The organism is Nocardia vaccinii NBRC 15922 (assembly GCF_001613305.1).
In the GTDB taxonomy this organism is placed as follows: Bacteria; Actinomycetota; Actinomycetes; order Mycobacteriales; family Mycobacteriaceae; genus Nocardia; species Nocardia vaccinii.
Window position 1 is genome coordinate 1 of record NZ_BDCC01000028.1, and the last position, 57671, is coordinate 57671.

At 67.5% G+C, this 57671-nt stretch carries 48 protein-coding genes and 2 pseudogenes; 25 read left to right on the forward strand and 25 right to left on the reverse strand.

Features of this window, described 5'->3' with window-relative positions:
* Positions 1 to 337 precede the first annotated feature (337 nt).
* Positions 338 to 2471 (forward strand): annotated as a pseudogene (locus tag NV1_RS18595) (thioredoxin domain-containing protein).
* A gap of 404 nt (positions 2472 to 2875) precedes the next feature.
* Positions 2876 to 3475 (forward strand): LGFP repeat-containing protein, encoded by a 600-nt coding sequence (locus NV1_RS18600; RefSeq protein WP_067893227.1) that lies wholly within the window; start codon positions 2876 to 2878, stop codon positions 3473 to 3475.
* A 268-nt stretch (positions 3476 to 3743) separates the two neighbouring features.
* Here NV1_RS18600 and NV1_RS18605 read toward each other — a convergent pair whose 3' ends face one another.
* Positions 3744 to 5333, reverse strand: coding sequence for an adenylate/guanylate cyclase domain-containing protein (locus NV1_RS18605; RefSeq protein WP_084525531.1), 1590 nt, complete (start codon positions 5331 to 5333; stop codon positions 3744 to 3746).
* Positions 5334 to 5482: 149 nt separating this feature from the next.
* On the reverse strand, positions 5483 to 6163 hold the full coding sequence (gene trhA / locus NV1_RS18610; protein ID WP_067892965.1) for a PAQR family membrane homeostasis protein TrhA: 681 nt from the start codon (positions 6161 to 6163) through the stop codon (positions 5483 to 5485).
* 110 nt (positions 6164 to 6273) lie between these two features.
* On the opposite strand from trhA, the gene NV1_RS18615 reads away from it, so the two are divergent.
* Positions 6274 to 7098: an isoprenyl transferase gene (locus NV1_RS18615; protein WP_084525509.1), complete on the forward strand. Its 825-nt coding sequence runs from the start codon at positions 6274 to 6276 to the stop codon at positions 7096 to 7098.
* A gap of 115 nt (positions 7099 to 7213) precedes the next feature.
* The gene (locus tag NV1_RS18620) at positions 7214 to 7813 is read left to right on the forward strand and encodes a hypothetical protein (protein ID WP_067892966.1); all 600 of its coding nucleotides are present in this window, start codon (positions 7214 to 7216) and stop codon (positions 7811 to 7813) included.
* 286 nt (positions 7814 to 8099) lie between these two features.
* On the opposite strand, the gene coaA is transcribed toward NV1_RS18620, so the two are convergent.
* Positions 8100 to 9032: a type I pantothenate kinase gene (gene coaA / locus NV1_RS18625; protein ID WP_067892967.1), complete on the reverse strand. Its 933-nt coding sequence runs from the start codon at positions 9030 to 9032 to the stop codon at positions 8100 to 8102.
* Positions 9033 to 9300: 268 nt separating this feature from the next.
* Between coaA and NV1_RS18630 the strand changes: the two genes are divergently transcribed.
* Positions 9301 to 10497, forward strand: coding sequence for a DUF885 domain-containing protein (locus NV1_RS18630; protein WP_067892968.1), 1197 nt, complete (start codon positions 9301 to 9303; stop codon positions 10495 to 10497).
* 302 nt (positions 10498 to 10799) lie between these two features.
* Positions 10800 to 12095, forward strand: a complete 1296-nt coding sequence (glyA, locus tag NV1_RS18635; RefSeq protein ID WP_067893231.1) for a serine hydroxymethyltransferase — start codon at positions 10800 to 10802, stop codon at positions 12093 to 12095.
* 97 nt (positions 12096 to 12192) lie between these two features.
* Here glyA and NV1_RS18640 read toward each other — a convergent pair whose 3' ends face one another.
* On the reverse strand, positions 12193 to 12501 hold the full coding sequence (locus tag NV1_RS18640; protein WP_067892969.1) for a glutaredoxin family protein: 309 nt from the start codon (positions 12499 to 12501) through the stop codon (positions 12193 to 12195).
* 215 nt (positions 12502 to 12716) lie between these two features.
* Between NV1_RS18640 and NV1_RS18645 the strand changes: the two genes are divergently transcribed.
* Positions 12717 to 13652 (forward strand): fatty acid desaturase, encoded by a 936-nt coding sequence (locus tag NV1_RS18645; RefSeq protein ID WP_067893233.1) that lies wholly within the window; start codon positions 12717 to 12719, stop codon positions 13650 to 13652.
* A gap of 59 nt (positions 13653 to 13711) precedes the next feature.
* On the opposite strand, the gene NV1_RS18650 is transcribed toward NV1_RS18645, so the two are convergent.
* Together NV1_RS18650 and NV1_RS18655 are read right to left on the reverse strand one after the other, a co-directional pair.
* Complete coding sequence (locus NV1_RS18650; RefSeq protein ID WP_067892973.1) at positions 13712 to 14710, reverse strand: LLM class F420-dependent oxidoreductase; 999 nt, start codon at positions 14708 to 14710, stop codon at positions 13712 to 13714.
* A gap of 103 nt (positions 14711 to 14813) precedes the next feature.
* On the reverse strand, positions 14814 to 15086 hold the full coding sequence (locus NV1_RS18655) for a hypothetical protein (RefSeq protein ID WP_067892974.1): 273 nt from the start codon (positions 15084 to 15086) through the stop codon (positions 14814 to 14816).
* A gap of 98 nt (positions 15087 to 15184) precedes the next feature.
* Between NV1_RS18655 and NV1_RS18660 the strand changes: the two genes are divergently transcribed.
* The 4 genes from NV1_RS18660 (at position 15185) to NV1_RS18680 (ending at position 19070) form a co-directional block, all read left to right on the forward strand.
* On the forward strand, positions 15185 to 15526 hold the full coding sequence (locus NV1_RS18660; RefSeq protein ID WP_245713794.1) for a DUF488 domain-containing protein: 342 nt from the start codon (positions 15185 to 15187) through the stop codon (positions 15524 to 15526).
* A gap of 533 nt (positions 15527 to 16059) precedes the next feature.
* Positions 16060 to 17340: an RNA 5'-3' helicase PhoH2 gene (gene phoH2, locus NV1_RS18670; RefSeq protein ID WP_373864630.1), complete on the forward strand. Its 1281-nt coding sequence runs from the start codon at positions 16060 to 16062 to the stop codon at positions 17338 to 17340.
* A 184-nt stretch (positions 17341 to 17524) separates the two neighbouring features.
* Positions 17525 to 18121 (forward strand): LGFP repeat-containing protein, encoded by a 597-nt coding sequence (locus NV1_RS18675; RefSeq protein ID WP_067893237.1) that lies wholly within the window; start codon positions 17525 to 17527, stop codon positions 18119 to 18121.
* Positions 18122 to 18215: 94 nt separating this feature from the next.
* Entirely contained in the window at positions 18216 to 19070 is an 855-nt protein-coding gene (locus NV1_RS18680) for an acyl-ACP desaturase (protein WP_067892979.1), read from the forward strand.
* On the opposite strand, the gene NV1_RS18685 is transcribed toward NV1_RS18680, so the two are convergent.
* Positions 19067 to 19525, reverse strand: coding sequence for a limonene-1,2-epoxide hydrolase family protein (locus NV1_RS18685; protein WP_067892981.1), 459 nt, complete (start codon positions 19523 to 19525; stop codon positions 19067 to 19069). The two genes, NV1_RS18680 and NV1_RS18685, sit on opposite strands and share 4 nt — an antisense overlap.
* 169 nt (positions 19526 to 19694) lie before the next feature.
* On the reverse strand, positions 19695 to 20450 hold the full coding sequence (locus NV1_RS18690) for a TetR/AcrR family transcriptional regulator (RefSeq protein ID WP_067892983.1): 756 nt from the start codon (positions 20448 to 20450) through the stop codon (positions 19695 to 19697).
* A 99-nt stretch (positions 20451 to 20549) separates the two neighbouring features.
* Between NV1_RS18690 and NV1_RS18695 the strand changes: the two genes are divergently transcribed.
* On the forward strand, positions 20550 to 21740 hold the full coding sequence (locus tag NV1_RS18695) for an FAD-dependent monooxygenase (RefSeq protein WP_067892985.1): 1191 nt from the start codon (positions 20550 to 20552) through the stop codon (positions 21738 to 21740).
* A gap of 50 nt (positions 21741 to 21790) precedes the next feature.
* Here NV1_RS18695 and NV1_RS18700 read toward each other — a convergent pair whose 3' ends face one another.
* Together NV1_RS18700 and glpX are read right to left on the reverse strand one after the other, a co-directional pair.
* Positions 21791 to 23194 (reverse strand): class II fumarate hydratase, encoded by a 1404-nt coding sequence (locus NV1_RS18700; protein WP_067892987.1) that lies wholly within the window; start codon positions 23192 to 23194, stop codon positions 21791 to 21793.
* 646 nt (positions 23195 to 23840) lie between these two features.
* Positions 23841 to 24884 carry a class II fructose-bisphosphatase gene (gene glpX / locus NV1_RS18705; RefSeq protein ID WP_067892989.1) on the reverse strand — a complete coding sequence of 348 codons (1044 nt, stop codon included), beginning with the start codon at positions 24882 to 24884 and terminating at the stop codon, positions 23841 to 23843.
* Between the two features lie 225 nt (positions 24885 to 25109).
* On the opposite strand from glpX, the gene NV1_RS18710 reads away from it, so the two are divergent.
* Complete coding sequence (locus NV1_RS18710) at positions 25110 to 25676, forward strand: DUF4245 domain-containing protein (RefSeq protein ID WP_067892990.1); 567 nt, start codon at positions 25110 to 25112, stop codon at positions 25674 to 25676.
* 96 nt (positions 25677 to 25772) lie between these two features.
* The gene (locus NV1_RS18715) at positions 25773 to 26651 is read left to right on the forward strand and encodes an aminoglycoside phosphotransferase family protein (RefSeq protein WP_067892991.1); all 879 of its coding nucleotides are present in this window, start codon (positions 25773 to 25775) and stop codon (positions 26649 to 26651) included.
* A 13-nt stretch (positions 26652 to 26664) separates the two neighbouring features.
* Here the strand turns inward: NV1_RS18715 and NV1_RS18720 are convergent, their stop codons facing one another.
* The 5 genes from NV1_RS18720 to NV1_RS18735 all read right to left on the reverse strand — a co-directional run bounded on the left by NV1_RS18720 (position 26665) and on the right by NV1_RS18735 (position 29888).
* A complete protein-coding gene (locus NV1_RS18720) occupies positions 26665 to 27438 on the reverse strand; it encodes a PaaI family thioesterase (RefSeq protein WP_067893239.1) in 774 nt (257 codons plus the stop codon).
* A 159-nt stretch (positions 27439 to 27597) separates the two neighbouring features.
* Positions 27598 to 27825: an exodeoxyribonuclease VII small subunit gene (locus NV1_RS18725; protein WP_067892992.1), complete on the reverse strand. Its 228-nt coding sequence runs from the start codon at positions 27823 to 27825 to the stop codon at positions 27598 to 27600.
* On the reverse strand, positions 27812 to 29032 hold the full coding sequence (gene xseA, locus NV1_RS18730; protein ID WP_067893241.1) for an exodeoxyribonuclease VII large subunit: 1221 nt from the start codon (positions 29030 to 29032) through the stop codon (positions 27812 to 27814). Before xseA ends, NV1_RS18725 begins: the two co-directional genes overlap by 14 nt.
* A gap of 104 nt (positions 29033 to 29136) precedes the next feature.
* Complete coding sequence (locus tag NV1_RS46395) at positions 29137 to 29268, reverse strand: hypothetical protein (RefSeq protein WP_281181856.1); 132 nt, start codon at positions 29266 to 29268, stop codon at positions 29137 to 29139.
* Entirely contained in the window at positions 29265 to 29888 is a 624-nt protein-coding gene (locus tag NV1_RS18735; protein ID WP_067892994.1) for a lipid droplet-associated protein, read from the reverse strand. The genes NV1_RS46395 and NV1_RS18735 overlap by 4 nt, the downstream gene beginning before the upstream one ends.
* A gap of 202 nt (positions 29889 to 30090) precedes the next feature.
* On the opposite strand from NV1_RS18735, the gene NV1_RS18740 reads away from it, so the two are divergent.
* Positions 30091 to 31095, forward strand: a complete 1005-nt coding sequence (locus tag NV1_RS18740) for a 4-hydroxy-3-methylbut-2-enyl diphosphate reductase (protein WP_067892997.1) — start codon at positions 30091 to 30093, stop codon at positions 31093 to 31095.
* Between the two features lie 104 nt (positions 31096 to 31199).
* On the opposite strand, the gene NV1_RS18745 is transcribed toward NV1_RS18740, so the two are convergent.
* Positions 31200 to 32216, reverse strand: a complete 1017-nt coding sequence (locus NV1_RS18745; RefSeq protein WP_067893001.1) for a DUF6542 domain-containing protein — start codon at positions 32214 to 32216, stop codon at positions 31200 to 31202.
* Positions 32217 to 32274: 58 nt separating this feature from the next.
* Positions 32275 to 33399 carry a DNA recombination protein RmuC gene (locus NV1_RS18750; RefSeq protein WP_067893004.1) on the reverse strand — a complete coding sequence of 375 codons (1125 nt, stop codon included), beginning with the start codon at positions 33397 to 33399 and terminating at the stop codon, positions 32275 to 32277.
* A gap of 182 nt (positions 33400 to 33581) precedes the next feature.
* On the opposite strand from NV1_RS18750, the gene NV1_RS18755 reads away from it, so the two are divergent.
* A complete protein-coding gene (locus NV1_RS18755) occupies positions 33582 to 34760 on the forward strand; it encodes an exonuclease SbcCD subunit D (RefSeq protein ID WP_067893006.1) in 1179 nt (392 codons plus the stop codon).
* Between the two features lie 28 nt (positions 34761 to 34788).
* Positions 34789 to 38913: an AAA family ATPase gene (locus tag NV1_RS18760; RefSeq protein WP_067893015.1), complete on the forward strand. Its 4125-nt coding sequence runs from the start codon at positions 34789 to 34791 to the stop codon at positions 38911 to 38913.
* Between the two features lie 40 nt (positions 38914 to 38953).
* Here NV1_RS18760 and NV1_RS18765 read toward each other — a convergent pair whose 3' ends face one another.
* The 5 genes from NV1_RS18765 to NV1_RS18785 form a co-directional block, all read right to left on the reverse strand.
* Positions 38954 to 39862 (reverse strand): Fic family protein, encoded by a 909-nt coding sequence (locus NV1_RS18765; RefSeq protein ID WP_174557457.1) that lies wholly within the window; start codon positions 39860 to 39862, stop codon positions 38954 to 38956.
* Positions 39863 to 40229: 367 nt separating this feature from the next.
* Entirely contained in the window at positions 40230 to 40751 is a 522-nt protein-coding gene (locus NV1_RS18770; RefSeq protein ID WP_067893018.1) for a methylated-DNA--[protein]-cysteine S-methyltransferase, read from the reverse strand.
* A 10-nt stretch (positions 40752 to 40761) separates the two neighbouring features.
* Entirely contained in the window at positions 40762 to 42240 is a 1479-nt protein-coding gene (locus NV1_RS18775; protein ID WP_067893244.1) for an Ada metal-binding domain-containing protein, read from the reverse strand.
* A gap of 57 nt (positions 42241 to 42297) precedes the next feature.
* On the reverse strand, positions 42298 to 42558 hold the full coding sequence (locus tag NV1_RS18780; RefSeq protein ID WP_373864626.1) for a YbdD/YjiX family protein: 261 nt from the start codon (positions 42556 to 42558) through the stop codon (positions 42298 to 42300).
* A complete protein-coding gene (locus NV1_RS18785; RefSeq protein WP_067893020.1) occupies positions 42555 to 44894 on the reverse strand; it encodes a carbon starvation CstA family protein in 2340 nt (779 codons plus the stop codon). The genes NV1_RS18780 and NV1_RS18785 overlap by 4 nt, the downstream gene beginning before the upstream one ends.
* 297 nt (positions 44895 to 45191) lie before the next feature.
* Between NV1_RS18785 and NV1_RS18790 the strand changes: the two genes are divergently transcribed.
* Both NV1_RS18790 and NV1_RS18795 read left to right on the forward strand, forming a co-directional pair.
* The gene (locus tag NV1_RS18790) at positions 45192 to 46454 is read left to right on the forward strand and encodes an ABC transporter substrate-binding protein (protein ID WP_067893248.1); all 1263 of its coding nucleotides are present in this window, start codon (positions 45192 to 45194) and stop codon (positions 46452 to 46454) included.
* A gap of 47 nt (positions 46455 to 46501) precedes the next feature.
* The gene (locus NV1_RS18795; protein ID WP_067893250.1) at positions 46502 to 47368 is read left to right on the forward strand and encodes a carbohydrate ABC transporter permease; all 867 of its coding nucleotides are present in this window, start codon (positions 46502 to 46504) and stop codon (positions 47366 to 47368) included.
* 55 nt (positions 47369 to 47423) lie between these two features.
* On the opposite strand, the gene NV1_RS18800 is transcribed toward NV1_RS18795, so the two are convergent.
* Positions 47424 to 49796 (reverse strand): tetratricopeptide repeat protein, encoded by a 2373-nt coding sequence (locus tag NV1_RS18800; protein WP_169813349.1) that lies wholly within the window; start codon positions 49794 to 49796, stop codon positions 47424 to 47426.
* Between the two features lie 327 nt (positions 49797 to 50123).
* Between NV1_RS18800 and NV1_RS18805 the strand changes: the two genes are divergently transcribed.
* Entirely contained in the window at positions 50124 to 50966 is an 843-nt protein-coding gene (locus NV1_RS18805; protein WP_067893024.1) for a hypothetical protein, read from the forward strand.
* A 16-nt stretch (positions 50967 to 50982) separates the two neighbouring features.
* Here the strand turns inward: NV1_RS18805 and NV1_RS18810 are convergent, their stop codons facing one another.
* Complete coding sequence (locus NV1_RS18810; protein ID WP_067893026.1) at positions 50983 to 51714, reverse strand: IclR family transcriptional regulator; 732 nt, start codon at positions 51712 to 51714, stop codon at positions 50983 to 50985.
* Positions 51715 to 51812: 98 nt separating this feature from the next.
* Here NV1_RS18810 and NV1_RS18815 point away from each other — a divergent pair, with 98 nt between their 5' ends.
* The 5 genes and pseudogenes from NV1_RS18815 (at position 51813) to NV1_RS18835 (ending at position 56725) form a co-directional block, all read left to right on the forward strand.
* Positions 51813 to 52247 (forward strand): nuclear transport factor 2 family protein, encoded by a 435-nt coding sequence (locus NV1_RS18815; RefSeq protein WP_067893028.1) that lies wholly within the window; start codon positions 51813 to 51815, stop codon positions 52245 to 52247.
* Positions 52248 to 52294: 47 nt separating this feature from the next.
* Positions 52295 to 53122, forward strand: coding sequence for an SDR family NAD(P)-dependent oxidoreductase (locus NV1_RS18820; RefSeq protein ID WP_067893252.1), 828 nt, complete (start codon positions 52295 to 52297; stop codon positions 53120 to 53122).
* A pseudogene (locus NV1_RS18825) lies at positions 53115 to 53908 on the forward strand (SDR family NAD(P)-dependent oxidoreductase). The gene NV1_RS18820 and the pseudogene NV1_RS18825 overlap by 8 nt, the downstream one beginning before the upstream one ends.
* On the forward strand, positions 53905 to 55359 hold the full coding sequence (locus NV1_RS18830; RefSeq protein ID WP_067893030.1) for an FAD-dependent oxidoreductase: 1455 nt from the start codon (positions 53905 to 53907) through the stop codon (positions 55357 to 55359). Before NV1_RS18825 ends, NV1_RS18830 begins: the two are co-directional and overlap by 4 nt.
* Before the next feature lie 40 nt (positions 55360 to 55399).
* Positions 55400 to 56725 carry an MFS transporter gene (locus NV1_RS18835; RefSeq protein WP_067893031.1) on the forward strand — a complete coding sequence of 442 codons (1326 nt, stop codon included), beginning with the start codon at positions 55400 to 55402 and terminating at the stop codon, positions 56723 to 56725.
* Positions 56726 to 56772: 47 nt separating this feature from the next.
* Here NV1_RS18835 and NV1_RS18840 read toward each other — a convergent pair whose 3' ends face one another.
* Positions 56773 to 57450: an IclR family transcriptional regulator gene (locus NV1_RS18840; RefSeq protein WP_218027093.1), complete on the reverse strand. Its 678-nt coding sequence runs from the start codon at positions 57448 to 57450 to the stop codon at positions 56773 to 56775.
* Between the last annotated feature and the right edge of the window lie 221 nt (positions 57451 to 57671).

The following is a 57671-nucleotide window of genomic DNA, read 5'->3' on the forward strand; positions in this document are numbered from 1 at the left end:
ACTGTGCACGTGAACGCGAATGATTTGGCTCCTCTCACGCGAGTAGCAAATGAAACAGGGCAGGAAGTGTCCACTGTGCACGTGAACGCGAATGATTTGGCTCCTCTCACGCGAGTAACAAACGAAACAGGGAAAGAAACGTCCGCCCCACGTACACCATGGAGTGCTCGGTGAACGGGACCGCCTGAGGGATGGGTAACCGTCCGTAATTTGTCACGATCGGTAACTCTGCTGCCGAATTCCGTCAGGCCCAGGTTCAGCAAGGTAGTGGTCGCTGGGGTTCGGTGTCACACATACTCCGATTCCTGTTTCGGCAGTTGAACTGTAGGGTGAGTGTATGAACCGATTGGGTAGTGCTACGTCGCCGTATCTTCGGCAGCACGCCACCAATCCTGTGGATTGGATGGAGTGGGGGAAGGAGGCGAGTGCTGAAGCTACCAGGCGAGACGTGCCCATACTGTTGTCAGTTGGGTATGCGTCTTGCCATTGGTAGCTACGGCACTCGACAACTCATTTGGTGTCACGTGATGGCGCACGAGTCGTTCGAGGATGTGGCGACTGCGGAGTTGATGAATGCCAACTTCGTGTGTGTGAAGGTGGATCGGGAGGAGCGGCCCGATATCGACGCGATCTACATGTCGGCCACGGTGGCGATGACCGGGCAGGGCGGGTGGCCGATGACGTGTTTTCTGACGCCGGCGGGGGAGCCGTTCTATTGCGGGACGTACTACCCGAGGACGCCGCGCGGCGGTATGCCGTCGTTCACGCAGGTGCTGACCGCGGTCGCGGATACCTGGCGGACGCGGCGAGCGGAGGTGGACGAGGCCGCGGGACAGGTGGCCGACGCGTTGCGGGCGCAGGCCGACGGGCTGCCGGACAGTGATCTCGCGGTCGGCCCGGAGTTGCTGGATCATGCGGTCGCGGCGGTGCTGCGTGATGTCGATCCACGGTACGCGGGATTCGGTGGGGCGCCGAAGTTTCCGCCGTCGGCCCTGTTGGAGGGGCTGCTGCGGCATGTCGAACGCACCGGCGATCGAGCGGCGCGGCAGGCGGTGCTCGATACGGCCGTCGCGATGGCTCGCGGCGGTATCTACGATCAGCTGCGGGGCGGATTCGCCCGGTACGCGGTCGATGCCGCCTGGGTGGTCCCGCATTTCGAGAAGATGCTCTACGATAACGCCCAATTACTGCGCGTCTATGCACATCTGGCTAGATCCGGTGCGCAAGAGCTTGCCGCGGAACAGCTTTCGCGCGGTGATCTGCCGCCGCGGGTGATGGCGGAGACGGCCGCATTCATACTCGACGATCTGGGGACCGAGCAGGGTGGATTCGCCTCCGGCCTCGATGCGGACACCCACGTCGATCCGCACGGTCCGGGAGTCGAGGGCGCGACCTACGTCTGGACTCCCGCGCAACTGTGCGAAGTCCTGGGCGACGACGACGGGGCCTGGGCAGCAGCGGTTTTCGATGTGACCGCGGAGGGAAATTTCGAACACGGCGCCTCGGTGCTCACTCTGCCGGTACCCGAAGGGCGCGCCGACGTCTCGGGTCCGGTCGATCCCGAGCGTTTCGATCGGATCCGGAAGCGGTTGCGGCAGGCCCGCGACGAACGTCCGCAACCCGGGCGCGACGACAAGGTGGTCACCGCCTGGAACGGGATGGCGATCACCGCGCTGGCCGAGGCCGGGGCCGCCCACGCCCGGACCGATTGGATCGAGGCCGCAGCCCGGTGTGCGCGAATGTTGTTGTCGGAACATATGACCGGTGGCCGTCTGCGGCGCGCCTCGCTCGGCGGCGTAACCGGTGCGGCCCCCGGAACCCTGGAGGATTACGCCTGGCTGGCCAGCGGCCTGCTGGCCCTGTATCAGGCCACCGGCGATTCCGGTTGGCTCGACCGCGCCCAGGAACTGCTGGATATCGCCATTACTCATTTCGCCGATCCGTCCGCCGCGGGCGCGTGGTTCGACACCGCCGACGACGCCGAATCGCTCATCTCCCGCCCGCGTGACCCGTTCGACGGCGCAACTCCTTCGGGCGCTTCGGCATTCGCCGAGGCCCTGCTGACGGCCTCGGCCCTGAGCGAGCCGGATCGCGCCGGCCGCTACCGCGATCTGGCCGAAGCCACCCTGTCCCGCAACGCGATCGTGCTCGCCCGTGCACCCCGTTCGGGTGGTCACTGGCTCACGGTCGCCGAGGCGGCGGCCCACGGCCCGTTGCAGATCGCGGTCGCACTACCCGAGGACACCGACCCCGCTGTCGGCGAATTGCTCACCGCCGCACGCTGGTCGGCCCCCGGTGGATCGGTAATCCTTGCCGGACAACAGAATTCGGCCCCGCTACTCGAGAGCCGCCCTCCGGTCGACGCCCACCCGGCCGCCTACGTCTGCCGAGGGTCGGTCTGCGACCTCCCGGTCACCGATCCACAAGCCCTGCGCTCGTCGCTCGCGTCGGCCGTTTCGGTCGACGAGTGATTTTCTCGTGCGTACGGCGGGCGCGGCGTGATCGCGCGATCTACCGCCGATCGATCCGATGACGTCGGCTCGGCCGCCGGACGCGGTTCTCGCTGGATGTCCAGCGGTGCTCTCAGAGCCGTCGGGCGGCCGTCGAGGAGGGCATGACGCTTCTCGGGCCGGCCACCGGATGGCCAGGATGCGCGGAGCGGAGTGATTCAGCGGTGGCTCTCGGCGGCCGACTGACGGCCGGGACGGGCTTTCCTCGAGAAAAGCCTGGCAGTCGACTGTATAGCGTGTGGCTATGATGTCTCACCAGGTTGACCGGGAAGGCTTGCCGACTGCGGCGAGTCCTTGCAGGATGGCATCCAGGAAGCGGTCGTCGGGGTCTGGATCGACCGCTTGGACAGGGAGTTCATGTGACCATGCAGCCTCGTAGGAACCGTTCGCGCCGACCGTCCGGACGCGGTGCGCTGGCGTTGACCGCGGGCCTCGCCGCGGTGGTATTTGCCACTGTAACGGGCGCGGGCCCGGCGGCGGCCCGGCATGTCGGGGCCTTCGACGTCGGCGGCGCCATCGAGAAGGCCTACGATCGCGCGGGCGGCGCGAACTTCTTCGGCAATCCGACCACCGCCGAATCGGCCGCGCAGGGTGGCCGGTTCCAGGTCTTCGAGCGCGGTTGCTCGATCTATTGGTCGGTGGGCACCGACGCGCACGACGTCTGTGGTCTCATCCGCGATAAATACGCCGCGCTGGGCTGGGAGCGCAGCCCGCTGGGCTTCCCGGTCTCGGACGAGTCCGCGGCCGGGGACGACGGCGCCGGACGCTACAACCTGTTCCCCGGCGGAGTGATCTACTGGTCCGAGGAGACCGGCGCGCATCCCGTCTGGGGTTCCATCGCCGGGGTGTGGCAGGGCAACGGCGCGGAGAAGGGCCGCTACGGCTACCCGACCAGCGACGAATACGACTACCGAGGCGGCAAGGCCCAGGACTTCCAGGGCGGGCGGATCACCTGGCATCCGTGATCGTGATCCGGAAAGGCGTTGCGGCGCCGCAGGGTCGGCGCGAACTCGGCAGGCTTCCCGGTTCGGTGTGATCGCGAGCCGTACGGCGATGGGGATTCGGTCGGCGCTGCCTGTGAGCCCCCGCCGGGTGCCTCGATGTACGCGCGCACCTGGGCGACGTCGGCGGGGCGGCGGTTGCTGTGGCAGGGGTGATCCGTCACGCATCGAGCAGTCGCCAGCACCCGTGGTCGGGGGCTCGCCCGGGGGTATCGCGGCTCCGGTCCCGTGCCTATTCGGGACGGACCGCATTCATCGCGGCGTCCGATGTGGTCGGCGTCGAGGTGGGCGTGGCTCCGTTACCGCCCGGGTCGGCGGTCTGTTCCCGGCCGGCGCCCTTCGCCGCCGGGGCGATATCGGTCCAGCAGTCGGTCGGCTGTTTGCGGCCGCGCAGGTGGATGGTGTCGTGCAGTTCCCAGGACGCGCTCTCGTTACCCGAAGCCGCCTCGATGACGTTCTGGCTCACCAGAATTCGCCGCGGTACGTGTTTGGCCTCGGTGGTCAGCCGGGACGCCTCGTTCACCGCGTCGCCGATGACGGTGAATTCCAGGCGGGTGTCCGTGCCGACGTCGCCGGCGAACACCGATCCGCGCGCGACGCCGATGCCGATATCGAGCTCACCGCCGGCGGCCACCTCGTCGCGGATCCGGCGGGCCGCGCGCAGTGCGGGAGTCGCGTTGTCGCGCAAGGCGATCGGCGCGCCGAAGATGCACAGCGCGGCGTCACCCTCGAATTTGTTCACCAGTCCGCCGTTGTCCTCGGTGGCCGAGACGACGATCGACAGCAGCCGGTTCAGTTTGGCGACGAATTCGCGCGGTGCGAGTTCGGTGGACAATTCGACCGACCCCACGACGTCCACGAACAGCGCGGTCACCACGCGAACATCGCCGGTGAGGTTCATGCCTCCGGCCAGGGCGCGTTCGGCGACCTCGGTGCCCACGTGACGGCCGAACACATCGCGCAGCCGTTCACGTTCGGACAGGTTCTCGGCGAGCTCGTTCACCGAATGCTCGAGTCGGCCGATCTCGCTGGCGCTGCCGACCGGCACCCGCACCTCGAGATCGCCGTGCGCGATGCGGTCCAGGGCGCGGCGCAGCATCCGCACCGGCGCGGCGACCGCGCGGGCGAGCGTGGCGGTGGCGATCGCGCCGACCAGCAGTCCCACCAGGGACATGTACAGCGCGGTGTGGATGCGGTCGCCCGGTGCGGCGACCGGGTCGGCGAGCACGGTGATCAGCATCAGCAGCGGCATCGCCCCGGAAACGGTCCAGGACAACACGACCCGGTTGAGCACGGTGGAACTCCAGTGCATCGTCCCGCCGAGCACGGTCGCGACGAGCGGGATCGCGGGCCGGATCAGCCGGTCGACGATCAGCAGCGTGAAGCCGGCCGATTCGAACGCGCCGAGTGCGAACATCGCGCCGACCACCGCGATCGCCCGCGACGGCACGACCTGCGCGAACAGCAAGGTCACGATGACCACGCCGGGCAGCCAGATGGCCAGGGCTCGAAGTGTGGTCGCCATCGGCAGGTTCAGTAGCCGCCGTGCCTCGGCCTCGGTGGGTTTGCGGCCGGTGTCCAGCCAGCCGAAGTAGTGGCTGCGATCGCGCACGGCCAGTGCGATGCCCACCAGTGCGCCGAGGGTCGGGTAGATCGCGGTCTGCGCCAGCGCGCTCATCCAGTCCGGTCCGAGCCGTCCGAGGAAGCCGCTCAGCCACAGTTCGATGATGATGACCGCGAGGCCGCTGACGTGGCACAGCAGCACCACGCTCGACAGCCCCCAGCGCATCCGCAGCGCCCACAGGATCAACCGATTGATCATGGCGTGCGGGAACTGTGCGGCAGGCGCGATATCGATTCGTAGAGCACGAACGAGCAGCATAGAACCCGAGCGCGCGGCGTCGTCGGTTTCGACCGGATCGTGTCCGGTACGTCACAGGTGCGCCGCGTGATTCCGGCGCCTGCGGGTGGTTATCCCAGCACCACCAGCCACACCGCGACGTAGTGGCACAGGGCCGCGAGAACCGTTGCGGCGTGGAAGAATTCGTGATGTCCGAAGACGGCCGGCCACGGGTTGGGCCATTTGGCGGCGTAGAGGATCGCGCCGATGCTGTAGGCCAGGCCGCCCGCCAGCAGCAGGATCATCGGAGCCACGCCGACGTTGTGCGTCATGGGCGCCGCGACCGGCACGATCGCCCAGCCCAGCAGCAGGTACAGCGGCACGCCGACCCAGCGCGGCGCGGTCGGCCACAGCAGTTTGAGCGCGACCCCGGCCAGCGCGCCCGCCCAGACCACGATCAGCAGTGTGGTTCCGGTGCGACCGGGCAGGCCCAGCAGCGCGAACGGCGTGTAACTGCCCGCGATGAACAGGAAGATCATCGAATGGTCCGCCCGCTTCATATGGGTGCGGGCCCGCACACTCGTCCAGGTCACCCGGTGGTAGGTGGCGCTGACCCCGAAGACGCCGCAGACCGTGAGCCCGTAGATCAGCGTCGACAGGCCCGCGTTCGCCGAGACGGTCGTGGACACCGCGACCAGCGCGAGGGCAGCGACGGCGGCGATACCGACTGCCCAGGTGTGTATCCAGCCCCGCATGCGCGGTTTGACCGGGATGTTCGCCGTGAGCTCGAAGGTTTCCAGGGCAGCGGGCATGGGCGTCACCGAATCGGACAAGACTTACCTCCTGAGTAACCTACGGTACCGTAAGTTGGCGATCTCGCCACCGCGATGCCGATGACATGTCAGCGGCCCGGTTCCCCCCGATGTACGCGGCGTGCCGATATCTCCGGGGCGTAGGGTTGCTCTCCGTGAGGCTTGCAAGTCAGGTGCGTGAGCTGCCGTATCGCATCTATCAGGCGCGGCTGTCCAAACAGCTCGCAGGCAAACAACATCCCCGCCATGTGGCCGTGGTGTGTGACGGAAATCGCCGCTGGGCGCGGGAGAACGGCTTCACCGACGTCAGCCACGGGCATCGCGTCGGTGCGCTGAAGATCGCCGAACTCGTCGGCTGGTGCGAGGCCGAGGGCATCGAGATGGTGACGGTCTATCTGCTGTCCACCGAGAATCTCAACCGCGATCCGGACGAGTTGGAGACCCTGTTCGAGGTGATCACCGACGTCGTGGAGGAACTGTCCGCGCCGGAGCTGAACTGGGGCGTGAAGATCGTCGGCTCGCTCGACGGACTGCCGGAGGACGTCGCGCGCCGGATGCGCAAGGCCGCCGACGAGAGCCACGGCCGCACCGGCGTTCACGTCAACGTCGCGATCGGATACGGCGGCCGCCAGGAGATCGCGGACGCGGTGCGTTCACTGGTCCGACAGGAGATGGCGGCGGGCGAGACGGGGGAGGATCTGGTCCAGTCGATCACCGTCAACGCCATCGGCCAACATCTGTACACCTCCGGACAGCCCGATCCGGACTTGGTCATCCGCACGTCGGGTGAGCAGCGGATGTCCGGATTCCTGCTGTGGCAGAGCGCCTATTCGGAGATCTGGTTCACCGAGGCGTACTGGCCCGAATTCCGCCGGGTCGACTTCCTGCGCGCACTACGTGATTACGCCGCCCGGCATCGACGCTACGGCGCCTGAGCGCGAGTTCGAGCGATGCGGGGTTTGGGCCGGTGGACAACGGCTCGGCCCAGGATATGTTGCATCACATGATCATCGGGATGGGCGCGGTCGCGCTCGCGTACCGTCGGAGTACATGAGCGAGTCCGGGCAGCGCGGCGCGGTGGAGATCGTGGCGGCCGAGACGCCGTACATCAGCTACGAGGAGTTCGGCCGGAGATTCCTGGAGTACGCCGCGTCCCCGGCGCGGATCGCGGGCGCGTTCTCCCGATTGACCGGCGCCGCTTTCGATTTCGGCCCGCTCGGGGTCGGTCCGGGGCGTCTGGCCAAGGTGAGCGCGCAGGTGCGACTCGGTGAGCCGGTGCTGGCGCGAAACCTGGGCGAGGAGATCACCTTCGAACTCATCATCCCGCTGAAGGTCGATCTGCTGCTGGACCTGACCGTTGACCGTCATCGCTTCGATGTCGACGGCGCGGTTCGCGTCCACCTGACCGTCCGCACCGCCGAACCGCTGCGGGTGATCATCGATATCACCGAGCCGCGCCCGGGCGACGTGCGCGTCAACGTCGCCACCGCCACCCGCCGCGGCCGGCTGCTACGCCTGCTGGCCAGTGTCGATCACGAGATCCGCCGCTTCGTCGCCCGCTACGTCGCCCGCGAGATCCGCAAACCGCATATCGCCGCCGTCCGCGAGATCGACGTAGCCACCAGACTGGACGCCGCCTGGAAGGTGTGAAGGAGAACCCACAATGCGCGCTGGGGCGAGGGGTCGAGTCGACGCTCGAGCGGCGCAACGGCTCGAACGTACCCACCTCGCAACGCGCCCAGCGGCGAAGCGTCTCTGTTCCGCTGGGAGTCGCCCGCGAAGCGAAAGGCTCAGCAAGGCCAGCTCCAAGGTTTTCGGCGCGGCTCGTCGTTCAGCCGTCGAAGCGCATGGCCGAAGGCCGAGTCTCGAGGGCTGAACGACGAGCCCCCAAGCGCCGAAAACCCGCCGGAGCGAAGCGGAGGCCAAAGATGCAGCATTACAGTTTCCGGAGCCGGATTCGGTTGATGCTGTGGTCGGAGTCCTTGCGCAACACCAGAGTCGCGCGCGGCCGCGTGGGCAGGATGTTCTCCACGAGATTGGGGCGGTTGGTCGCGTTCCAGATCTCCTGGGCCGCGATCGTCGCCTCCTGATCGTTGAATCCGGCGTAGTGGTGGAAGTGCGACTTCGGGTCCGCGAAGGCCGTTTTGCGCAGGGACAGAAAGCGATTCACGTACCACTTCTCGATATCCTCGATCCGCGCGTCGACGTAGACCGAGAAATCGAACAGGTCCGAGACCATCAGGCGCGGCCCGGTCTGCAGGACGTTGAGCCCCTCCATGATCAGGATGTCGGGCTGGCGCACGCAGTGGAACTGATCGGGCAGGATGTCGTAGGCGATATGTGAATAAATCGGCGCGCAGACCTCGGATGCACCGGATTTCACCTCGGTGACGAAACGCAGCAGTTTGCGCCGATCGTAACTTTCCGGGAATCCCTTGCGGTGCATGATTCCCCGACGCGTGAGTTCGACTGTCGGATAAAGGAATCCGTCGGTGGTGACCAGATCGACCCGGGGGTGGTGGTCCCAGCGGGCCAGCAGCGCCTGCAGCACGCGCGCGGTGGTGGATTTTCCGACCGCGACGCTACCGGCGATACCGATGACGAAGGGGACCTGGTGGTCCGGATGCGTCTCGCCGAGAAAGGTGGCGGTAGCGGCGAACAATCGCTGCCGTGCTGCTACCTGCAGATGGATCAACCGGGCCAGCGGCAGATAAACCTCGGCGACCTCTTCCATATCTATCTGCTCGCCGAGACCGCGCAGGCCGACCAGTTCCTCCTCGGTGAGTACCAGGGGGGTCGACTTTCGCAGGGTGCGCCATTGTTTCCGGTCGAATTCCACATAGGGACTCGGCTCACTCATCCGTGCCATTTACCCACGCTCTCGGTTCGGTGCACATGACGCATTCGGTCCGGACGCCGCGTCGATGATCCCGCGCCGTCCGCGCGCCCGGCGGGACGGGATCCGGTGGGCAGTCCTGGCATAGGCGAATTGTCCTCGTGGGCAGGGCCGCCTCGTACACGGGGTGTTATTACTCGCGAGTAACCACGCGTGACATTTCTCTCCCGGCCTCGGGGTTTCGGATGCGGGCGTACTTCCCGGACTGCGCGAACGCCCGGTCGCGGTATCGTCGGCTGTCATGGACGCGCATCCGCTCGTGAGCGATTATCTGCGGCTGGGGCTGGCTTTCGATCGCCTCGAACCCGGGTTCGTCGATGCCTACACCGGAGATCCCGCGGTGCGGCGCGAGGTGCAGGAGGGGCCCGCGCCGCTACCGGCCGAGTTGGCAACGCGGGCCTCGGCATTGCGCAAAGAACTGCCCGAGGCGGGTCTGCCCGCCGAACGCACCGAATTCCTCGATGCGCATCTGCGCGCCCTGGAATGTTCCGCGCGCAAGTTCGCCGGTGAGCAGATCTCCTTCATCGATGAGGTGCGCGCCTATTTCGATGTGGATATCGCGCCTGGTGACGAGTCGGACTATCGCGACGCGCATCGGCAGATGGACGAGGTCCTGGCCGGTGACGGATCGCTGTTCGAACGGGTGAGCGCGCATCGCAAGGCCGACGAGATTCCGCCGGAGCGGTTGAGCGAATGCGTCGCGGCGTTCTCCGGCGCGCTGCGCGAACTGGTCCGGGCGCGTTATCCGCTGCCCGATCACGAACAGGTGGAATACGAGGTCGTCGGCGATAAGCCGTGGTCCGGATTCAATTACTACCTGGGCAACTTCCGGTCCCGGGTCGCGATCAACTCCGACCTCAAACAGCATATGGCGCATCTTCCCGCGCTCATCGCGCACGAGGCGTATCCCGGTCATCACACCGAGCACTGCCGCAAGGAGGCCGGGTTGGTCGGCGCGGGGCAGGCCGAACAGACGTTGTTCGTGGTCAACACACCGCAGTGCCTGATGGCCGAGGGACTGGCGGACCTGGCGTTGCGCTCCATCGTCGGGCCGGGCTGGGGCAAGTGGGCTCAGGAGATCTACGCTGATCTCGGGCTGCGCTTCGATGGTGAACGGGCGGAACGGCTTTCGGACGCGTCGGCGAAACTGCTCGGGGTGCGCCAGGATGCCGCGCTGCTCTTGCACGACCGCGGCCGCGGCGCGGACGAGGTCGCGGAATTCCTGCAGCGCTGGAGCCTGGCCACCCCCGAACGCGCCAGGCAGTCGCTGCGTTTCCTGTCCTCACCGCTGTGGCGCGCCTACATCAGTACCTACGTGGAGGGCTATCGCCTGCTCGGCGGCTGGCTCGACCGCGCCGTGGACGAGGACGAGCGGGCCGATCGTTTCCGCCGCCTGCTCGACGAACCGCTGACCCCCGGAGCGGTCCGCCGCATGTGACGCCTGCGGGTCACTCAATACATCGGCACGGAACAATGTCCGCCGGAAATCGTGCATACCAGGAGTGAGATCTGCTGCAGCAGGGCTTCGATGGGATTCAGGGGTACGAAGATCGGTTGCATCGTGGACGCGCCTTTCCGGTGATCGAGTTCTTCGCGTCACAGTCTCGGCTCCCGCATCCCTGTTCGGAACACCCCGATTCGGTTGCCCGAGAAATCGAGGGCACAGTGACGCGCCGATTCCGCCGAATCAGGTGGGGAGCCCACGCGCTTGTGCTACGCGTGCCCACTTAGACTGTGCTGGTGACCCAGACGACCGCCGCCTCCGTGAACTCCCAATCGCTCGCCGAACTCGATCCCGAACTCGCTGCCGCGATGGCGGGCGAACTCGCCCGGGAACGCGACACGCTCGAGATGATCGCCTCGGAGAACTTCGTACCGCGTGCGGTACTGCAGGCCCAGGGCAGTGTGCTGACCAACAAGTACGCCGAGGGTTATCCGGGTCGCCGGTACTACGGCGGGTGCGAGCACGTCGACGTGGTGGAGAACCTGGCGCGCGAGCGGGTCAAGGAACTCTTCGGCGCGGAATTCGCCAATGTGCAGCCGCATTCGGGCGCGCAGGCCAACGCCGCGGTGCTGATGGCGCTGATGAATCCGGGTGAGAAGCTGCTGGGTCTGGATCTCGCGCACGGCGGGCACCTCACCCACGGCATGCGGCTGAACTTCTCCGGCAAGCTCTACGAGGTGCACGCCTACGGGGTGAGCAAGGAGGATCACCGCGTCGATATGGAGGCGCTGCGCGAGCAGGCGCTCTCGGTTCGGCCGAAGGTGATCGTGGCGGGCTGGTCTGCGTATCCGCGGCATCTGGACTTCGCGGCGTTCCGGGAGATCGCCGACGAGGTCGGCGCGTACCTGTGGGTGGATATGGCGCATTTCGCCGGTCTGGTCGCCGCCGGCCTGCACCCCTCCCCGGTGCCGCACGCCGACGTGGTGTCCTCCACCGTGCACAAGACCCTCGGCGGTCCGCGGTCGGGTCTGATCCTGGCCAAGCAGGACTACGCGAAGAAGCTCAACAGCGCGGTGTTCCCCGGTCAGCAGGGCGGGCCGCTGATGCATGTGATCGCCGCCAAGGCCGCCGCGTTCAAGATCGCCGGGACCGAGGAGTTCAAGCAGCGTCAGGAGCGCACGCTCTCGGGTGCGAAGATCCTCGCCGAGCGTCTCACCGCGGCCGACGTGAAGGACAAGGGCATCACGGTGCTCACCGGCGGCACCGATGTGCACCTGGTCCTGGTGGATCTGCGCAACTCGGTGCTGGACGGCCAGCAGGCCGAGGATCTGCTGCACGAGATCGGAATCACGGTGAACCGCAACGCCGTTCCGTTCGACCCGCGCCCGCCGATGGTCACCTCGGGTCTGCGCATCGGCACCGCCGCCCTGGCCACCCGCGGCTTCGGCGACGCCGAGTTCACCGAGGTCTCCGACATCATCGCCACCGCTCTCGCCGGTGGCGCCGATCTGGACGCTCTGCGCGCCCGGGTCAGCAAACTCGCCGCCGACCGCCCGCTGTACCAGGGCCTCGAGGAGTGGGGCCTGCTGTAATCTCGGCCTCCGCTTCGCTCCCCGCTCCGTCGGTCCGGAATCGACCGGGGCCCCGGCCCTGGAATCGGCGCGTTCGGGGGCGGAGCCGGTCGCCGGGCTACCAGAGTACGAAGCGACGTGTGCCGCCGGTGAGTTCCGGCGCGTCGGCGGTCACCGTCGCGACCAGTTTTCTCGGCGCGGGGTTCACCCAATGCCGTTGTGACGTGGTCGCTTTCAGTATCACTGTGGGTACGGTCTCGTTCCCGTCGGCCACCGACCGCACGAATGCCGCGGCTTCCGGGTCGCCCCAGATGTCGACCTCGCGATGAACGATTCCGTGGCGGTTGAGCACTCGTCGTAGCCGGGCGCAGTAGGGGCAGCCGGGGCGGCGATAGACCACCAGTTCGGGGGTGATGTCGTCGGACATGCGAGCCGAGTCTATTCGCCGCTGTGCCGACGGTCGATGACCGGATCTTTCGATTCGCGGTGGGCAACCGGTTCCCGAGGTGAACCCCGCTCGACCATGGGGTGACGTTATCGGGAGTTCTTGGTAGAGAAGCTGTTCGACCTGGGCCGATCCCCTCGGGGGGTGGCACGATGAAGGCGGAACGGCAGGCTCGACGAGAACAGGGACAGCGGCACATGACCGATGTGGGCACCGGTCGTACGAATCGCAGGTCTCGTGAGCGGCCGGTGCGGGCGATCAATTCGTGGTTGATCGGTGCGGCGGTCGCCGTCGGGACGTTCCAGCTGTTTCTGCTGCCGCTGTTTCTGCTGCCACACGATCCGGTGTGGGGTTGGTCGCTGCTGGCGCCGGTATTGCTGACCACGCCGTTCTGGTCGCTGATCCACGAGGCCGTGCACGGCTCGCTGATCCGCGAGCGCGAGGTCAACGACCGGTGCGGACGCGTACTGGCGCTGCTGTACGGTTCGCCGTTCGCGATGCTCAAGATCGGTCATCTGCTGCACCACCGGTACAGCCGGACCCGGGAACGCGCCGAGATCTACGATCCGGCGAAGTCCAGTTGGCCGAAGTCCGCACCCGGCTACTACGTGCGGCTGTGCGGCGGTCTCTACCTGCTCGAACTCGCGGCATTGCCGCTGGCCGCACTCCCGGTCGCGGCGATACGCGGGGTGGGCCGGCGGGTCGACGCGCCCGATTCGGTCGCCGGGCCGCTCTTCGAACGGATCGCACAGGTCAAGGTGCTGCGGCAGTTCCGCGCCGACGCGGCCGCGATCGTGCTGCTCTACACCGCGGCATTCCTCGCCTACGGCTGGATGCTGGTCGCGGCGCTGGGCGGGCGGGCGTTCGTGATCTCCCTGTCCGACAACGCCTACCACTACGGCACCGAGCTGGACGCACCCCTGGAAGCGCTGAATCTGCGCCTGCCCCGCGTCCTGGAACAGGCTGCGTTGAGCTTCAACCTGCACGGCGTGCACCATCGTCACCCGGGTCTGCGCTGGTACGAGCTGCGCGCGGAGTTCCTTCACGAGAACGGTCACTACGACCTCGGCTGGGCCGCCGCGGCCGCACGCCAGTTCCGCGGCCCCATCGAACTCGGAACAGAGCCGCGGTGATCGACGTCCGAGGAGATTCCCGCCGCCACGATATCTCGTCGGCGGCGGGACCATCGTGACTAGTCCTTGTGCACCAGCGGTCCCAGCGCCTTTCCGGCGAGTTCCAGCACACCGGGCTCGTGGCCGTTGGTGACCATGTTGACGATGATGCCGTCCACGCCGTGGTCCAGCACGCGGCGCTGCACCTGCTCGGCGACGTCGTCGGGGGTGCCGACGAACTGACGGTCGGTCAGATCCGCGCCGGGCTGCCTGGCCGCCACTTCGGCCTGGAGCTTGCGGGCGCGATCGCCGTCCTCGTCGACGATGGCGAAGCCCAGGAAGCTGGTCTCCAGGGTCTCCGGATCGCGGCCGTTCTCCTCACATCGCGCCCGCACCGCATCGATCTTGCGCGGCAATTCGCTTGCATTGCAGATGATGTTCAGGTGATCCGCGTAGCGAGCGGCCATGCCGAAGGTCTTCTTCTCCCCGCCGCCGCCCAGCATGATCGGCAGGTCATCGCGGATGCGAGGCTCGTTCAGCGCCTCGCGGGTGTGGTACCACTTGCCCTCGAAGGTGGGATGTTCCCCGTGCAGCATCGGCGCGATGATCGCCAGCGCCTCCTCCAGTCGTTCGAAACGCTCGGTGAAGGTGCCGAATTCGTACCCGTACCCGATGTGTTCGAACTCGAACCACCCCGCGCCGATGCCGAGCACCGCGCGCCCGCCGCTCACCACATCCAGCGTGGTGACGGTCTTGGCCAGCATCGCCGGATTGCGATAGGTGTTCCCGGTTACCAAGGTGGACAACTGAATTCGCTCGGTCGCGGTGGCCAGTGCCCCGAGTGCCGTGTACGCCTCGAGCATCGGCTCCTCGGGCGCTCCGAGATTGGGCAGCTGATAGAAATGGTCCATCACGAACGCGGCATCGAAACCCGCCGCCTCCGCCGCCCGAGCCTGCTCGATCACCGAGGGAAACAGCTCCCGCGCCGACGCCGCATGGCTGAAATGCGGCATCTGATACCCCAGCCGAATCCTCCGCTTACCGGCCGATCCGGAACCTTGCGTCTGTGCGTTCGTCATGAGGGAAACGCTATGACCTGGAGTGCACTCCATGTCAACGCGAACCGGCGCGGTTTCGCTGTGAGTGATCACGGGGCCGCGCGGCCGGTCGGCCGGGCTGCTTTCACCCGTGTTCGGTGAGATACTCCACGTACAGCGGCCGCAGGATTTCCGCGATGTCGCCCTCTCCGGCGTGCACGTAATCGTCCAGCATCGGCAGCACGTACTTGATGTCGGCGGCGCTCTCACCGACATTGCCCGTCGCCGCCTCGGCCGCGGGAATCTGCTCCAGCAGCCGCCACAGGAAGCGCACGTCACCGTGGCGCACGGCGTACTTGACGGCACGGTCGTGCAGCTCCTTCGACGAGAGCTTCTCCAGTTCCACAGCATCGGCCATACGACGACTCTATCGGCTCGGAACGTGTGTGGCGCGCGCGTCACGGCAATTCGTGCCGCGATGCAGGCACGGCGCAGCAACTGTCGGTCAGCTTCGCCGTGAAACGTGCCCACGACGCGCCCGAACCGGACGATGACCGGTGCGTGCTGCTCGGCCGGCTCTGGCCGCGCGGCCTCGGCAAACAGCAGGCGCACGTCGATGGGTGGTTGCAGCCGATCACCCCGTCGGACTATCTGCGCCCACGCCGACCGCAGCAGCGCGGCGCGGAGTTCGCCACCAGGCATCGGACCGAGCTCGCGGACGAGGAACACCGGCAGGGCTTCGGGCATCCGCGTGAGTTGCGCGAGGCCGGTCCGGTCACTTCGCGGACCGGTGTGAAAGACCTTGCGCACAGCCATATTCCGGTGCTGCTCGCGCGATCCGGCGCGGAACTTCCCTGATTGCCGGGAATGTCCGAGACCGCGCTCGGCGGTTCGGCCGCGGCGGTCGCACGCGGCCCGTGCGACACCGAAACCGCTCGAGCAGCGGATTTTCGTGATTCGGCAGCCGTTTGCGCGAATGACTCGCTGAGATACATATCACACCGGGGCATCGCGCTCGCATCCCCGGTCCAGCCGCACGTTAACGGGAACTTCACCAACACGCTTGCCGAACCGGCGAGCCGGATCGGCTGAACCGCAGTAACGTCGGATGTGCGGGCCGCGTAGGTGTGGTTCGTACGGGAGGTCCTGATCGTGGCTGAGCAACTCAGTGCGAGGGGGCCGGCACCCGGCCCTCGGGTCGAATGACCCCGGGGCGGACCGGTCCAGCGAGATAGGTCCGGGCGGGTGTAGCCCGGACAACAAAGGAGCCCACCGTGACTGATGCACGCTCCGTCATCGCTTCCTCGAATGCCCGCTCCGATGTGAGCGGAGGCTCCGGAAAGGGAGCCCACACCTCCGGGTCCGGTCAGAAATCCGGATCGAAAACCTTCGTGATCGACACCTCCGTACTGCTGTCGGACCCCTGGGCAATCACGCGCTTCGGCGAGAACCAGGTCGTCCTGCCGCTGGTGGTGATCAGCGAACTCGAGGCCAAACGCCACCACCACGAACTCGGCTGGTTCGCCCGGGAAGCGCTTCGGCTGCTGGACGATCTGCGAATCGAATACGGTCGGCTCGACGAGCCGATTCCGATCGGGTTCCTGGGCGGCACGTTGCACGTGGAGCTCAATCACACCGATCCGGAGGTGTTACCGGTCGGATTCCGCACCGACACCAACGATTCCCGCATCCTGGCCTGCGCGCTCAATCTGGCTGCCGAGGGCCGCACGGTGGTGCTGGTGTCGAAGGACATTCCGTTGCGGGTCAAGGCCGGTGCGGTGGGTCTGCAGGCCGACGAATACCACGCGCAGGACGTCGTCACCTCCGGCTGGACCGGGATGACCGAACTCGATGTCGCCGCCGACGTCGTGGACCGGCTCTACGCCGAATCCTCGATCGATCTGGACGAGGCCCGGGACCTGCCCTGCCACACCGGAATTCGCTTGCTCGGCACGAACGGCAGCGCGCTGGCCCGGGTGACTCCGGACAAGCGGGTGCAACTGGTGCGCGGCGATCGGGAGGCGTTCGGGCTGCACGGGCGCTCGGCCGAACAGCGGGTCGCGCTGGATCTGCTGCTGGACGAGAGCGTCGGCATCATCTCCCTCGGCGGTAAGGCCGGCACGGGTAAATCCGCGCTGGCGCTGACGGCGGGTCTGGAAGCGGTGCTGGAACGCCGGTCTCAGCGCAAGGTGGTGGTCTTCCGTCCGCTCTACGCGGTCGGCGGACAGGAACTGGGCTATCTGCCCGGATCCGAGAGCGAGAAGATGGGCCCCTGGGCGCAGGCGGTGTTCGACACCCTCGACGGGCTGGCCAGTCCGGAGGTGATGGAGGAGGTGCTCAGTCGCGGCATGCTGGAGGTGTTGCCGCTGACGCACATTCGCGGCCGGTCCCTGCACGATTCGTTCGTGATCGTCGACGAGGCGCAGTCGCTCGAACGCAATGTGCTGCTGACGGTGCTGAGCCGGTTGGGCAGCGGGTCGCGGGTGGTGCTCACCCACGACGTCGCCCAGCGCGACAATCTGCGCGTCGGCCGGCACGACGGCGTCGCGGCGGTGATCGAGAAACTCAAGGGGCACCCGCTGTTCGCGCACGTCACGCTGACGCGCAGCGAACGGTCGCCGATCGCCGCACTGGTCACGGAGATGCTGGAGGAGTATGGCCCGCACGCCTGATTGCGGATAATTTGCAGTACTGGGAAATCTCGAGAAGTCGGCAGGTATATTCCGCCGAGATACCTGTTCGGCGCGACTCAGTTGAAACACCAGTGATTCGCTGAGTTGTAGCAGGGCACCGGCTGTGGGTTGCCGGTGGTCCGTTCTGTGCGGGCCGTCGGCAACCTCACTCGAGAGGATGGATATGCACCACTTCGCTCGACGCTCGGCCGCGACGACCTTGACCCTGGCCACGGCGGCACTGCTGTTCACCGCCGCGTGCAGCAGCGATGACAACAACAAGTCCGCCACCACGTCCCCGGCCGCCGGCGCCGCGAAGGAGTCCGGCGAGAAGAAGACCGCCGCCAAGGAGTCCGGCGCGAAGGAGTCCGGCGCGAAGGAGTCCGGCGAGAACGAAACCGGCGAGAACGGTGCCGCGGCGGAGACGAAGATTCAAACCCCCGCCGGCGAGATCGCCGTCGCCGGCCACGTGCTGGCCAAGTACAACGAGATGGGCGGTCCCGCGGGCACCCTCGGTGCGCCGACCGGCAACTCCATGAACGGCCCGAACGGTGGTTCTTGCCAGGAGTTCGTCGGCGGCGCGATCTGCTGGAGCGAACAGACCGATGCGCATGTGGTCTGGGGCGAGATCCGCAAGGCGTGGGACAGCAACGGCGGCATCAACGGCAACCTCGGCTATCCGACCAGCGACGAGAAGGACATCGCCAACGGTAAGCAGAGCGATTTCACCGGTGGCAGCATCACCTGGGTGAACAACCAGACCTCGGTGACGATGAAGTAGTCCGCGTCGTGCTGTGTAGCAGCCCGGGGACGATGTTCCCGGGCTGTTGTACGGTAGATCCCCGTTTCGGTCCCCGAGTAGGTAGGTTGTCCGCGTGCAAACTCTATTGACCGATCGTGAGCTGCTGGAATCGCTTGCGGCGGAGGTGGAAGAAAATCTGCGGCGACACATCGCCACAGCCGACGGCTGGCAGCCGCACGATCATGTGCCCTGGGACGATGGTCGCAACTTCGCTTTCCTCGGCGGAACCGACTGGGAGCCCGGCCAATCCGAACTCGGCGAGGTCGCGAAGCTGGCGCTGACCATCGGTGTGCTGATCGCCGACAACCTCCCTTCCTACCATCGTGAGCTGGGTAAACACCTGCGCATCGGCCCGTGGTGGCGGTGGGTCGGCCGGTGGACCGCCGAGGAGAATCGGCACGCGATAATGCTCCGGAACTATCTGATGGTCACCCGCGCGGTCGATCCGGTCGAACTCGAGCGGATGCGGATGTCACATATGACCACCGGATTCCGCCGTCCCGCACTGCATCTGCCCGATGTGCTGGCCGTCAGCGCGTTCGAGGAGCGGGCTGCGGCGATCCGGCATCGCAACACCGCGGCGCTGGGGGAGAATCCGATCGTGACCGCGATGTCCGACCGCATCGCCGCCGACGATGAACTCCAGTCCGAATTCTTCGCCGATCTCGTCGCCGCCGCGCTGGACCGCGCGCCCGATCAGACCGCGCGCGCGATCGCCGACCGGGTCGCAGACTTCGCGGTCCCCGAGATCACCCTCGCCGACGGCCGCTCCAGCACCGCGATCCTGGCGGAGGCGGGTATCTACGACCCGGCCCGCGAACCCGAGCTCGTCTTCACTCCGCTCCTGGCCCGCTGGAACCTCTTCACCCGCACCGACCTCGGTGAAGTGGGCGACAAGGCCCGAGCCGAACTGGCTCACCTGCGCTAGCGACGTGTGGAGACGGGAGAGCGCACCGCTTTCCAGAGGCCGGTCATCGTGCCTCGCAGGAAGTCTTCCCAACTGAAGTGGTCGTGCCAGAGGGTGATGCGGCCGTCGACGAGTTCGAACGTGCCGCACACCCAGAAGGCGATCTCGATCGGGCCCGCGCGCAGGTAGTCGGTGCGCTCGGTGAGGACGGTGTCGCCCTCGGAGGCGGGCCGGCCGTCGGCCTCGATGGCGATGTGGTGCATATCGACGCGGAAGCCGAAGGATTCCCGCGACAGGCCGCGCAGCAGGCCGCCGACGCGGCCGACGCCGCGCACATCGGGCAGCGTGGTGTTCTTCCAGACGATATCGGGGTCGAGCAGTTCGAGCGCCTCGTCCACCGCGCTCATCTCCAACGCCGCGAAGAATTCGCGAACCGTGGTGATCGCATCCTGCCGTAGCTCGGGTTTTTCGGACATGCTCCGACTGTATGCCGCGGCGGGGTCCGAATCCATGGAATCGGGGCGCGTTCGGCCCGCCGTGTTCGCCGGTTCTGTGCCTTTTGTTCGCCGGTGGGTGTGCGGGTGCCGGAGAGCGGTCGCTCGGATGGGCTCGGCTCGGGCCGGCGACGGGGGCTCGTCGGTCGGTTCAGCTCGCGGGCGGTGGTTCGGAACCGGTGCCGTCGAGCTTCCGGGTCGCGATGAGGACCGCTAAGCCTTCGAGGATGCGATCGATTCCGAAGTGCAGGGCGTTGTCGCGGGCCTCGGGCGCGACGGGTTCGCTGAAGGCCGCGAGGGTGTGCGGATAGCGATCGGCCCGATCGGCCAGGGTGCGGGACAGCTGATCGGCCATCTGGCTCTCCAGGCCGCCGCTGTTGCCGCCCAGGGCGGCGTGGGCGAGGGTCTGTGCCTGGCCGGAGAGCAGTGCGAGGGTGTCCAGGCGTTCGGGACCGGTCAGGCCGCTGTCGGCCAAGGGTGCCAGACCGGCCTCGAACCAGCCGATCTCGTTGGGCCCGAGTGGCCGTGCGGTGACCAGGATGCCGAGCATCCAGGGGTGCTCGCACAAGCGCTGATAGGTCGTCAGGCACCAGGCGCGCAGCTGGGCGCGCCACGGCTGTTCGGCCGAATCCTTAGTCGCCGCAACGAGATCGGGCGTCTCGCCCATCGCGGCGTCCAGCATCAGCGCGGTCAGCTCGGCCTTGCCGGGGACGTAGCGGTACAACGCCATCTTCGCGCAGCCGAGCCGCTCGGCCAGGCGCTGCATCGAAAGGCTCACCAGCCCTTCGGAATCCGCGAACGCGATCGCCTCGGCGACGATGCGGTCCAGCGAGAGCGAGGGTTTGGGCCCGCGCTTGGGCCGCTGCGCGGTGCCCCACAGCAGTTCGATAGCGGTCGGTGCGGTCATCTCACCATCCTTACCGATCGGGCCTTGACGCCGAAACTGTGTCCACCGTACGCTAATTTGCGTCCGATAGACACAGTTAAAGAAAAAGCGGGGCTCACCATGCGTAATCAGACCGTTCTCATCTCCGGCGCCAGCATCGCCGGGCCCGCCCTGGCCTATTGGTTGCACCGTTACGGCTTCGAGGTGACCGTTGTCGAGCGCGCGCCCGAACCGCGCCCCGGAGGCCAGGCCATCGACTTCAAGGGACCCACCCACCGCACGGTGCTCGAGCGCATGGGTGTGTGGGAGGAGATCGTGCGGCACCAGACCGGTAAGACCGATATGATCTTCGCCGACGACGCCGGCCGCGAATTGGCCGTGATATCAGGCGATTTCACCGGCGGTGACGTGGAGATCCTGCGCGGCGACCTGGCCCGGATTCTGTACGAGCAGACCGCGGGCCGCTGCGAATACCTGTTCGGCGATTCGGTCGCCGCGCTCACCGACACCGCCGAGGGCGTCCGCGTCGAATTCGAGCGTGCGCCCGCGCGCACCTTCGACCTGGTCTTCGGCGCCGACGGAATTCATTCGCGGGTGCGCCGCCTGGCCTTCGGGCCGGAGTCCGATTACGTCCACCACCTGGGCTATTACTACTGCATCGCCGGTGCGCCCGGATGGGGTCACGATGCGAACGGACCGCGCGTGCGCGGGCGGGCGTCGGCCTACAGTGCGCCGGGCAAGCTGGCCGTGCGCGGCGGGGCCAAGGCAGCGCACCACTACATCTTCGCCTCCCCGGTGCTCGATATCGGCCGCGACGATGTGGCCGCGCAGCAGCGCCTGGTCGCGGAGCAGTTCGCCGGGCTCGGCGGGCCCATCCCCTCGATGATGGCCGAACTGCCCGGACTCGATCCGTTCTACCTGGATTCGATCAGCCAGGTCCGGATGAAGGGGCACTACACCAAGGGGCGGGTCGCGCTGATCGGCGATTCGGCCTATGGAAATACCTTGGGCGGCTTCGGAACCGGGCTCGCGGTCGTCGGAGCCTATGTCCTGGCCGGTGAATTGGTTACCGCCGGTGGCGAATACGCGGGTGCGTTCGCCCGCTACGACGAAATCATGCGCCGCTACGCCAAGATCGCGGGCAACTCCAACGCCGGGCGGTTCCTCGCGCCGCGGACCGCGCGCGGTATCGCGATGCGCAACTGGTTCGTCGGCTCACGCGCCTTCGGTCTCATGACGCGGTTCAGCGACAACGCCGCCAAGGATATCGAACTGCTGAATTACCCGGAAATGGTCGGCGCGGCCGAATGAATCGGCCGGGCCGAGCTGTCCGGTGATGCCGGGTCCGCGAGAGGGAGTATCTACTCGGACTCCGTCACCTTCGCCATGGACAATACGTCCAGTCGTCGGTCGAGTTCTTCGAGGGAAAGTTCGTCGCCGATCAATCCGCGGTCGATGACCGTTTGGCGGATCGTCTTGCCTTCCTGCAGCGCCTGTTTCGCCACCGCGGCGGCCTCCTCGTAACCGATCGCCGAATTCAATGGCGTGACGATCGAGGGGGAGGACTCGGCCAGCTTGCGCAGGTGCTCGACATCGGCGACGAGTCCGTCGATGCACCTGTCCGCGAACAAGCGGGATACGTTGGCCAGCAACCGAATCGATTCCAGGACGTTGCGCGCCATCATCGGGATGTAGACGTTCAGCTCGAACGCGCCGTTCCCGCCACCCCAGGCGATCGCGGCGTCGTTGCCGATCACCTGTGCGGCTACCTGCGTAACCGCTTCCGGCAGAACCGGATTCACCTTTCCCGGCATGATGGAGGAGCCCGGCTGCAGATCCGGGAGCCGGATCTCGGCCAGACCGGTCAGCGGGCCCGAACCCATCCAGCGGATATCGTTGGCGATCTTGGTCAGCGAGATCGCCACGGTGCGCAGCGCGCCCGAGACCTCCACCAGCCCGTCCCGAGCGGCCTGGGCCTCGAAATGATCTGCGGCCTCGGATAATTGGTCGAGGCCGGTCGAACGCCGGAGTTCGGCGACCACGCGTCCACCGAAACCTTCGGGTGCGTTGAGTCCGGTGCCGACCGCGGTGCCCCCGATGGGCAGCTCGCCCAGCCGTCCCAGCGTCGCGGTCAGGCGGTCGATACCGGCCTCGACCTGCCGGGTGTACCCGCCGAACTCCTGTCCGAGGGTCACCGGCACCGCATCCATCAGATGGGTGCGGCCGGACTTCACCACGGTGCGCCACTCGCTCGCCTTGTCCAGCAAGCGAATTCGCAGATGATCCAGGGCCGGTACGAGATCGCGCACCACGGCCTCGGTCGCGGCCAGGTGCGTGGCGGTGGGGAAGGTGTCGTTCGAGGACTGCGACATGTTGACATCGTCGTTGGGGTGCACGGTCACCCCGGCCGCCGCGGCCAGGCCGGCGATCACCTCGTTGGCGTTCATATTGGAGCTGGTGCCCGAGCCGGTCTGGAACACGTCGATCGGGAACTGATCGTCGTGAGCGCCTTCGGCGATCTCGTCAGCCGCTGCGATGATCGCCTCGGCCTTGTCGGAGTCGAGCAGCCCCAAATCCCGATTCACCGTCGCGCAGGCCGCCTTGAGCAGCCCCAATGCCCGAATCTGCGCCCGCTCCAGCCCCCGGCCGCTGATCGGGAAGTTCTCCACCGCCCGCTGTGTCTGCGCCCGCCACAACGCCGCAACCGGAACCCGAACCTCGCCCATGGTGTCGTGCTCGACGCGATACTCCGTCTGCTCAGTCATAATTCCGAGCCTAGGCCCGCACACAACCACAGGGGTCAGCCACGCGTGAGGCTTTTCGCACATGTCACCGAGGAATAACGCCCCGCGAATACCCGCCCGTCAGCCCGATTTCCCCGCACGGACCACGCGAACCGACGACCGAGCGGGCATCGCGGCAAGTTGACAGCCAATCCACTCAGCCGCGAAACCTCTGTACCTGAACACACACGCCGGTCGATGGCTCGAATACGTCAACTTTTCCTGATGCCGCAGGCGAGCCCCAGAAAAGCGAGATCCCCTCCACAGGGCAACTTCACACATGCCCAGCGACGAAGCGCGCCTGCCCACTGGAGCAGTCACCCGAGCACGCCGGCGGATACGCCGAGTACTGAACTCTTCCCGATGTCTCCCCGATGCCGCAGGCGAGCCCCCGAAAAAGTGCGGTTTCTCCCCAACTGGGCCACCTCGCGACGTGCCCAACGGCGAATCGTCTCTGTTCGCTGGCAGTCGCCCGCGAAGCGAAAGGCTCAGCAACACCAACCCCAAGGTTTTCGGCGCGGGCTCGTCGTTCAGCCCTCGAAGCGCATGGCCGAAGGCCGAGTCTCGAGGGCTGAACGACGAGCCTTACAGCGCCGAAAACCCCGCCGCAGCGAAGCGGAGGCAGATATCACGGCATCGGCGGCACAGCGTGTTCGTCCCCCTCGAAGTTCACCGAGGAATACTCCCGCAGCTTCGTCAGCCGGTGATAGGCATCGATCATCCGCACCGTCCCCGACTTCGACCGCATCACGATCGACTGCGTCGACGCGCCGCCGGAGAAATAGCGCACGCCGCGCAGCAGGTCGCCGTCGGTGACTCCGGTGGCGCAGAAGAACACGTTGTCTCCGGAGACGAGATCCTCGGTGACCAGGATGCGATCCAGATCGTGCCCGGCGTCGAGCGCCTTCTGGCGTTCCTCGTCGTCCTTGGGTGCGAGCTTGCCCTGCAACTCGCCACCCATACAGCGCAGCGCGGCGGCCGCGATGATGCCCTCGGGCGTACCGCCGATGCCGATCAGCATGTCGGTGCCGGAGTCGGGACGCGCGGTCGCGATCGCACCGGCGACGTCACCATCGGAGATCAGCCGGATTCGCGCTCCCGCGTCGCGCACTTCCTGGATGTGCCGGGCATGCCGCGGCCGGTCGAGCACGCATACGGTCAGGTCGGAGACCGAGGACTTCTTGGTCTTGGCCACCCGGCGCAGGTTCTCCGCGATCGGCACGGACAGATCGATCACATCGGCCGCATCCGGCCCGACCGCGATCTTGTCCATGTAGAACACCGCCGACGGATCGAACATCGCGCCGCGCTCGGCCACCGCGAGCACGGAGATCGCGCCCGGCGAGCCCTTCGACATCAGGGTGGTGCCGTCGATCGGGTCCACCGCGAAATCGACCTCGGGGCCGGTGCCGTCGCCGACCGCCTCGCCGTTGTACAGCATGGGCGCCTCGTCCTTCTCGCCCTCACCGATCACGACGATTCCGCTCATCGACACCGTGGCCACGAGCTGGCGCATCGCGTCCACCGCGGCACCGTCGCCGCCCTCCTTGTCGCCACGGCCGACCCAGCGGCCCGCGGCCATCGCGCCGGCCTCGGTCACCCGGACCAACTCGAGTGCGAGGTTGCGGTCCGGGGCCTCACGGCGGCTGGTTGCGGGTGTGGGTGCCGTCATCTGCGGTGCCTCCTCGTTGTCTATTGCTTTGAATTGTCGCAGAACGGTCAGAACATCCCGTCGGGTACTACCGTTCCACTTTCGTCGCGGCGGACCCGATGCTGGTCCGCGCGCTGTGATATCGGCCTCGTTTCCGACCGGCCGTCGGCAGCGTGGCCCGGCCGCCCTGGTCGGCGCACCCCTCCGGAGCGCGGTGCGCAGAATGCGGCGCGGCATACTGGGGGCGTGGCAAATCAGAAACCCCGGATCCTCAACGACTATCGGGACCTGCTCTGGTCGTTGATTCCGTTGCTGTTGATCTGTGTGGTTTTCGCCGCTCTCGCCCAACAATGCAGTTTCTCACCCGGCGCACCGACGACCGGCAATATTCCGTATTTCGACGTCAAGGCGGCCCTGCAGGACGACGCGCGCACACTGCCGTTCCCGATCCGGCAGCCGAGCCTGCCCGAGCACTGGACCGCCAACTCCGGCAGCCGCGACACCATCAGCGGCGCCGGCGGTGGGACGCTCAGCACCGTCGGGTACATCACGCCCGAGGGCACGTATATGCAGCTGACCCAGTCCAACGCATCCGAATCCGCACTGGCTGATCACATTCTGCAGACGCGCAGTCCCTCGGGGTCGCAGAAGGTGGGCGATCAGACCTGGACGGTCTTCCACGTGCAGGGCAACGAACCGGCGTGGATCACCGAATTCGGTTCCGTCCGAGTGCTGATCAAGGGTGCGGGCAACCAGTCGGCATATACGACTCTTGCCGGTGCGGTGGATGCCGCCCAACCGCTGCATTCCTGACTCCACCTGCGGATTCGTGATCTTGATTCGGCTCGCTGAGATTCGATTCGGGTAACCGTCAACGACTCTCGCTGCTTTTCGGCTAACGTTGGCCGGGTGGATCGCGCGGACTTGGCTTGGCTCGAGCGGGTACTGGATCGGCCGATCATCGAGGCGGCGGCTGCCGAATGGGGAGCCGGTGACAACACCAGTCTGGTGACCGTCGCCGACGGCAGTGGCGTCGTCGTGCAGCGATACCGGCGGGGCGGTGAGGCCGACCGCCGGATGCGGATCATGAATGCGTTGCGAGATCCCGCCGCCGCCAAGGGAATTACCATTCCGGCCATTCGCGCCGCCGATATCGGGGCGCAGCCGCCGTGGATCGCCTTCGATATGCTGCCCGGCTCGCCGAGCGCCGAAATCGCCATGGACGGACCGCATTTCCCCGCACTGGCTCGGGCCATGGGCGCGATGCTCGCCGATTTCTCCGAATTGCCCTGTGTGGATGTGGAACTCGACGATATGTGGGCACGGCCCCGATATCTGGCCGCCCGCGCCGACGCCTGGGCCGAATGTCTGGCTCCGGCATTGTCGGCCGCGCAGAGCGCCGCACTGGAGCGGGTGCTCGCGGATCTGCCCGCGCTGTTCGACGGCCGCCCAGCGGTTTTGGCACACGGCGACTACGCGCCGGTGAACATCCTCGTCGAGGACGGTGCGATCACCGGACTGCTGGATTTCGAATCGGTGCGCGTCGCGGATCCGCTGTACGACCCGGCGCGCTGGGCCTGGTCGGTCGGCTTCGCGGGCCGCGACGCACTGGCCCGGTCCTGGCCCGAATTCCTCGGCGGAGCCGGTATCGACCCAGCCGAACCCGCACTGCCGGAACGCATCCGGTCATTGCAGGTGATCTGCACGATGGAGATGCTCGCCGACGCGGATCTCGCGCCGGGACTGTGGCGGATCGTGCACGACCGGCTGGTCGGCCTGCTGGGCTGAGTCGGCGTGTGGACTACCGATCGAACGTCCGGGTGGTGGCGAGCGTGGTGATCCGGTTGTCGTTGCCGGAGTCGCGCAGTTCCACCCGGCCCAGGCCGTGCTGCGCGGTCGCGGTGGCGATCACCGGTCCGACCCGCGCCGCCTGGAGGTAGCGCAGGCCGAGGAAACTCAGGCCATTCGAGGGGGTGAGGGACAGAGCCGCCTCCTCGGCGGCCAGGGCGATCAGGCCGCCGTTGACGGTGCCCGCGGCATTGAGCCCATCCTCGTTGCGGGGCAGTACCGCGACGCCCGGATCGCGACGTTCGCAGCGGGCCCGCTCGGCCAGCGGAACGGCGAGTCGCGTGCGGCCCGGGGGCATGTCGATGCTGAGTTTGCGCGGCAACTGGACGTCCGGATTCGGCGCGGCCATGAAGGAGGTCGCGCCGAAGCCGATCGGCACGTCGTCGACGGTGAACTCGATCTCCGCGACGAAGACCGAGCGGCCCGCCTTGACCGTGCGGCCGACCGCGCGCACCTCACCCGAGCCCGGTGCGGGCCGGAACAGATTGACGTCCAGTTCCAGCGTCATCGGCACCCGGGGGTGCAGGACCAGCGAGGCAAGCAGACCGCCCATGGTGTCGAGCCAGATAGCCAGGACGGAGGTGCGTAGATGGGTGGTGCCCGGGACGTGCATCTGCGGGGTGATCGTCGCCGAGCCGTGCAACTCGTCGCCGACCCGCCGAGTGGCGAAACCGAGTTCGAGCAGGATGTGCCGACGTCTGTCCAACTGGCTGTCGACGGTGGTCACGGCATCTCCTCCGGCTCGGCGGAGCGGGCGGCGCCGCTCGGCATCCATCCAGAGAACCGCACCATGAGCCCGTTGTGCAAGTTCCATTTTCGATATCGAGAGTGACGTTCTGCACTCGGCGGTATCAGTAGCGGCGAAGATCGACCTGCCCGCAACGGGCTATTCCGCGTCGGCTTCACGGCGGGACAGCGCGTCCTCCACCCGTTTGCGCGCCCCGGCCAGATGCTCCTCGCAGCGGGTCGCCAGCGCCTCGCCGCGCTCCCACAGGGCCAGCGAATCGTCCAGATCCATACCGCCCTGTTCGAGCATCTTCACTACGTTGACCAGTTCATCGCGGGCGCGTTCGTAGCCGAAACTCGCGATCTCGGCGAGGTCACTCTCGGTCATGAGGGGACTCCTTCGTAATGGTCCGGCCGGCCAGTGCGGCCGCGCTGATCGCGCCGTCGGTGACCCGGATGCGCAACTGGGTGCCCGGCGGGGAATCGGCCACCTCGTGGATGACATGCCGTTCCTTGCCCGAAACACGTTGCACCACAGCGTATCCGCGAGCGAGAGTGGCGGCCGGTCCAACGGCGGTGAGCTTGTCGCGCAGATGCCGGGTCGCGGTGGACTCGGCGGTGAGGGTGTGTTCGACCGCGCGCCGAGCCGCGGTGCGCAACCGCTCGGCCTCCTCGTAGCGCTGGTCGAGCTGGCGCAGCGGATCGGCCAGCACCGGTCGCGAGCGCAATTGGTCCAGTGCTCGCAGTTCGCGTTGCACCCAGCCGCGCAGGGCCGCGGCCGAACGCTCCTGCCACTCCCGGACCATCGCCAGTTCCGCGGCCGCGTCGGGGACGATGCGCTTGGCGGCGTCGGTGGGAGTGGCCGCGCGCAGATCCGCGACGTAGTCCGACAGCGGATTGTCCGGCTCGTGCCCGATCGCGCTGACGATCGGCGTCGTCGCGGAAACGATGGCGCGGCACAGGGTTTCGTCGGAGAAGGGCAGCAGGTCCTCCACGCTGCCGCCGCCGCGGGCGAGCACGATCACCGCCACGTCCGGATCGCGATCCAGTTCGGACAGGGCGTCCAGGATCTGCGGTACCGCCGTCGGCCCCTGCACCGCGGTGTTGCGGATTTCGAAACGCACTGCGGGCCAGCGGTTCCGGGCGACGGTCAGGACATCGTGTTCCGCGGCGCTGGCGCGTCCGGTGATCAGGCCGATGGTCCCGGGCAGGAACGGAATCGGCCGTTTGAGGCGCGGATCGAACAGGCCCTCGGCGGACAGCAGCGCCTTGAGCCGTTCGATGCGGGCCAGCAGTTCGCCGATGCCGACCGGGCGAATCTCGGTGATACGCAACGACAATGTGCCGCGCCCGGTGAAATAGGACAACTTGCCGTACACGACGACGCGGCTGCCCTCCTGCAACGGAATGGCCGAATTGCGCAGCAGCGCCGGATCACACGTCACCGACAGTGACATGTCCGCGGCCGGATCGCGCAGCACCAGAAAGGCGGTGCGAGTTCCCGGACGAACGTTCATCTGGGTGATCTGACCCTCCACCCAGACACTGCCGAGCCGGTCGATCCACTGCGCGACCTTCAGCGCGATACTGCGCACCGGCCATGGGTTCTCCGCCGAATTGGACTGCCGGGCCGACGCCGGATTCCCCTGTCCGCCGGAGGCCGCCGTATCGGCGGTTACATGTGTGTCGGGATCGGTCACTACAGCGCCTCACCGATATTCGGCGCTCGACCGCGGTCGGGCCCGGGCTCGATCACCGCTGCGCGCCGGTGTGCGGCGCGGCGGTGGCCGGCGAGCGGGTGTGCGCGGGCGCCGTGGGTGAATTCGGTCACTTGGCCTGCACGGTGGCAATCCGGTTGGTCAGCATTGTCACGAACGCCGCGCGGTCCCGGGTGCGGCGCTCGTACTCGAGCAGCGCGGTCAGATCCTCGACGGTGAACATCCGCAGGCGGGCGCGCAGCTGGGCCAGCGTCATGGTCAGGTAGTCGTACCGGGCCGCGATCTCGGGCTCGACGACCTCGTCGCCGGATCCCTGTTCGTCGCCGGAAGACGTTGCGGCGGTTTGTGCTTCGGGCTGCGCCGACTCGGGTGCGCCGGGCTCCTCGACCGGTGCGGGCACGTCCGACACGGTCTCGGGCGAGGCATACAGGTCGAAGCGGCTCAGCGAAGCCTCGCGGGCACTGGTGAAGACCGGTTCGGAATCGTCCTCGTCCTCGTCGAAGGTGGCCCAGGCGGGCTGTTCCTCCGGACGGTTGGTCAGCTGATCGAACACCTGGTCGCCCTTGAGCGCGAGACTGGTCACGAACTGCTGGGCATGCATGGTGGTCTGCAGCAACTGACTGATCGCGGTGATCGGCAGGTGCATCGCGGTTGTCGGCAGCCGACGGGCTTCCTCCACGGCATAGACGGCTGCCCCGGCGGCGACACGGGCGAAGAACGGCGGTCGAAACATAGCCCTAGCCTGCCCGATTCGCCGTGTGAAGCAAAGGAGGGAATCCACGTGCGCCATTCTCGTCGCATCTGTTCGTCGTCATGTCGTCGGGCCGTGATGCCCGTGCGGGTGAGCGGACTCACAATTCGCCACGCCCGTCCTGCCACGATACCGGCCGCGACCGCGCGCGTGTCGTCACCTGTGCGCACGTAAGCTGGGGGCCATGTCCTCGGCAATCCCCTTGAACGTCGGAATCGCCCGGTCCGCGGGCTCGAGTGCGGCCGGTGCCGCCAAGCGTGTCCTGCTCGCCGAGCCGCGCGGCTACTGCGCCGGTGTGGATCGTGCGGTGGAGACCGTCGAGCGCGCCCTCGACAAGCACGGTGCGCCGATCTATGTGCGCAAGGAGATCGTGCACAACCGGCACGTGGTGGAGACCCTGCGCGAGCGTGGCGTGGTCTTCGTCGACGAGACCGCCGAGGTGCCCGAGGGCGCGGTGGTGGTGTTCTCCGCGCACGGCGTGTCGCCGATGGTGCACGCGGCCGCCGCCGCCCGCGGCCTGCACACCATCGACGCCACCTGCCCGCTGGTCACCAAGGTGCATCAGGAGGCCAAGCGGTTCGCCCGCGACGATTTCGACATCCTGCTCATCGGCCACGAGGGGCACGAGGAGGTCGAGGGCACCGCGGGTGAGGCCCCCGATCACGTTCAGCTCGTCGACGGTCCCGACGCGGTCGACGGCGTCCGTGTGCGCGACGAGAACAAGGTGATCTGGCTCTCCCAGACCACGCTGTCCGTGGACGAGACCATGGAGACCGTGCAGCGGCTGCGTCAGCGCTTCCCGAAGCTGCAGGATCCGCCGAGCGACGATATCTGTTACGCGACCCAGAACCGGCAGATCGCGGTCAAGGCGATGGCGCCCGAATGCGATCTGGTGATCGTGGTCGGCTCGCGCAATTCGTCCAATTCCAAGCGTCTGGTCGAGGTCGCGCTGAACGCGGGCGCGGGCGCGGCCCACCTGGTCGATTTCGCGCGCGAGGTCGATCCGGCCTGGTTCGAGGGCGTGCGCTCGGTCGGCGTCACCTCCGGAGCCTCGGTTCCCGAGATCCTGGTGCGCGGTGTGCTCGATCTGCTGGCCGAACACGGCTACGCCGACGTCCAGCCGGTCACCACCGCGAACGAGACCCTGGTGTTCGCCCTGCCTCGCGAGCTGCGCGCCGCGCGTCAGTAGCTGGTTCGCCCGCCGCACGCGACGGGTGTTGGTCGCCCGATCCGGTGGGCGACGGCCTTTCGGGACGCCCGGATCGCCGGTCGGCCTCGGGGGAGCCGGTGGGTTCAGTGCTCGATGCGACCCGAATCACGTTCGCGGTAGCGGACGTTCGGGCGCGGATGCGGCGGGACGTCGCCGTAGTCGGCTGCGCGTGCGCGGCGTTGCGGCTGCGGTTCCGCGGAACGTTGACGCGGCTCCTGTGCCCGGCGGCGCGGCTGTTGTCCGGTGGGCGGCGCCGCGCCGCGCTCACGCGGCTGTGCCGGGGACTCCGCGGCCCGGCGGCGCGGCTGTGGTTCGGCGGAACGCTGGCGGCCGGATTCGGCGGGCCGCTGCCGAGGCGGCGTGTCGGCCTCGGCGCGCTGGCGGGCGGTGGCGGCGACCTTCGCACGCTCGGCGGTGCGTGAGCCTTGGGAGGCCGATACCCGCGGCGGGCGCTCGGCGACCCGTCCGGTGGTCTTGCGGCCTCCGCGTGTCGGCTTCGTGGCAGCCTTCTCGTCAGTGGCGGACTGTGCGCGGGTGCGGTTGCGCAGGGAGTCCGACGAGCCCGTGCTCCGGCCGCGGCGCGAACGGCCGGCCTCGGCCCTCGCGCCCCAGGAACCGCCCTTGCGCGCCCGGCTGCCGCGCGCACGCGGTTTGGCGTCCTCCAAGCGGCGCTGCAGCACCAGGCGACCCACGCCGATCGCCAACACGATCACGGTGGCGGTGGCCATCACCGGGAAGCGGTTCACCAGCGGGATCCCCTGGTTGAGCAGAATGTCCTTCATCGAGGACGACGTATGGTCCAGCAACTGCCCGTAGGCGACCGGCACGGCGATGAACAGCAGCAGCGGCGGGGTGACCATGGTGGTGAACAGGCCGCGGTAGCGAACCGCCAGCGCGGCCAGCGCGCAGCCGATGATGTAGGCACCGGCGAACACGTTGGTCAGCTCTCTGCTGTCGCCGCTTGCGTCGATGAAAAACCCGATCAAAGTGCACGCCACCGCGATCAACACCGCCGCACCGGCCGGGATGCCGGGCACCGACGGGATGATCGAGCGGTGCGGTGCGGGCACCTCGGATCGGTCGCGTTGGGTAGCTGCCACGTAAAGCACACTATCTGCCGCAACCGGAACGTGTATCGAGGCTGGGCGGATGAACTGGTTACTCGTTGATGTCTGAGAACCCCGCAACGCGCGGTCGCGACTCGATGTAGCGGATTGCCGGGACCTCTCGATCGCCGATGTCCAACTCGTGCAGTCGCCGCGCGGTGACCAGTACGCGCGACTCCACCGAGCCCACTGTCTGGTTGAAAGCGTCCACCGCCTTTGCCAGTTGGCCCCCGAGCCGGTCCAGGTGACCACCCACCACACCGAGCCGGGCATACAGTTCCCGACCCAATTGCTGAACTGTTGCCATCTCTTTCGAGATTGCGTCCTGTCGCCAGCCGTAGGCGACGGTGCGCAGCAGTGCGACGAGGGTTGTCGGCGTTGCGAGGATCACGTTTCTGGCGAATGCGTACTCCAGCAGACCGGCGTCCGCGTTCAGTGCGGCATCCAGGAACGTTTCGCCGGGCACGAACAGGACCACGAATTCGGGTGCGGGATCGAAGGCGGCCCAGTACTTCTTCTCGGAGAGCTGATCGATATGGGCGCGCAAGTGTCTGGCATGGCGGGTCAGATGTTCGGCCCGTACTCGGGGGTCGTCTTGTGCGGTGGCGTCGAGATAGGCCGTCAGCGGGGCCTTGGCGTCCACGACGATGTGGCGGTCACCGGCGAGGCGCACCACCAGATCGGGACGCACCGTGCCGTCCCGGCTCGCGCGGGTGACCTGGGTGTCGAAATCGCAGTGCCGCGACATTCCGGCCAGTTCCACCACCCGTTCGAGCTGGATCTCGCCCCAGCGCCCGCGGATCTGTGGTGCGCGCAGGGCGGAGACCAGCTGTCCGGTCTGCGTGGCGAGTTGATGGGACAGGTGCTGCATGCCCGCGACCTGTTCGCGCAGTCCCGCGTAGGCGTCGATGCGGCGGTGCTCGACCTCGGCGAGCTGCTGATTCAGTGCGCCGACCGCCTCGCGCAGCGGTGCCACCAGCGTGCCGAGAGCCTGTGAATTGCGCTGTGCGGCATCCTCGTTCGCCGCGCCGAGGGAATGTCGCAGCAGATGCTCGTTATCGCGCAGAGCGGCCAGTTGTGCCTCGGCCCGCCCGGCCCGCGCCAGATGACCTAGCCAGCCGAGCCCCAGCCCGGTGCAGAACACCACGAACATCGCTACCAACGTCGGTGCGGTCATGACTGCAGATAGTGCCGTATGCCACCGACAAGTTCGGCGCCGCGGCAAATACCTAGCATTTGCTCGGTGTTCGTGACGGCCGCGATCGATCGGTTGCGGGCCGATCGGGAGCGGAACTTTCTGCGCCGGTCTCGGGGTGGCGAATTCGAATCTGTCGGTGCCATCGCCTACGGTTTCGCGGCATGCGGTTGCTGCACACCTCCGACTGGCACATCGGGCGGACCTTCCACGGTGTGGATCTGCTGGCGGATCAGGCGCGTTCGCTCGAATCGCTGGCCGAGATCGTGGCCGAGCAGCGGGTGGACGCGGTGCTACTGCCCGGTGACGTCTACGACCGGTCGATACCGAGCGCCGACGCGATCGCCGTGTGCAACCGGGGATTCGAGGCGATTCGGTCCGCGGGTGCGGTGATCGTGGCCACCTCGGGTAATCACGATTCTCCGACCCGGCTCGGCGCGCTCGGCAGTTTCGCCGCGGCAGGCGGATTGCATCTGCGCACCTCCGTGGCGGACCTGCGGCGTCCGGTGATATTGCGCGACGAGTACGGCGAGATCGCCTGCTACGGCATTCCGTACCTGGAGCCGGAGATCACGCGAGTGGAACTGGGTGTGCCACAGGCGCGTTCGCATGCCGAGATCCTGGATGCGGCGATGGGCCGGGTGCGTGCGGATCTCGAAGCGCGTGGCGGGATGCGCTCGGTGGTGCTCGCGCACGCCTTCGTCGTCGGCGGGGAGGCGACCGGCTCGGAGCGGTCGATCTCCGTGGGCGGGGTGGAGACGGTGCCGATGGGTGCGTTCGAGGGCGCCGATTACGTGGCCCTCGGACATCTGCACTCACCGCAGACACTGTCCGAATCGATCCGGTATTCCGGTTCGCCGCTGCCGTATTCGTTCGCCGAACGGTCCCATCGCAAGGCGGTGTGGATCGCCGATCTGGGCCCCGAGGGGCTCACCGGCGTCGAGCGGCACGACCTCCCGCAGGTGCGGGGACTCACCCAGCTCACCGGCGAGCTGGAGGACCTGCTCGGCGACCCGGCCCATGCCGAGGCCGAGCAGCACTACGTCTCGGCGAACCTCACCGACCACGCTCGTCCGGTCGATGCCCTGCGCCGTCTGCGGCAGCGTTTCCCGCATGCGGTCCACGTGGAATGGGTTCGCCCCGAAGGCAATCCGGACCTGCGCTACCGTGAGCGGGTGCACGGCCGCCGCGACACCGAAGTAGCGCACAGCTTTCTCACCGATGTGCGCGGCGAACCCACGGGCGCCGAAATGGATTGGCTGGCGCGCGCGTTGGTCGCCGCCACCACCGAACGCGAGGTTGCCGAAGCGCAGCCGGTCGATGCGGGGGAGCGCACGGCATGAGTGATCGGGACGGTGGGAGAGTGGTCGGATGAGGCTGCATCGGTTGGAGTTGACGGCGTTCGGGCCGTTCGCCGACACCGCGGTGGTGGATTTCGATGTGCTCGGGGGCGACGGGCTTTTCCTGCTGCACGGGCAGACCGGGGCGGGGAAGACGACGGTGTTGGACGCGATCGCGTTCGCGCTGTACGGGAAGGTTCCGGGGGCGCGGGGGGACAGTAAGCGGCTGCACTCGGATCACGCGGACCCGCAGACGCCGCCGCGGGTGGCGCTGGAGGCGACGCTGGGCGGTCGCCGGCTGCGGCTGACTCGCTCGCCGGAATTCCGGCGGCCCAAGAAGCGTGGCGAGGGCTGGAAGGATGAACAGCCCAAGGCCACCTTGGAATGGCTGGACGGTCGCGGCCAGAATCTGTCGCGGCTCACCGATATCGGCGACGAGGTGATCCGGCTGCTCGGGATGAGCGCCGATCAGTTCTTCCAGGTGGTCTTGCTGCCGCAGGGCGATTTCGCGCGATTCCTGCGCTCGGAGAACGAGGATCGCGAGAAACTGCTCGAAAAGCTCTTCGACACCGAGCGATTCGGCACCGCCGAACAGTGGCTGGCGCAGCGCCGCCGGGACAGCACCGCCGAACTCGATACGCAGCGGCAGAGTATCGACCGGCTCATCGGCCAAGTGGTCGTCTCCGCGGGTGTGGGCGCCACCGAGACCGTCGGAATTCTGGAGGCGACCGAATGGTCGCAGCAACTCCTCGCCGCCGCCCGTGCCGATCTGGCGACCACGAAAGCCGAACTCGCGCAGCGTCGCGAGGATTCGACTGTGGCTCACGCCGCCGCCGAGCAGCAGCGCCGCCTGCACGAATTGCATCGCCGCCTGTCCACGGCACGTTCGCAACTGGAGGACTACGCCTGCACCGCGGAACTGCGCGCTCGTCGGCGCATCGAATTGGATCAGTCCCGGCGCGCCGAGCCGGTCGCCACCGCCCTCGAAGAGGCTCGCACGGCCGCGACGGCCCTCCGCCGCCGCACCGGCGAATCCCTCGACCTCGCCGAACGCCTCGCCACCAGCCTGCTCGAACCACCCAGCGCCGAACTTCCCGGAACCGTCTGGGCCGCAGCAGATCTGGCCGCCGCTGAACTCGCCGGCTCCGACCTTGCCGCCGAACTCTCGGCCATACCGCCGACCCCCGAGCAGAGCCGGAGTTTCAGAGCAGATTTCGACGATCCCGGCGTGAGTTCCGGTGCATCCGGCAAGGCGGTGCTGGAGGTCAGCGACGACGCCGCGCCGAATCGTCGGCGACGAGGATCGGACAACGGGTCCGGCACTTCGGCCGACCATGCCGCGGGGACGTCTCGACGCGCGGACGGCTCGGCGATCGATGCGGACGTCGCATTCGATGGTGCGCCCGGCCGACGGTCGCTGCCTGCCGGTCCGTCCGAGGACGCTGCCGATACGCTCCCCGCGCCCGATGCGCCTGCGGCCGATAGTGCCTCGGATCCGCTGAGACAGGCGCGCCGCGGCGTGTCGGAGGATGACGATCCGATGCCGAATGGTGCGGCGGACGCACTCGTGGGCGGGGTGGCCGGTACCTCGAGGGAGCCGGAGGATCCGGCGACCCGAGCGGCTGCCGATCGGGCGCCGGTCGGTTATGTCGAACTCGAGTTGTTCTCGATCGATCCGATGCCGGAGGCCGTGGGTGCCGAGCCCGAGGTGGGCGGCCGGCGGAATTCCGCCGAGGCCGGGGAGGGTGCCGGGCGGCGAGGGTCGGGTGAGAATGCCGGTCGGCGGGTGAGCGGGGCGCGGAAGGCGGCCAGGACCGCTGCGGGGGATCGGCCGCTGCGGGTGCTGGATTCGGCGGCCGGTTGGGCTGTCGACGTCGGTGAGCCCGGACTGTTCTCGGTGGAGTCGCGGTCCGCGGGCGAGGGTTTGCCCGGTGGTTCGGACGGAACCGGAGCTGTGCTTCCGGCCGCTGAAACCGGCGTGGTCACAGCCGGATTCGAGGATGCAGCCGCGGAAGATTCGCGTTCGGAGGTCATTACGGCCGAAGCCACCCGGAGCGTCGAACAGACTGCTGGAGTTGATGATTCGAGTCGGAAGCCCGTCGCGAACCAGGAACCGGGCCAGGCGGTCGGCGGTGAGAATGCCGACTCCGATGTGCGGGAGACGTTCCGGGACGATGGCACCGAGGCCGAGCTCACCGGCATCGATGCGGCGATTCAGCGGTGGTCGGCGCAGATCGGTGCGCTGGACGAGGTGCGCGGCGACGCGGAATCGGCGCAGCGGCTGAATGTCGAACTCGCGAGGTTGCGCAAGGAGCAGTCGGCGCTGCGATCCGCGATGGCGAAGCTGTCCGCCGACCGGGCCGCAATGCCGGAAACGATTGCCGCGCTGGATGTCCGGGTACGCGAAGCGGAGCAGGCAGCCGCTGGGCTGGCCGGATTGCAGGCGGAATGCGAACGGCTGCGCACGGCTTCGGAGGCGGCGACCGAACTCGCCGCCCGCCGCACCGAACTCGCCCGCGCCACAACCGCATTCGAGTCGGCGCGAGTGGCGCACGTCGATGCCCGTGAGCACACCCTCGCGATCCGCGAGCGCAGGCTCGCCGGAATGGCGGCCGAACTGGCGGGTGCGCTCGCCGACGGACAGCCGTGCGGCGTATGCGGTTCCGCGGAACATCCGGCCCCGGCCCAGCCGACCGCGGCCGCCGCGTCCAAGGCCGACGAGGAACGTGCGGTCGCCGCCGAACGTACCGCTGAATCCGCCCGTGACCGCACGAAATCTCGGCTGTCCGAGCTGGAGAACGACATCGCGGTGCTCATCGCTCGCGGCGGTGAGGGCGATCGGGCCGAGTTGTCCGCCGCGCTCAACGTCGCCACCGAACGTTACAAATCCGCCCGCCGCGCCGGCGCCCGCGTCGAGGAGCTCACCGGCGAGCTGAACCGTTCGCGCGCCGACGAGACGCGCCTGCAGAGCGAACTGCGTGAACTCGATGTCCGCAACAGTGCCGTGGTCGAACGTGTCATCGCCGCCGACCGCCGGATGGCCGAGCTGACCGAGCGGCTGCGCACCGCCGCCGGAGCGGACGGCACGGTGGATCGCCGCCGGGCCCGCTTGGATGCCCTCGTGCGCGATGCCACCGAACTCCGCGCCGCCCGAACCGAAGCCGATGCCGCCCGCGAACAGGTCACCGCGGCGGCTCGCCGAGTGGAGCAGCTGGCCCGTGCGGCCGAGTTGGTCACACTCGCGGACGTGATTGTGCCCGAGAGCGGTTCGGAGCCGGACTACGGTGTGCTGGCGGCATATGCGAAGGTCGTCGACGCCGCCACCCGCACCCCACAGCAGCAGAGCGAGATCGAGCGTGAGCTGAGCGCGGCCGACAGCACGCGGGCGCACGCCGAAGCGGTTCTGGCCGAACCCGATATCAAAACCGCCGCGGATGCCGAACTCGACGATCCACTGGAGCTGGAAGCCCGAGTCGCGCAGGCGCGTACCGCGCTGGATGCGGCTGTGGCCGCCCACTCCCAGGCCGAACATCGGGTGCAGCAGCTCGAGGAGTTGGGCACGCAGCTGTGGGCTGCGGTGGATCGCATCACCCCGATGCAGCACGCACATGACGAGCTGGCCGCGCTGGCCGACGTGGTGGCCGGTCGCGGCGAGAACAACCGCCGTATGTCGCTGCGTTCGTACGTACTCGCGGCCAGGCTCGAGGAGGTGGCCATCGCCGGTTCCGTGCGCCTGCGCCGAATGTCCGGTGGCCGATACGAATTCGTGCACACCGATGTCGCGGGACGCAATGGCCGGCGCGGCGGTCTCGGCCTGGACATCCGCGACGACTACACCGGCGCGATCCGTCCGGCCAAGACTCTCTCCGGCGGCGAAACCTTCATGGCCTCACTGGCTCTGGCGCTCGGCCTGGCCGATGTGGTGGCCGCCGAGTCCGGCGGTCTGGTCATGGACACCCTGTTCATCGACGAGGGCTTCGGCAGCCTCGACGCCGACACCCTCGACGCGGTCATGGGCGTTCTGGACGATCTGCGTTCCGGCGGACGCGTAGTCGGCATAGTCAGCCACGTCGACGAGATGCGCCAACGCATCCCCAGCCGCCTCCACGTCATCCGCCAACCCACCGGCTCCCACCTGGAAACGATTGTCGCGTAACGCGTGCCAGCCTGCATACTCCGCGGTCCTGGTCACGTTGTCACGTGCCGGGTCCTTCGTCGGCCTGGAGCCTGCTCAGCAATTCCCGCCACGAACCGATATCGTGGCCGGCTCCGGGCTCGAGCGGTTCGACCTCGCCCTCGTAATTCCGATAGAGCTCTCGCAAACGCTGGAGACCAAACGTCTGGACCGGGTCGGCGGCAGAGCCGAGTTGCTGGAGCCGGTGTGAGTGTTCGGCGAATGTCCGGCTGCCCGATCGAACAACATCGGTCCATTGATCGGTCGTGGAGAAGATATCTCTGTTGAAATCCGGCAGGATGCTGGGCGAGAGTCCCTCGCGTTCCAAGGCCCAGTTCATCAGGAGCCGTGAGGACCGCCCGTTGTAGTCTCTGAACGGGTGGATGGAGATGAACCGCTGCTGGAGTTCGGCCGCGAGCCGGTACGGATCGCTCCCGGGCCGCGCGCGTGCCTCATTGTACCAGTCGGACAACGACTGAAGTTCGTGGCGGATTGAATCCGGGTCGGTGATCCGATAGGAGACTGCGCCGATGTTGCGTTCCAAAGGAACAGTTCCTTCGTGGATATGTATCAAGTAGGGGTTGGCCTCGATCGCTGATATTTCATCCAATGTGAACGGTTTCCCGTTGATGAACCACCGCTCTCCTTGTACGAAGACCCCGGCGTCGGGCATGCCAAACTGTGCGACTCGCTGGTGCAGTTCGGAGATGAACGGCACGGACAATTCCTGATCGCCGTACCTGCGCGTGAATGCGCGTGCATCCAGATAGCCCGCCCAATCCCTTGCACCGAACAACAATTCGGGCTGCGGTCGATCGGCGATCATGGCCGCCTGGTGGACCGGCTCGTCGATGAACAGACTCGACTCCAGCGCACGCTGGGACGGAGTGTGCAACCCCAGTTCTGCAGACCGTTGTTCGATCAGCGCCAACGGTTTGTCCAGGCGATCCAGCGGCGGCTGAACTTCTCCCTGTGTTATCGGTACCTGCGGACCGAAATCATCTGCCGAATCCGGCTCGGTCGCCAGGACCCGGGCCTCGCCGTCCAGATCCGACTTTCGAATTCTCCGCGCGGCCGTCTCGCCCCGGTCGGCGATCTCACGCATGGCGCCCGCATCGTGTTCGGCTGCCTCGGTTACTCGAAGGATCTTGGGGGCTATTCGCTCACGAAATAGATCGGCAATGGCCCTGCTGATCCACATCCTGCTCCTGCCCAGCACCTACTGGCAGAACTGTGCTCAGCCACGGTACGCGACGGTTCCAATCACTCGATCGAGACTCTATCCGGAGACAGAACGGTTACCCAGTAGCGAATGGTGTTTCGAAACTTTCGTGCCGCAGCAGCCATGCCTTGACATCCAGTCCCCAGCGGAATCCGCCGAGTGTTCCGTCGGTGCGCAGGATGCGGTGGCAGGGGACGAAGAGGGCGGCGGCGTTGCGGGCGCAGGCGTTGGAGGCGGCGCGGACGGCTTCGGGGCGGCCGGACAGGGCGGCGAATGCGGTGTAGGTGATCGGATTTCCGGCCGGGACAGTGCGGAGCACGTCCCAGGCGTGCAGTAGGAAGGGGCCGGATACCTGACGTACCGGGATGGTGTCGATCGCGAAAATCTCACCGGCGTGGTACTTCTCGACCGCGCTGGTCACCTCGCCGAGCGAATCACGTTGCCGCAGTTCATCGGGCCGCAGACTGGGATGTACGAGCTGTCGTAATCCCCCGGAATCGGCGGTCCAGCCGGCGGCCAGGACCACGCCATCCGCATCGACCAGCGTGGTGAACGGCCCGAGTGTCGTCGGAGTCGTCGCGAATTCGGCGGTATTCATTGTGCTGCACCTACTTTCGCCGATTCATCGGCTGCGAGTCGGGCCGGGCGGCGAGAGCCCGCTTCCACAGATGCATGGACAGATAGGACCGCCACGGTGACCACCGCGCGGTATCGGTGAGGTCGATGCCAAGCAGCGCCGCGCCGCGCCGGACCACCAGATCGGTGTGCATCAGCACGTCCGGATCGGCGAGGAGCCGCATGGTCACGTAATCCGCCGTCCACGGCCCGACCCCGTCCAGAGCGAGTAGATCGTGGCGCAGGTCGGGGGCGGTGCGACCGGCATGCAGGCACAGCTCGCCGGAAGCCAGCGCACGCGCCGCCGAGACGATGGACGACGTGCGCCGCGCCGGTCCGGTCAACACCTCGGAACCGTGCTCGGCGATCGCCTCGGGGGTCGGGAAGAGCCGCGGTACCGGCCCGCCGATATCCTCGCCCAGTGCCTCCACCAGGCGGGCGGTGTGCGTTGCGGCCGCCGCGACCGAGATCTGCTGACCGATCATGGTGCGCAGCAACAGTTCCGGGCCGTCGATACAGCCGGGAACGCGAATGCCGGGACCGAACCCCGGTCCGCGTCCGGACTCCCGGCTACCCGCGGTGAGCGCTTCATCGATGCCGACCGGGTCGGCGTCCAGGTCCAGCAGATGCCGCAACCGCGCCACCGTCGGGGCGAGATCGCGCATATCGTGCAGGGCCAGGCCCGCTCGCACATGGCCGGGCTGCACGCTCAGGCGCACCGTGGCATGTCCGTGCGGTGTGCGCAGTCCGCGCGTGTAGTGGCCGTCCTCCCACAGATCCAGCCCCGGCACCGCGTGCGAGGACAGGAACCAGGTCAGCCAGCCCGCGTCGAGCGGTTCGCGATACGGCAGCCGCAGGGTGAGCACGCCGTTCGTCGCGGGCAGGGTATCGCCGCGCAGCCGCCGCGACTCGTCCCGCAGAACCGTCGGGCTGACCGCGAACACCTCGCGCACGGTGTCGTTGAACTGGCGGATACTGGCGAATCCGGCGGCGAAGGCGACATCGGACATCGGCATGTGTGTGGTCTGGATCAGCAGTCGGGCGGTATGCGCGCGATGCGCGCGTGCCAGAGCCAGCGGCCCCGCACCGAGTTCCGTGGTCAACACCCTGGTCAGCTGACGCTGGGAATAGCCGAGCGATCCGGCCAGTGCGGGCACGCCACCACGTTCGATCACCCCGTCGGCGATCAGTCGCATGGCGCGCGCGGCGAGATCCGCACGGGTGTTCCACAGCGGCGAGCCGGGTGCCGCATCGGGCAGGCAGCGACGGCAGGCGCGGAATCCGGACTGCTGTGCGGCCGCGGCGGTCGGCAGGAACGTCACATTCGCGCGTTTGGGAGTTATGGCCGGACACGATGGGCGGCAATAGATTCCGGTCGTGCGGACGGCGGTCACGAACTGCCCGTCGAAACGGGCGTCGCGGGTCGTGACCGCGCGATAACAGCGCTCGAACTCGAGACCGTGTGCACTCACACAATCCACCCTGTCAGGACCCGCATCCCCACGCTAGCGGAAAACAGACATATATGCTCAACAGCAGCGGGTGGCCGGATTGCGTTCGGCGGCCGCGTACCGGTCGCGCCAGTATTCCCGTTCGGTCGGGACCGGATGCCCGGGATGATTGCGCCGCAGATGCTCGACGTACCGCGCGTAATCCCGGCCGCCCAGAATCGCATTGAAGTATCCGGCCGCGGACCGGGCCGCGCGCAGTACGCCGCGCGCGGCCCGCATCGTGTTCGGCCGGGCTCCCCGGACTCCGGGGCTCGCGTCCGGGATCGGCGCGGATGTCATTCCGCGGCCACCGGATGCGCGGCGCCGGGTGCGGTGACCTTACCGGCTTTCACCAGCTCGTCCCATTCCCGCTGCACCTCCCGCTCGGACTTGGTGGCCACGAAACCGCTGGGCCCGAAGATCTTCGAGGGAACCTCCGGCGTCTCGGTGGTCTCACTACCGCCGCGCCGTAGGGCTCGGATGCACACCAGCACACCGATCACCGCGACGATCAGCACCAGCACAGCGAACACGATCGACAGCGTGCCCTGGATGAAGCTGTTGCGGATCACCTTGTCCATATCGTGCATATTCTTCGCCGGCGACAAAACCTTGCCGGCGTCGCGGGCCGCACTGTAGATGCTGTGTTGCTTGAAGTAGCCCAGATTCTTGTCGGCGGAGAAGATCTTCTGCCACGACGCGGTCATCGTCACGACCAGATCCCAGATCAGCGGCAGCGCGGGAATCCACGCCCACTTGACCAGGCCCTTCTTCACCACGATGACCAGGACCACGGTCAGCGCGATCGCGGCGAGCAGCTGATTGGCGATGCCGAACAGCGGATACAGCGTGTAGATGCCGCCGAGCGGATCGGTCACGCCCATCAGCAGCACCGAACCCCAGCCCGCGACAACGAGCGCCGAGCAGAGCCACGCGCCCGGCCGCCAGGACGGATCGGAGAACTTGCGGGCCGGCCCGCCGAGGTTGCCCAGGGTGTCCGAGAGCATGAACCGCGCGACGCGCGTCCCGGCGTCGATCGTGGTGAGGATGAACAGCGCCTCGAACATGATCGCGAAGTGGTACCAGAATGCCTTGAGCGAGGAGCCGCCCAGGAACCCTTGCAGCACATGGGACATGCCGACCGCGAGCGTCGGCGCGCCGCCGGTCTTGGACAGCAGTGAACTCTCGTCGACGCTCTTGGCCTCGTTGATCAGATCGGTGCCGGTGATGGGCGTGCCGCCCAGATTCATCCCGTTGATCTTCTTGGCCGCGGCGTCGGCGGTGGCCTGCGCGATCTGCGCGGGCGAGGCTCCGGCGGGCAGACCGGGTGGGGTGGCCGTCAGGCCGCCGGTGTTGATCGCGAAGAACACGTGCTGGTCGACGATGCTGGCCGCGATGATCGCCATCACCGCGACGAACGACTCCATCAACATGCCGCCGTAGCCGATCATGCGCGCCTGGGACTGCTTCTCCAGCAGTTTCGGCGTGGTGCCCGAGGACACCAGCGCATGGAATCCCGACAGCGCGCCGCAGGCGATGGTGATGAACAGGAACGGGAACAGGCTGCCCGCGAAGGCGGGACCGTGGCTGTTGCCGGCGAACTGGGAGATCGCCGGAGCCTTCAGCACGGGCATGGTGATCAGCACGCCGACCGCCAGCAGCACGATGGTGCCGATCTTCATGAACGTGGACAGATAGTCGCGCGGGGCGAGCAGCAGCCACACCGGCAGCACCGAGGCGATGAAGCCGTAGATGATCAGAATCCACGAGATCGTGGTGCCGTCCATCATGAAAGCCGAACGGCCCCAGCCGGAATCGCCGACCCACTTACCGGCCACGATGGCGAGCAGCAACAGGACGAAACCGGCGATGGAGATCTCGCCGACCTTGCCCGGGCGCACATAGCGCAGATACAGACCCATCAGCACGGCGATCGGGACCGTCATCGAGATCGAGAACACGCCCCACGGGCTGCCGCCGTGCAGTCGCCCGTCCGCGCCCTTGGTGGCGGCCAGGGCGTTCACCACGACGATGCCGAGCACCGCCAGCAGAATCACCATGATGGCCAGCACCGCGACCAGGGCCGCGATACCGCCGACCACGCCGAGTTCGTCGCGGGCCATCTGCCCCAGGCTGCGGCCGCGGCGTTTGACCGAGGCCCACAGCACCAGGTAGTCCTGCACCGCACCGGCGAGCACGACGCCGACCACGATCCACAGCGTGCCCGGCAGATACCCCATCTGCGCGGCGAGCACCGGCCCGACCAGCGGGCCGGCACCGGCGATGGCGGCGAAGTGGTGACCGAACAGGACCCGCCGGTCCATCGGCATGTAGTCGGTGCCGTTCTCCAATTCCTCGGCGGGCGTGGCGACATCGTCGCGCGGCTGGGTGATCCGGTTCGCGATCAGCCGGGAGTAGAACTGGTAGGCGATGATGTAGGTGCAGACCGCGGCCACCACGATCCACACCGCGTTGACGTTCTCGCCCCGGCTGATGCCCAGCACCGCCCAGCCGACGGCGCCCAGAATCGCGATGGCGAGGAAAATCGCCTTCTTCGCCGGGCTGATGGGTGAGCGGTCCACGACCCCGACCGGAGGCAGGTCGGGGTCGGTCCGGAGGTATTCGATCGTCGCCATGCGAGTAGTTCTCCCGTGTTCATGTACGGGTCCGACATACGTAAATCGGACATGGGCAGTGTGCCACGGCGGACCGACAGGCAGGGGCGGTAACGAGTGGATCCGGTGCGGGAAACGTTGTCCGTGCGTGTGCTGCTACGGATCGCTCGGCCGCGAACGTAAGCTGCGCGTGCTGATCCATTGGATTGCTGATGTTTTGCCCGATCGGGTGCGTCTGGGCCGCCCATAACGTCGCCGCCGATCGGGCCGACGAGGAGGTCCGTGAATCCGGTGCGCCGCCGAACCCTGCTCGGATCGATGCTGGCCGCACCGATCCTGGCCGGTTGCGACACCGCCGACGAGGACGCGGTGACCTTCTTCTTCCAGGCGCGGCCGCAGGAGGCCCGCGCCCGGATGCGGGTCATCGCCGCCTTCACCGAACAGCACCCCGAGATCCGGATTCGCACCCTCATATCCGGTCCGGATCCGTTGCAGCAGATGCTCACCTACTGTGCCGGGGGCAAATGCCCGGACGTGCTCATGGCCTGGGAGCTACTGTTCGCGGGTCTGGCCGACCGCGGTGTGCTGCTGGATCTGCGCACGATGCTGGATCGCGATCCGCGATCCGCGGCGGCGCTGCGGGCGGACAGCTACCCGACGCTGTACGAGACGTTCGACTACCGCGGTGGCCGGTACGCGCTGCCCGAGCAGTGGTCGGGGGTGTTCCTCTACTACAATCGGAAGCTGTTCGCCCAGGCGGGAATTCGCCCGCCGGTCCGCTGGTCGCAACCGTGGAGCTTCGAGCAATTCCTCGCCGCGGCGAGGGCTTCGACCCGCCGCGACGGTCACGGGCGGGTTCGGCAGTGGGGTTTCACCGACGCCTGGGTGCCGTACTGTTCGGCGGCCTGCTTCGGCATGAACAACGGCGCGCAGTGGTTCAGTCCGCCGAAAGCGCCGACCCACACCGATATCGGAGATCCGCGCTTCGCCGAGGGACTGCAGTTCTACGCCGATCTCGCGGTGCGGCACGGCGTCGCGCCGAGTGTCGCGGATCGATTGTCGGACTCGGCCGCGGATCTGTTCGCCCAGGGCAGGGCGGCCATGGTGCTCGGCGGGCATTGGCTCTATTCGGAATTCGTCGAACAGGACGATCTGGATTTCGACGTCACCGTGCTGCCGGTGGGGCCGCACGGCGGGCCGGGTGCGGTCACCGATGTCGGATGTACCGGCCTGGCGATCGCCGCGAACAGTCCGCGACGTGAAAAGGCCTGGGAATTCGTGAAGTTCGCGACCGGGCCGATCGGCCAGGCGATCATCGCCGAATCCGGTCTGTTCGTTCCGGTCCTGCATTCGGCCATGAGCTCACCGGGATTCGCCGCGGCGCACACCCGGATCGGTAATCTCGAGGTGTTCACCGGCGGACCCGCTGCCTCGCGCACGATGGTGACGACCCCGGCGTGGGGGAAGGTCGAATCGCTGATGTCGCGGGGCTGCGATCGAGTGTTGCGCGGTGCGGCGCGGGCGGATTCGCTGGGCGCGATGGCCGGGGACATCGATGCGCTGCTGCGAGCGCCGACGTGAGCGGTGCGCGCACTGTCTGCCGAACGGCACGGCCGCACCGGTCCGCGCTGGACCGGCAGCGATCGCGAGCCGGAAAGTCCTTCGTCGCACCGAATCTGGTCGCGGTCGGGCTGTTCATGCTGTTCCCCCTGGGATTCTCGCTGTATCTGAGTTTTCACTCGTGGGATCTGTTCCGGCCCATGCGGTTCACCGGACTGGCCAATTACCGCGAACTCTTCGCCGATCCGATGTTCTATATCGCGCTGCGCAATACCGCGGTCTGCACGGCGCTGACGCTGGTCCCGACGGTCGTGATCAGCCTCGGGGTGGCGGTCGCACTGAATCGGAAACTGAAGGGAATAGCGCTGTTCCGCACCGCGGTGTTCCTCCCGCTGGTCGCCTCCACGGTCGCCATGGCGGTGGTGTGGCGATTCCTGTTCATCACCGATGACGGTGTGCTGAACATCGTGTTGGGCCGGGCCGGAGTGCGGCCGGTGCCCTGGCTCACCGATCCCGGGTGGGCGCTGTTCTCGTTGAGCGTCGTCACGGTGTGGAAGGGCGTGCCGTTCGCGACCGTCATCCTGCTCGCCGCGATGCAGGCGGTGCCCGAGACGCTGTACGAGGCCGCCACGATCGACGGAGCCGGGGCATGGCGGCGGTTCCGGTCCATCACCCTTCCGCTGTTGCGCGGTGCGCTGTCGTTCGTGGTCGTGATCACCGTGATCAATTCGGTGCAGGCGTTCGATCAGGCCTATGCCTTGACCGACGGCAACGGCGGACCCGAAACCGGCACCTATGTACTGGGAATCATGTTGTTCCAGAACGCTTTCCGATTCTATCAGGTCGGCTATGCGGCCGCGTTGGCCTGGGTGGTCTTCGCGCTGCTACTGGTGCTGACCGTGCTGCAACTGAGGCTCTCCCGACGTGATATGTGATCATAGTCACAGGCTATGGCTGTCGCAATCCGCGCGCGGGCGGGATTCGGCCCGATTACTCCTGTGGCACAGCGATTTGCGGACCGGAGGTTCGGGCCAGGAGCTCGGCTTCGTAACTGTAGGCGAGGTGTTCGCGGGATTTGAGGGTGTCGGGGTGGTCGGGGCCGAGCAGGCGTTCGCGATCCTCGGCGGTGCGGGTGTGCGCCTCGATCGCCTCGGCGAAACGGCCCGCGTCGTGGTAGGCGACCGCGAGGTTGTTGCGGGCGATGAGGGTGTGCCGGTGGTCGGGGCCGAGTTGGCGTTCGCAGTCGGCGAGCAGGCGTTCGAACAGGTCGGCTGCCTCGCTCGCGCGGCCGACCTCCGCATACCCGTGGGCCAGGCCGATGCGGGCGCGCTCGGAGATCGGATGGTCCGGGCCGAGCACCCGCTCACTGGTACTCAACGCCTGTTCGTACAGGTCGGCTGCCTCATTCGCGCGATTCGCCGCGGCCCGGTCCGAGGCCAGATTGACCGTGGAGTGCAGCGTATCGGGATGTTCCGGGCCCAGTACCCGCCGCCGCGCGGTCAGCAGCCGTTCGTCCAGCGCGGTCGCCTTGGCTACCTTGCCGGCCTCGCGCAGGCAGGAGGCCAGTGAATCGCAGGTGATCAGGGTGTCGCGGTGATTGGACCCGAGTAGCCGCTCGCTGTCGGCCAGGCAGATGCGGTAGAGCTCGATCGCGTCGTCCAGCCGCCCGTCCTCGCGATAGGCCAGGGCGAGATTGTGCCGTGCGGTGAGCGTGTTCTTGTGGTCGGGGCCGAAGCCCTGCTCGCTGTCGGTGAGGGTGCGTTCGTACAGGTCGATGGCTTCCACCATGCGCCCGGCCTCGCGATAGCAGCGCGCGAGACTGCCCCGGAAGATCAACGTGTCGAGATCCTGTGGGCCGAAGGTGTTCTCGCTGTCGGTGAGCACTCGCTCGTACACGTCGATGGCTTGGGAGGACCGGCCCGCTTCCCGATATGCGCGGGCCAGGTTTCCGGCGGAGATCAGCGTGTGCCGGTGCAGCGGACCCATCGCCCGTTCCCGATCGACCAGGATCTTCTCGTAGCGCGCGATCACCTCGGCGTGCTCGTCGTCCAGATCCGAATACGCACTGGCCGTGACATTTCGGGCCGGTTCGGACTCCGCGTTCGCTTCCCCGGACGTCCTCGGGATGGGTGCGGTCGGGTTGTCCTCGGGCGCGGTGGATTCGCCCGCTACCGGCGATTCCGTCGTGCCGGTGCGGACGGGCTCGTCGTCGATGGGCTCGGACGAGAGCGGCGATTCGGCTGCGGGCGTATCCACGGGCTCGGAATCGGTGTCGCCACTCGATGTTCCGAACGGGGTGGTCTCGGTGCGATCGGTGTCCGGGGTGGGTCCGTCAGCGACGACGGCGAGTGGCTTCTCCGGATCGGCCACAGTTCCGTCGACGATCCCGAGCGGTTCCGAATTCGCGTCGGCACTGGCCGAGGCGGGCGGCGCGGTATCGGATGCCGCGGCGCCCGCCTCGGCGTCGATGCCGGATGGTCGCCGCGATCCGGCTGCGCTCGCGGCGGTGGAATCCGCATCGTTGTGCGGTGTTTCGGTCCGCACCGTGTCGGCGTGCGCGGATTCGGCGATGGGCTCCGCAGTGGTTACCGGATGCGGCTCAGGTGCGGCGGCCCCGGAATGCGCTTCGCCGTAGGGCGTTTCGAGCTGGGCGATGGTGGCTCGGGCGGTTTCCCCGGCCGGCCCCGACTCCTCGGCGTCGGAGGGTGTCGGTGACGCGGCGTCGTCTGCGGTTCCGATCGCCGCTCCGGAATCGATGTCGCCCAGTGCTTCCGGATCATCTGCCACAGCGGCCTGAACCTGCGTGCGCGACGCTGGAGCCGCTTCGCCGGACGCCGTCAACGCGCTGTCCGTGTCACGTGCTGTCGCGACGGGGGCGGGATCGGAACCGGGAGACCCGACGGTGTGCTCGAAATCTGCCGCGTCGGTATTCTGCTTCGGCTCAGCCGATTCCGGCTCGAAGATATGCGCTGGTTCGGGAACGTCATCGCGCAATGGTTCCGCCGATTGCGCGAAGGTATCCGCCAGCGAGATCGACAGGGCGCCGACACTCTTCCCGGCCTGCGGCTCCGATCCGGGGACCGGAGCGAACTCACCCTGTGTCGGATCGCCCAGGAGTGGTTGCAGGGTGAGTTTCAGTGTGTGCGTGGTGGTTCCGGCGCTCTCGGGCACCTGCGGGCCGACCACGTGGAAGCGCGGCTCGCCCGCGTCGGTGTCGATCAGCAGCCGCACCGTCAATTCGGCTGCGCGCGGCTCGTATCCGCCGGCCCGATCGCCTGTCATAGCGGTGAGTTCCCGAGTGAGCGCCCGTAACACGTCGGGCAACGGAATCGTCTCGGTTACCGCAATCCGGTCGTCGGTCATGATCATCCCCTTGCCGGAACTCGAGTGGACATCCGCGGGCGGCGGTCGTTCGAGTTTATCGTGCCGGGCTCCCGCGGCCACTCGCCGAGGACCCCAAACAGACTGTACGGCAGGGGTTCTCGCGTCGATAGCGCTACATGTGGTAGTGGCGGTCGTTTGGCAGCTCAAGGGCGTTGTTCGCCCTGTCGCGCTGCAATGAGCCGGTGAACCCGTCGGCGCCGAGTGCTTCCCAGTACGGATTGCCTTCGAAGCTGGGCGCAGAATGAGGGCGACGAAATCCCGTGTCAGCGCCGGGAGTGGATGATGCGGTGGTGAGCGGGTCCCGAGATGTTGATTTCCGAGGAGGCCGCGCAGGCGGCGAAGCGTGTTGCCGAAGCCGTGAACAGCCGGATCGCGAGGGTGGCCAGGGCTGATGTCGAACATTGTTTGGCCCCTGCTATCCGCGAAACCGATGATGTGGCCCGCGTATTGCCCGAGGCCGACAGTGAGGGACTTCGCACCGGACTCGACGCCGGAGAGCCGTCTTTTCCGCCCTTGCCGGCCGACTCCGCACCGCCGGACCGCTTCTACAACGGGGCACGCCTGTGGCAAGTCGATCAAGTATTTCCCAGGGCTTTCCCCGGAAAGCAAGCCGTCGAGGCAGAGGGCGATGGCTACATACGCACTGCGTCACACAGTTCCGCCGGCGACGTCGTATACCTGACCGACAGCGACGATATCGCCGGCGTATACGGAACGATCACGAGCTGGACCGATGTCCGTGACGGCACGATGCGATTTCATCCTGCAGGCATGGTGCTGGGTGTCGACGCCAACCGCATCGCGGTGAACCCGATGGCCGCGGAGGGGCATTCGGCAGCCAACTTCGTCGAAGGTGTCAGCGACCGGGTGTTCACCACTCCGGGGCGGGTAGACACATCCAAGCTCGTAAGCGTGCGATTTCAGACCTACGACAACATCATCGGCAACCCGGATGTAACCCTGGTTGCCGACGGGTTCCCCGGCTTCGAGGGCTTGGGGCAGGAGTCGCTGCGCGACCGCACAGTGGTCGCCGATCGGCTCGCCGCCATCGCCGACGTCGTGCGCAGGAACTATCCGACGATCGACGTCTCGGTTGGGGGCAACCCTCTGTCCAGTGACGAAGCCATCACTACCTTCCTGGCAACATGAACGACAGCGAGACCGTCTAGCGCAGCAGGATGGCGCTCAGACGCTGGGCTGCGGCCCGGACGGCGGCGCCCAGGGTCTCCTCGTCCGCGGGGCCGGGATCGATGGGGGACACGCCGATACTCGCGACGGTCGCCGAACCGCGGCCGGGGACCGCGGCCGAGACGCCGCCCACGGACGGGACCAGTTCCCCGTGGGAGACGGCGTAACCGCGCTCGCGGGCGCGGGTGACCTCCTCGCGTTCGCCGGGGACGGGGGGAAGCGCGGCCAGGATGGCCAGCCCCGCCGAACCGCGGTCGATCGGATCGAGCTGCCCGGTCTGGAAAGCGACGTGGATCCGGGCGTCGCGAGGTTCGACGACCATCAGGGCGCGCACCTCGGTCTCACTCTCCCGGACGACCAGGTGCGCGGTGGCTCGCACGCTGTCGGCGAGTTCCTCCAGCACGGGACGGGCCAGGGTGCGCAGGTCCTGTTCCACCGGTTCGGCCAGCCGCACCAGGCCGAGCCCTAGGAAGACGCGCTTGAAATCGTCGCGCCGGCACAGGTGGTGATATTCGAGCGTGCGCACGAGCCGGTGCGCCACCGTGCGATGCACCCCGACCTGGTCCGCGATCTCGGTGACGGAGATGCCCTCGGTTCTGCGTGCGAGCAGTTCGAGGATCTGCAGTCCGTTGTGCAACGTCTTGCACATATCCGACCCGACATCGCCGCTGGTGGCCGCCGGTTCCCCGGACGCCCGTAACTGAGGCATAGCTGAACTCCTTGACCGTTGTGACCTGAAGCACCTACAGTGTCCACATATAACACGCTACGTGCGATTATCGCACACTTTGGAGTTCTTGGAAAGTGATGCCCTCAAATCCCGCCGTCGACGCAGGCGCGGTCGCGGCCATTCATCAGCTCTATGCCCGGCAGAGCCGGGCGATCGACTCCGGCGCCGCCCAGGAGTGGGCGCGGACCTTCACCGCGGCCGGTGAATTCCACTCGCCGACCTACCCGGACCCGGTTGTCGGCACGGCCGCCCTGACCGAATTCGCGGCCGAATTCGATCGCGCGGCCCGTGCGTCCGACGAGCGCCGCAGGCATGTCCTCAGCAACCTTCTCGTCGAGCGGATCGACGCGCGGACCCTCGCGGTGAGCGCCTATCTGCAGGTGATCGCCACCCGCATCGGGGGCGAGGCGCGGTTGGTGCGTTTCACCACGGTCGCCGATCGGCTCACCCGTGACGGCGACGACTGGTCGATCACCCGCCGGGTGGTCGAGCGGGACGACGCACCGCGTTGAAAACTCTTCTGGCCCTGATTATTTCGAAGGAGAACACACCTATGGCGATGGCAACCGGAGCATCGAACCCGGGCCGGGTCGAGCACGGCCGGATCGAGGTCGTGCACCCCGACATGGAGGGCAAGGCGGCGGTCGTGACCGGCGCCGCGCGTGGAATGGGCGCGGTCTTCGCGGCCGGACTGGCCGCCCGCGGCGTGGACGTGCTGGGCGCGGACATCAACGACGAGCAGATGACGACCACCGCCGCCGAGATCGCTGCCGAACTCGCGAACTCGGGCGTCGAGAAGCCGGGTCGCGTGGTCGCCGCGCGCGTCGACGTGACCTCCGCCGACGACCACGAAGCGCTGGCGCAGCGCGCGATCGCCGAGTTCGGGCGACTGGATTTCTGGATCAACAACGCGGGCATCTTCCCGTTCGCCGAGGCGCAGGACATCTCACCCGAGCAGATCGCCGCGGTACTGGACGTCAACGTGGAGGGCGTGCTGTTCGGCGCGCAGGCCGCCGCGCGGCATATGCGTCCCGGCGGCGCGATCGTCAACATGTCCTCGGTGTCCGCGGTGCGGGTGCGGCGCGGCCGGGGCGCGTACTGCACCTCCAAGGCGGCCGTCGCGCATCTGACCGAATCGCTCGCGGTCGAGTTGGGCGACAAGGGAATTCGGGTGAACTCGATCGCCCCCGGCTACATCGATACCGAGATGACCCGGTGGGTGCGCGAGGACCCGGCCGCGCTCGCCCACGCGCTCGACGTCGTTCCGCTGCATCGGCTGGGTTCGCCCGAGGAGGTCCTGGGTCCGCTGCTGTTCCTGCTGTCGGACAGCGCCCGGTACGTCACGGGACATTCCATCGCCGTGGACGGCGGGTCCCGGCATGTCTGAGTCGCCGAGCAGCGAAAAGTATCCCGACGTCGTGCTGATCACCGGCGCGGCCCGCGGGATGGGCGCCAACCACGCGCGGGCGCTGGCCGCGCGGGGCGTGCACGTCTGCGTGGCCGACATCATCGACACCGCCGAGGTGATCGACGAGATCGAGCGTGCCGGTGGCCGCGCCTCGGCCCACCACCTCGACGTCGCCGATCCGGCGGCGTGGGCTCGCACGATCGACGAAATACGTTCCGGCCCAGGGGCTCTCGGTGGATTGATCAACAATGCCGGTATCTCGCGCCGGCTGGAATTCATGGACACCCCGGACGAGATCTGGGAGCAGACCATGCGAACCAACCTGTTCGGCCCGTTCTACGGGATCAAGGCCGCGGCGCCGCTGATGCGCGAGAGCGGTGGTGGCGCGATCGTCAACATCTCCTCCATCGCGGGTCTGATCGGATATTTCTCGCCGGCCACTCGTCGAGCAAATGGGGTCTGACCGGACTGTCGAAATCGGCGGCCGGAAATCTCGCGAAATGGGGGATCCGGGTGAACTCGGTGCATCCGGGCCTGGTAGGCACGGATCTGGTGCGGGGAGCGGACGAATTCGTCGCGGCCTCGCTGCGGAGCATTCCGGCGGGTCGCACAGCGAGCCCGGACGAGATCACCGACGCGGTGCTGTTCCTGCTCTCCGACCGCTCCGGCTACATCACCGGCACCGAGGTCACCGTGGACGGCGGGCTGATCTCCAACGGCCTGTACCACCGTGTACTCGCGGATGCGGAAGGAAAACTGTCATGAGCGAGGACTCCTGGGACGTCATCGTCGTCGGCGGTGGCGGCGCCGGACTGGCCGCCGCCGTGACGGCCGCCGAGCACGGCGCGACGGTGCTGTTGCTGGAATCGGAAACCGAACTCGGCGGTTCGACGCGACTGTCGGCGGGGTTGTTCACCGCCGCCGCGACCAGCGTGCAGCGGGCCCTCGGGATCGAGGACGACGCCGAGCGGTTCTTCCAGCACTACATGGACCTCAACCACTGGATGCTCAAACCGGGTCTGATCCGCACCTTCTGCGAGCAGTCCGGGCCGACCCTGGAATGGCTGATCGGCCTCGGTGTCGAGATCCCGGCCCGGATCTCCGCCAACGCCCACATGCCCGGCCTGAGCCAGGCCGGTGTGGAGGACGTCTGGCGCGGACACGTGCCGAAGGATCAGGGTTACGGCCTGATTCAGGTCCTCGACAAAGCGCGCCGGGCGCACGGGATCGAGACCGTACTGGCGACCCGGGCGCAGTCGCTGATCCGCGAACACGGGCGCATCGTCGGCGTGATCGCCGATGGCGTCGAGGTGCGCGCGAATGCCGTGGTCATCGCCAGCGGCGGCTTCGCCCGGGACGCGTCGCTGGTCGATTCGTATTTTCCGGCAGCGCGCGCGGCGGGCGAGTCGTTGTTCGTGGTCGCGGCTCCAGGCAGTCGCGGCGACCACATCCGATTCGCCGAGGAGATCGAGTCGTCGGTGACCGGACAGGGCTGGGGGCTGCTGCTGCCGACCGCTTACTTCCAGCGTCACCACCACTGGACCTCGGGATTCCCGCCGAAGTCGCGGATCTATGTGAACGGTCTGGGCCGTCGTTTCATGGACGAGGACGCCTCCTACGCGGTCTCGACCGGGATCATGGCCGCCCAGCCCGGCGAGGTGTGGGCCGTCTTCGACGAGACCGCGCGGCTGGGTCTGGCGTCCGGGTACACCGATTGGATTCCCGAGCGCGTCGCCGCGGAGGCGGAGGCCGGGCGGACGCTGCGTGCGGCTACGCTCACCGAACTCGCCGACCGGATGGGCGTGCCCGCCGAGGCGTTGACGCACACCGTGACGCGGTGGAACGAGCAACTTCCCGGTGGCCGCGACGAGGAGTTCCGCCGCCATCGCACCCTGGCGAACAAGGGTTCCTCGGCCGATCCCGATCCGATCGCGCAGCCGCCCTACTACGCGGTGCGGATGCTGCCCGCCGAACTGGTCTGTACCCACGCGGGTATGGAAATCGACAGTGCCGCAATGGTTCTGGATCGGAATGGTGATCCGGTGCCCGGCCTGTTCGCGGCGGGGGAAGCCGGCGCCGGAGTGCTCGGCCAACGCTACGTCGGCGGCGGAAACGCCGTCGCCAACGCACTCACCATGGGCCGGATCGCCGGCCGCAACGCCGCGCGTCTCGCGCGTCGTGGGACCTCCGCGGGCCGGGCACCGGCCGGAGTCTGATCGCATCGGGCCGGACCCGATGGCAGCAAGGAAATATCTCATGCACGGAATCGACACCCCCACATCGTCGTCGGACGCCGAATCCCCTGCCGGACAGGGTAAGTCGATCGCCAAGGTCGTTCGCGCGGCCGTGGTCGGCACTGTCGTCGAGTACTACGACTTCGGTATCTACGGCTATATGGCGACCACCATCGCCGCGCTGTTCTTCGCCAAGGGCGATGACACCGCGGCGCTGCTGGGCACCTTCGCGACCTTCGCCGTCGCCTTCTTCCTACGGGTGCCGGGTGGCATCATCTTCGGCCACGTCGGCGACAAGTACGGGCGCAAGCGCGCGCTGTCCTGGACCATCCTGCTGATGGTGGCCGCCACCGCCCTGATGGGGTTGATGCCCACCTATCTGACACTGGGCCTCTGGGCCACCGCGGCCCTCGTCCTGGCGCGCTGCCTGCAGGGTTTCGCGGCGGGCGGCGAACTCGGCGGGGCGAACGCCTTCGTCTCCGAATCCGCGCCGACCCACCGGCGCGCGACCTACACCGCGATGGTCAACTCCGGGACCTACCTCGGATCGCTCGTCGCGTCACTGATCGCACTCGCGATGACCTCGCTGTTCACCAAGGACGAGATCCTGCACTGGGCGTGGCGTATCCCGTTCCTGCTCAGCCTGCTCATCGGCGGCGTGGGGATCTGGATTCGCAACAGTATGGAGGAGACCCCACAGTTCGACGAGCTGACCAAGAAGGGTGAGACCAAGAAGGTGCCGATCATGGAACTGCTGCGCAGTTCCGGCGGGCCGCTGGTGAAGATCCTGTTCCTGGGCGCCTTCATCACCGGCGGTTACTACATCGCGTCCGTGTACGCCGCGACCTACCTGCAGAAGAGCGGTCATCAGACGTCCTCGGTGGCGTTCCTGTCCACCTCGCTGGCGCTGGTTCTGGGCGTCGCCACGCTACCCATCGCCGGGGCCGCGGCCGACCGCTACGGTCGGCGGCTGGTGCTGATCGGCGGCAGCGTGGCCGGTGTCGTGCTCGGCGTGCCGATGTTCATGCTGATGTCGGGCGGCAGCGTGTGGCAGGCGGTGTTCGGGCAATCGGTGCTGTTCATCGCGGTGTCGGTGGTCAATGCCGCTTCATATGTGAGCTATGTCGAGATGCTCAAGGCGTCGGTCCGCTACAGCGGTTTGGCATTGGGCAACAACATCACGAACATGCTGCTGGGCGGCACCGCGCCGTTCATCGCGACATGGCTGATCGACGTCACCCGCAACAGTCTCGCCCCGGCGGGCTACTTCGTGTTCTGCGCGGTGCTCACCCTCGTGGCGGCGCTGTTCGTCCGGGAGACCAAAGGGATCGAGCTGCCGGTGGACTGATCCACGCCGACACCGGACCGGGCGTTCATGCGGGGACGCCCGGTCTTTCACCCGGTGAACGCGCCGATCTCGCGGACCGCGTCCAGCAGCGGGTGCCGCGCGTTCCGGACGGTGGCCTCGCGGTTGGTGACGATGTTGATCGCCGCGAGCCCGCCCCATCCGGGCAACGGCGCGGCGATGGCGTGCGCCCCGGCGTTGAGTTCGCCGTGGGTGGTGATGAAGCCCTGCGACCGGGCCGTCGCGACCCGATCGGGCTCACCGGGTTGGGGCGGGCCCGCGGCCAGGGCGGCGACGCCGCCCGCGCCGCGATCGAGCGGATCGCGGTTGCCGAGCCGATAGGAGAACCGCGGGCCGTCGCTCGGCGGTTCGGCCACCAGGGTCGTGATCGCGTATCCGTCGACCACCTCGACCAGTGATGCGGTCGCGTCGACCATGCGCGCGAGACGTTCGAGAACGGGTTGGGCCACCTCACGCAGCCGCGGGCGGGCCAGGCCGAGCAGATCCGGTACCGCCGGGCCGATCCGGTAGGCCCCCGAATCGTCACGTACGGCGAATCCGGTGCGCTGCAACGAGATCAACAATCGCGTGGTGATGGAGCGGTGCAGTCCGCACGCGGTGACGACCTGTGCGGTGGTCAGACCGTCGGGATGACGGCTCAGCTCGACCAGTACCGCCAGGCCGCGTTCCAGCGTCTGCGCACCATCGTTGGGTTCAGCGCGTGTCACGGGTGTCATTGTTCTACCTCTGTTCGTCCGCGCGATCTTCGGTCTTCGTCGGGCGCGTTCGGTGGCCGAGTTGTCCGACTGCGGCCGCCGGTCGCAGGACGGTCCCGTCGTCGATCGGTCCGAGTGTGGTCGGGTCGTTCCGGTTGTTCGGTGGACGAGTAGTCCGAGATCGGTCGCCCGCCGGAGAAGATCGACCGTCGAGCTGTCCGGATGTGGTCGGG

Coding starts and splice junctions, on each gene's coding strand:
- NV1_RS18615 (WP_084525509.1), top strand. CDS start 6,274: ATGTACGCGGCGTGCCGATATCTCCGGGGCGTAGGGTTGCTCTCCGTG.
- NV1_RS18640 (WP_067892969.1), bottom strand. CDS start 12,501: ATGTCCGACGACATCACCCCCGAACTGGTGGTCTATCGCCGCCCCGGC.
- NV1_RS18675 (WP_067893237.1), top strand. CDS start 17,525: ATGCACCACTTCGCTCGACGCTCGGCCGCGACGACCTTGACCCTGGCC.
- NV1_RS18785 (WP_067893020.1), bottom strand. CDS start 44,894: ATGGCGACGATCGAATACCTCCGGACCGACCCCGACCTGCCTCCGGTC.
- NV1_RS18645 (WP_067893233.1), top strand. CDS start 12,717: ATGACCGATGTGGGCACCGGTCGTACGAATCGCAGGTCTCGTGAGCGG.
- NV1_RS18790 (WP_067893248.1), top strand. CDS start 45,192: ATGCTGGCCGCACCGATCCTGGCCGGTTGCGACACCGCCGACGAGGAC.
- NV1_RS18600 (WP_067893227.1), top strand. CDS start 2,876: ATGCAGCCTCGTAGGAACCGTTCGCGCCGACCGTCCGGACGCGGTGCG.
- NV1_RS18815 (WP_067893028.1), top strand. CDS start 51,813: ATGCCCTCAAATCCCGCCGTCGACGCAGGCGCGGTCGCGGCCATTCAT.
- NV1_RS18630 (WP_067892968.1), top strand. CDS start 9,301: ATGGACGCGCATCCGCTCGTGAGCGATTATCTGCGGCTGGGGCTGGCT.
- NV1_RS18725 (WP_067892992.1), bottom strand. CDS start 27,825: ATGACCGAGAGTGACCTCGCCGAGATCGCGAGTTTCGGCTACGAACGC.
- NV1_RS18750 (WP_067893004.1), bottom strand. CDS start 33,399: ATGACCGCACCGACGTTGGTAGCGATGTTCGTGGTGTTCTGCACCGGG.
- coaA (WP_067892967.1), bottom strand. CDS start 9,032: ATGGCACGGATGAGTGAGCCGAGTCCCTATGTGGAATTCGACCGGAAA.
- NV1_RS18650 (WP_067892973.1), bottom strand. CDS start 14,710: ATGACGAACGCACAGACGCAAGGTTCCGGATCGGCCGGTAAGCGGAGG.
- NV1_RS18685 (WP_067892981.1), bottom strand. CDS start 19,525: ATGTCCGAAAAACCCGAGCTACGGCAGGATGCGATCACCACGGTTCGC.
- trhA (WP_067892965.1), bottom strand. CDS start 6,163: ATGCCCGCTGCCCTGGAAACCTTCGAGCTCACGGCGAACATCCCGGTC.
- NV1_RS18760 (WP_067893015.1), top strand. CDS start 34,789: ATGAGGCTGCATCGGTTGGAGTTGACGGCGTTCGGGCCGTTCGCCGAC.
- NV1_RS18800 (WP_169813349.1), bottom strand. CDS start 49,796: ATGACCGACGACCGGATTGCGGTAACCGAGACGATTCCGTTGCCCGAC.
- NV1_RS18735 (WP_067892994.1), bottom strand. CDS start 29,888: ATGTTTCGACCGCCGTTCTTCGCCCGTGTCGCCGCCGGGGCAGCCGTC.
- NV1_RS18700 (WP_067892987.1), bottom strand. CDS start 23,194: ATGACTGAGCAGACGGAGTATCGCGTCGAGCACGACACCATGGGCGAG.
- NV1_RS18820 (WP_067893252.1), top strand. CDS start 52,295: ATGGCAACCGGAGCATCGAACCCGGGCCGGGTCGAGCACGGCCGGATC.
- NV1_RS18805 (WP_067893024.1), top strand. CDS start 50,124: ATGTTGATTTCCGAGGAGGCCGCGCAGGCGGCGAAGCGTGTTGCCGAA.
- NV1_RS18755 (WP_067893006.1), top strand. CDS start 33,582: ATGCGGTTGCTGCACACCTCCGACTGGCACATCGGGCGGACCTTCCAC.
- NV1_RS18655 (WP_067892974.1), bottom strand. CDS start 15,086: ATGGCCGATGCTGTGGAACTGGAGAAGCTCTCGTCGAAGGAGCTGCAC.
- NV1_RS18835 (WP_067893031.1), top strand. CDS start 55,400: ATGCACGGAATCGACACCCCCACATCGTCGTCGGACGCCGAATCCCCT.
- NV1_RS18810 (WP_067893026.1), bottom strand. CDS start 51,714: ATGCCTCAGTTACGGGCGTCCGGGGAACCGGCGGCCACCAGCGGCGAT.
- NV1_RS18770 (WP_067893018.1), bottom strand. CDS start 40,751: ATGAATACCGCCGAATTCGCGACGACTCCGACGACACTCGGGCCGTTC.
- NV1_RS18740 (WP_067892997.1), top strand. CDS start 30,091: ATGTCCTCGGCAATCCCCTTGAACGTCGGAATCGCCCGGTCCGCGGGC.
- NV1_RS18780 (WP_373864626.1), bottom strand. CDS start 42,558: ATGACATCCGCGCCGATCCCGGACGCGAGCCCCGGAGTCCGGGGAGCC.
- NV1_RS18605 (WP_084525531.1), bottom strand. CDS start 5,333: ATGATCAATCGGTTGATCCTGTGGGCGCTGCGGATGCGCTGGGGGCTG.
- glpX (WP_067892989.1), bottom strand. CDS start 24,884: ATGACGGCACCCACACCCGCAACCAGCCGCCGTGAGGCCCCGGACCGC.
- NV1_RS18695 (WP_067892985.1), top strand. CDS start 20,550: ATGCGTAATCAGACCGTTCTCATCTCCGGCGCCAGCATCGCCGGGCCC.
- NV1_RS18690 (WP_067892983.1), bottom strand. CDS start 20,450: ATGACCGCACCGACCGCTATCGAACTGCTGTGGGGCACCGCGCAGCGG.
- NV1_RS18830 (WP_067893030.1), top strand. CDS start 53,905: ATGAGCGAGGACTCCTGGGACGTCATCGTCGTCGGCGGTGGCGGCGCC.
- NV1_RS18620 (WP_067892966.1), top strand. CDS start 7,214: ATGAGCGAGTCCGGGCAGCGCGGCGCGGTGGAGATCGTGGCGGCCGAG.